Annotated in this window: 49 protein-coding genes (2 of these 49 only partly in view); 8 read left to right on the forward strand and 41 right to left on the reverse strand. The window is 40.5% G+C overall.

What is annotated here, in order from left to right:
• From ABUA31_RS01510 to ABUA31_RS01520, 3 genes are all read right to left on the reverse strand, one after another.
• Positions 1–878, reverse strand: partial view of a hypothetical protein gene (locus ABUA31_RS01510; protein ID WP_022216370.1) — the 5' portion only. The gene continues 49 nt to the left of window position 1, outside the view; only the first 878 of its 927 coding nucleotides appear in the window; its start codon is at positions 876–878; its stop codon lies off the left edge, out of view.
• A gap of 88 nt (positions 879–966) precedes the next feature.
• Positions 967–2,241 (reverse strand): NPCBM/NEW2 domain-containing protein, encoded by a 1,275-nt coding sequence (locus ABUA31_RS01515; RefSeq protein WP_022216369.1) that lies wholly within the window; start codon positions 2,239–2,241, stop codon positions 967–969.
• A 10-nt stretch (positions 2,242–2,251) separates the two neighbouring features.
• Positions 2,252–3,088, reverse strand: coding sequence for a hypothetical protein (locus tag ABUA31_RS01520; protein WP_055144314.1), 837 nt, complete (start codon positions 3,086–3,088; stop codon positions 2,252–2,254).
• A gap of 143 nt (positions 3,089–3,231) precedes the next feature.
• Between ABUA31_RS01520 and ABUA31_RS01525 the strand changes: the two genes are divergently transcribed.
• Positions 3,232–3,588 carry a helix-turn-helix domain-containing protein gene (locus ABUA31_RS01525; RefSeq protein WP_055144312.1) on the forward strand — a complete coding sequence of 119 codons (357 nt, stop codon included), beginning with the start codon at positions 3,232–3,234 and terminating at the stop codon, positions 3,586–3,588.
• A 94-nt stretch (positions 3,589–3,682) separates the two neighbouring features.
• Here ABUA31_RS01525 and ABUA31_RS01530 read toward each other — a convergent pair whose 3' ends face one another.
• The 14 genes from ABUA31_RS01530 to ABUA31_RS01595 form a co-directional block, all read right to left on the reverse strand.
• Positions 3,683–6,406 carry an FtsX-like permease family protein gene (locus ABUA31_RS01530; protein WP_349818386.1) on the reverse strand — a complete coding sequence of 908 codons (2,724 nt, stop codon included), beginning with the start codon at positions 6,404–6,406 and terminating at the stop codon, positions 3,683–3,685.
• 1 nt (position 6,407) lies between these two features.
• Positions 6,408–7,109 (reverse strand): ABC transporter ATP-binding protein, encoded by a 702-nt coding sequence (locus ABUA31_RS01535; protein ID WP_349818387.1) that lies wholly within the window; start codon positions 7,107–7,109, stop codon positions 6,408–6,410.
• Positions 7,110–7,354: 245 nt separating this feature from the next.
• Positions 7,355–7,996 carry a TetR/AcrR family transcriptional regulator gene (locus tag ABUA31_RS01540; RefSeq protein WP_349818388.1) on the reverse strand — a complete coding sequence of 214 codons (642 nt, stop codon included), beginning with the start codon at positions 7,994–7,996 and terminating at the stop codon, positions 7,355–7,357.
• 97 nt (positions 7,997–8,093) lie between these two features.
• The gene (locus ABUA31_RS01545; protein WP_158576502.1) at positions 8,094–9,266 is read right to left on the reverse strand and encodes an ABC transporter substrate-binding protein; all 1,173 of its coding nucleotides are present in this window, start codon (positions 9,264–9,266) and stop codon (positions 8,094–8,096) included.
• A gap of 114 nt (positions 9,267–9,380) precedes the next feature.
• Positions 9,381–10,874, reverse strand: a complete 1,494-nt coding sequence (locus ABUA31_RS01550) for a GGDEF domain-containing protein (protein WP_022216363.1) — start codon at positions 10,872–10,874, stop codon at positions 9,381–9,383.
• Positions 10,875–10,934: 60 nt separating this feature from the next.
• Positions 10,935–13,406 carry a 6-pyruvoyl-tetrahydropterin synthase-related protein gene (locus ABUA31_RS01555; protein WP_022216362.1) on the reverse strand — a complete coding sequence of 824 codons (2,472 nt, stop codon included), beginning with the start codon at positions 13,404–13,406 and terminating at the stop codon, positions 10,935–10,937.
• Positions 13,403–13,852, reverse strand: a complete 450-nt coding sequence (locus ABUA31_RS01560; protein WP_022216361.1) for a 6-carboxytetrahydropterin synthase — start codon at positions 13,850–13,852, stop codon at positions 13,403–13,405. Before ABUA31_RS01560 ends, ABUA31_RS01555 begins: the two co-directional genes overlap by 4 nt.
• A 64-nt stretch (positions 13,853–13,916) precedes the next feature.
• The gene (locus ABUA31_RS01565; RefSeq protein WP_055222731.1) at positions 13,917–15,023 is read right to left on the reverse strand and encodes a hypothetical protein; all 1,107 of its coding nucleotides are present in this window, start codon (positions 15,021–15,023) and stop codon (positions 13,917–13,919) included.
• Positions 15,023–16,429 carry a TIGR03111 family XrtG-associated glycosyltransferase gene (locus tag ABUA31_RS01570; protein WP_349818389.1) on the reverse strand — a complete coding sequence of 469 codons (1,407 nt, stop codon included), beginning with the start codon at positions 16,427–16,429 and terminating at the stop codon, positions 15,023–15,025. Before ABUA31_RS01570 ends, ABUA31_RS01565 begins: the two co-directional genes overlap by 1 nt.
• A complete protein-coding gene (gene xrtG / locus ABUA31_RS01575) occupies positions 16,401–17,006 on the reverse strand; it encodes an exosortase XrtG (protein ID WP_015535028.1) in 606 nt (201 codons plus the stop codon). The genes ABUA31_RS01570 and xrtG overlap by 29 nt, the downstream gene beginning before the upstream one ends.
• 47 nt (positions 17,007–17,053) lie before the next feature.
• Positions 17,054–17,827 (reverse strand): Firmicu-CTERM sorting domain-containing protein, encoded by a 774-nt coding sequence (locus ABUA31_RS01580; protein ID WP_015535029.1) that lies wholly within the window; start codon positions 17,825–17,827, stop codon positions 17,054–17,056.
• Positions 17,828–17,896: 69 nt separating this feature from the next.
• The gene (locus ABUA31_RS01585; protein WP_022216358.1) at positions 17,897–18,349 is read right to left on the reverse strand and encodes a 6-carboxytetrahydropterin synthase; all 453 of its coding nucleotides are present in this window, start codon (positions 18,347–18,349) and stop codon (positions 17,897–17,899) included.
• A gap of 326 nt (positions 18,350–18,675) precedes the next feature.
• Positions 18,676–19,959: an aspartate aminotransferase type Ic gene (locus tag ABUA31_RS01590; RefSeq protein ID WP_055144300.1), complete on the reverse strand. Its 1,284-nt coding sequence runs from the start codon at positions 19,957–19,959 to the stop codon at positions 18,676–18,678.
• A 311-nt stretch (positions 19,960–20,270) separates the two neighbouring features.
• Entirely contained in the window at positions 20,271–20,948 is a 678-nt protein-coding gene (locus tag ABUA31_RS01595; RefSeq protein WP_044998312.1) for a TIGR00266 family protein, read from the reverse strand.
• Between the two features lie 246 nt (positions 20,949–21,194).
• Between ABUA31_RS01595 and ABUA31_RS01600 the strand changes: the two genes are divergently transcribed.
• The 4 genes from ABUA31_RS01600 to carB all read left to right on the forward strand — a co-directional run bounded on the left by ABUA31_RS01600 (position 21,195) and on the right by carB (position 27,237).
• On the forward strand, positions 21,195–22,085 hold the full coding sequence (locus ABUA31_RS01600) for a transporter substrate-binding domain-containing protein (protein ID WP_004853029.1): 891 nt from the start codon (positions 21,195–21,197) through the stop codon (positions 22,083–22,085).
• A 60-nt stretch (positions 22,086–22,145) separates the two neighbouring features.
• A complete protein-coding gene (locus tag ABUA31_RS01605) occupies positions 22,146–22,856 on the forward strand; it encodes an amino acid ABC transporter permease (protein ID WP_004853031.1) in 711 nt (236 codons plus the stop codon).
• Entirely contained in the window at positions 22,840–23,664 is an 825-nt protein-coding gene (locus ABUA31_RS01610; protein WP_004853032.1) for an amino acid ABC transporter ATP-binding protein, read from the forward strand. Before ABUA31_RS01605 ends, ABUA31_RS01610 begins: the two co-directional genes overlap by 17 nt.
• 345 nt (positions 23,665–24,009) lie before the next feature.
• A complete protein-coding gene (gene carB / locus ABUA31_RS01615) occupies positions 24,010–27,237 on the forward strand; it encodes a carbamoyl-phosphate synthase large subunit (protein ID WP_119203197.1) in 3,228 nt (1,075 codons plus the stop codon).
• A 584-nt stretch (positions 27,238–27,821) separates the two neighbouring features.
• Here carB and ABUA31_RS01620 read toward each other — a convergent pair.
• The 14 genes from ABUA31_RS01620 to ABUA31_RS01690 form a co-directional block, all read right to left on the reverse strand.
• Positions 27,822–28,574 carry an alpha/beta fold hydrolase gene (locus ABUA31_RS01620; protein ID WP_004853039.1) on the reverse strand — a complete coding sequence of 251 codons (753 nt, stop codon included), beginning with the start codon at positions 28,572–28,574 and terminating at the stop codon, positions 27,822–27,824.
• Positions 28,575–28,612: 38 nt separating this feature from the next.
• Complete coding sequence (locus ABUA31_RS01625) at positions 28,613–29,083, reverse strand: hypothetical protein (protein ID WP_349818390.1); 471 nt, start codon at positions 29,081–29,083, stop codon at positions 28,613–28,615.
• A gap of 18 nt (positions 29,084–29,101) precedes the next feature.
• Complete coding sequence (locus ABUA31_RS01630) at positions 29,102–30,031, reverse strand: acyl-CoA thioester hydrolase/BAAT C-terminal domain-containing protein (protein ID WP_502879340.1); 930 nt, start codon at positions 30,029–30,031, stop codon at positions 29,102–29,104.
• Entirely contained in the window at positions 30,012–30,179 is a 168-nt protein-coding gene (locus tag ABUA31_RS01635) for a hypothetical protein (protein ID WP_349818392.1), read from the reverse strand. Before ABUA31_RS01635 ends, ABUA31_RS01630 begins: the two co-directional genes overlap by 20 nt.
• A gap of 640 nt (positions 30,180–30,819) precedes the next feature.
• Positions 30,820–31,104 (reverse strand): hypothetical protein, encoded by a 285-nt coding sequence (locus ABUA31_RS01640; RefSeq protein WP_349818393.1) that lies wholly within the window; start codon positions 31,102–31,104, stop codon positions 30,820–30,822.
• 25 nt (positions 31,105–31,129) lie between these two features.
• Positions 31,130–31,714 (reverse strand): DUF2318 domain-containing protein, encoded by a 585-nt coding sequence (locus ABUA31_RS01645; protein ID WP_055144290.1) that lies wholly within the window; start codon positions 31,712–31,714, stop codon positions 31,130–31,132.
• Between the two features lie 4 nt (positions 31,715–31,718).
• The gene (locus ABUA31_RS01650) at positions 31,719–33,086 is read right to left on the reverse strand and encodes an urease accessory protein UreH domain-containing protein (RefSeq protein ID WP_349819962.1); all 1,368 of its coding nucleotides are present in this window, start codon (positions 33,084–33,086) and stop codon (positions 31,719–31,721) included.
• A 218-nt stretch (positions 33,087–33,304) separates the two neighbouring features.
• A complete protein-coding gene (locus tag ABUA31_RS01655; protein WP_055144286.1) occupies positions 33,305–34,720 on the reverse strand; it encodes an alanine/glycine:cation symporter family protein in 1,416 nt (471 codons plus the stop codon).
• Positions 34,721–34,884: 164 nt separating this feature from the next.
• A complete protein-coding gene (locus ABUA31_RS01660; RefSeq protein ID WP_349092661.1) occupies positions 34,885–36,213 on the reverse strand; it encodes a Na+/H+ antiporter NhaC family protein in 1,329 nt (442 codons plus the stop codon).
• Positions 36,214–36,237: 24 nt separating this feature from the next.
• Complete coding sequence (locus tag ABUA31_RS01665) at positions 36,238–37,827, reverse strand: family 43 glycosylhydrolase (RefSeq protein ID WP_349092660.1); 1,590 nt, start codon at positions 37,825–37,827, stop codon at positions 36,238–36,240.
• Between the two features lie 138 nt (positions 37,828–37,965).
• The gene (locus ABUA31_RS01670) at positions 37,966–38,400 is read right to left on the reverse strand and encodes a hypothetical protein (protein WP_238050308.1); all 435 of its coding nucleotides are present in this window, start codon (positions 38,398–38,400) and stop codon (positions 37,966–37,968) included.
• Between the two features lie 400 nt (positions 38,401–38,800).
• Complete coding sequence (locus ABUA31_RS01675) at positions 38,801–40,228, reverse strand: hypothetical protein (RefSeq protein WP_349092659.1); 1,428 nt, start codon at positions 40,226–40,228, stop codon at positions 38,801–38,803.
• Positions 40,229–41,387: 1,159 nt separating this feature from the next.
• The gene (locus tag ABUA31_RS01680; protein WP_431833905.1) at positions 41,388–41,717 is read right to left on the reverse strand and encodes a DUF6414 family protein; all 330 of its coding nucleotides are present in this window, start codon (positions 41,715–41,717) and stop codon (positions 41,388–41,390) included.
• 285 nt (positions 41,718–42,002) lie between these two features.
• Positions 42,003–42,155, reverse strand: coding sequence for a hypothetical protein (locus ABUA31_RS01690; RefSeq protein WP_349092657.1), 153 nt, complete (start codon positions 42,153–42,155; stop codon positions 42,003–42,005).
• Positions 42,156–42,798: 643 nt separating this feature from the next.
• Here ABUA31_RS01690 and ABUA31_RS01695 point away from each other — a divergent pair.
• The 3 genes from ABUA31_RS01695 to ABUA31_RS01705 are packed head-to-tail and all read left to right on the forward strand — an operon-like array spanning position 42,799 to position 45,450.
• Complete coding sequence (locus tag ABUA31_RS01695; RefSeq protein WP_349818394.1) at positions 42,799–43,164, forward strand: hypothetical protein; 366 nt, start codon at positions 42,799–42,801, stop codon at positions 43,162–43,164.
• 60 nt (positions 43,165–43,224) lie between these two features.
• Positions 43,225–43,608 carry a BlaI/MecI/CopY family transcriptional regulator gene (locus ABUA31_RS01700; RefSeq protein ID WP_055279920.1) on the forward strand — a complete coding sequence of 128 codons (384 nt, stop codon included), beginning with the start codon at positions 43,225–43,227 and terminating at the stop codon, positions 43,606–43,608.
• Positions 43,609–43,611: 3 nt separating this feature from the next.
• On the forward strand, positions 43,612–45,450 hold the full coding sequence (locus ABUA31_RS01705) for a BlaR1 family beta-lactam sensor/signal transducer (protein WP_349818395.1): 1,839 nt from the start codon (positions 43,612–43,614) through the stop codon (positions 45,448–45,450).
• Here ABUA31_RS01705 and ABUA31_RS01710 read toward each other — a convergent pair.
• From ABUA31_RS01710 to ABUA31_RS01755, 10 genes are all read right to left on the reverse strand, one after another.
• Entirely contained in the window at positions 45,438–47,627 is a 2,190-nt protein-coding gene (locus ABUA31_RS01710) for a DUF6070 family protein (RefSeq protein ID WP_156329348.1), read from the reverse strand. The two genes, ABUA31_RS01705 and ABUA31_RS01710, sit on opposite strands and share 13 nt — an antisense overlap.
• A gap of 273 nt (positions 47,628–47,900) precedes the next feature.
• Positions 47,901–48,353 carry a GNAT family N-acetyltransferase gene (locus tag ABUA31_RS01715; RefSeq protein ID WP_015535041.1) on the reverse strand — a complete coding sequence of 151 codons (453 nt, stop codon included), beginning with the start codon at positions 48,351–48,353 and terminating at the stop codon, positions 47,901–47,903.
• 69 nt (positions 48,354–48,422) lie between these two features.
• Positions 48,423–48,818: a C-GCAxxG-C-C family protein gene (locus ABUA31_RS01720; RefSeq protein WP_004854122.1), complete on the reverse strand. Its 396-nt coding sequence runs from the start codon at positions 48,816–48,818 to the stop codon at positions 48,423–48,425.
• Between the two features lie 260 nt (positions 48,819–49,078).
• Positions 49,079–51,169: an ABC transporter permease gene (locus ABUA31_RS01725; protein WP_055144270.1), complete on the reverse strand. Its 2,091-nt coding sequence runs from the start codon at positions 51,167–51,169 to the stop codon at positions 49,079–49,081.
• Positions 51,156–51,923: an ABC transporter ATP-binding protein gene (locus tag ABUA31_RS01730; RefSeq protein ID WP_055144940.1), complete on the reverse strand. Its 768-nt coding sequence runs from the start codon at positions 51,921–51,923 to the stop codon at positions 51,156–51,158. The genes ABUA31_RS01725 and ABUA31_RS01730 overlap by 14 nt, the downstream gene beginning before the upstream one ends.
• A 198-nt stretch (positions 51,924–52,121) precedes the next feature.
• Complete coding sequence (locus tag ABUA31_RS01735; protein WP_055279918.1) at positions 52,122–53,138, reverse strand: sensor histidine kinase; 1,017 nt, start codon at positions 53,136–53,138, stop codon at positions 52,122–52,124.
• Positions 53,139–53,196: 58 nt separating this feature from the next.
• Positions 53,197–53,859: a response regulator transcription factor gene (locus ABUA31_RS01740; RefSeq protein WP_055144268.1), complete on the reverse strand. Its 663-nt coding sequence runs from the start codon at positions 53,857–53,859 to the stop codon at positions 53,197–53,199.
• 235 nt (positions 53,860–54,094) lie between these two features.
• Positions 54,095–55,312, reverse strand: coding sequence for a hypothetical protein (locus ABUA31_RS01745; RefSeq protein WP_349818396.1), 1,218 nt, complete (start codon positions 55,310–55,312; stop codon positions 54,095–54,097).
• 191 nt (positions 55,313–55,503) lie between these two features.
• Entirely contained in the window at positions 55,504–56,139 is a 636-nt protein-coding gene (locus tag ABUA31_RS01750; RefSeq protein WP_349818397.1) for a DUF6796 family protein, read from the reverse strand.
• Between the two features lie 19 nt (positions 56,140–56,158).
• Positions 56,159–57,671, reverse strand: partial view of an ABC transporter permease gene (locus ABUA31_RS01755; RefSeq protein WP_349818398.1) — the 3' portion only. The gene runs 764 nt beyond the window's last position; the window shows 1,513 of its 2,277 coding nt (coding positions 765–2,277); its start codon lies off the right edge, out of view; its stop codon occupies positions 56,159–56,161.

Here is a 57,671-nt window from a genome sequence, read left to right on the forward strand (position 1 = left end):
TATAACCCTGCAGGTGTACCTTCTGGAATCTTATAGTATCCATATCCCTCTGGAGCAGTCTGCGCTTCTGCATAATATTTTTGTCCTAATACATAATACTTCACAGATACCGTAGCTGATCCTTCCTTGCTTTCATAATCTGAATAATATTTATAGAATATGCCTGTCGGTTCTGTATACGATAAATAGTAATCACCATTTACTTCGACGTAATCCTGTATACTACTTGCTGTTTCTCCATTTATCTCATAGATTTTATTTAAAGGCATATTGTTTTCTTCCATTTTTTCGCTCAAATTCTTTCTGCGAAACTCTATACAGCCATTATCTGCATCTACAGTAAATTCCTGTGGCATTGTATATCCCTCCGATTCAATAGGGTATATATCATAATTCCAGCCTCCGCCAAATTCCACCAACAAATCACCTGGATACATCTTTACGCAGGAGAAATCTGAATCGGTAAATTTAATATAACTATTATCATTCTCATCAAGGACATGTGAAGAATCCATTGAATACAATCTGTCCTCATGCTGTATCCAATATTTTTTAAAATATCGTTCACCTTCATTCTCATATGCATTTACAGCCTCTTTGTACGACATAGGTGAGCCATTATCTGTAATTATATTTGACGCTTCTGTTGTGGTTACCTCAGTGGTTGTTACTTCTGTTGTGGTTTCTTCTGTTGTCACTTCTGTTGTTGCCTCTGTTGTAGTTGCTTCTGTTGTTGTCGCCTCTGTCGTTGTCTCCTCAGTTATTACCTCTGTAGATAACACTCCAGAACCTGATTTACCATTATTTCCACAGGAGCACAATAATGCAATTCCTAATACTGCACAGGATCCTATTATTGTTTTTCTTAATTTCATCATCTCTTCGCCTCTTTCTCAGCAGATTGCCGTATATTATTCAAATTATAAATAAGTTTCTAGTATGCCTCCCCTCTTTTTGATTCTTTTATTATTTTTTACTCATGTAGCTCTTCTGAACTATAGGAGTTACAACGCCTATCTCTATTTGACCCATGTCAAAACCATACGGCGTTAACATCCATATAAATTCGATTTTTAATCTGTTAACACCAGTTATATTCAAATCAAAATTCTGAGGCAGAACACCACTCTTAACAACATCCGATGAATATAGCAGCTCACCGTCGCCATATATTTTTACTTTACCAGCCGCAGAGGATTCAGCATTATCCTTACAGTCATAATGTAATACAACCTTACCTGACAACTTGTCATACTTACCGCCGAGTAAATATTCTATTTCGCTGCTTTCCGAGTCTGAAAACATATATCCTCCAGATTCACTAAGTAATATACCGGAAGAATAAGAAGTTCCAGTGTTATCCTTATCTATTCCAGCCCACTTATGTATGTCGCTATCCTTGTAAAATTCATCCAAATCAGAGAGCGACACAGGCTCAAAACTAGAAATTCTTTCAAGCTCATCTAATAACTCTACATCTTTACCAACTATATTTATTGCATCGTTAATTACTTTTTTTGCTGTATCATATTCATTATTTTTTGTATGAGTTTCTGCCTTATCTATTGCAGCGTTAATACATTCATTTTTAGTTTCTGCTTTCTTTACCTTATATGAGTCATCCTTAAAATAATTTTCCAACTCATCATATATACCTATTGCATCAGACCAGTCCTTTTCTTTCTCATATGATGCAGCTTCACTCTCCATATAATCCCTATATGTTTTTTCCACATCTTCTATTTTTCCGCTAAGTGACCCATCATCATACACTTTCATAGCGCTCTTATATACATCTATTGCCTTAAGATATTTTTTATCTTTAACGTATATTTCTGCCTCAGCTACAGTCATCTCTATAAATTTTGTCTCAGATTCCTTTATCTTATTTTGAGAATCATCGTAATTAGTATCATTTACAGATACTTTTTCATAGTAGGGAATTGCCGCACCATATTTTTCTGAATTATATAATTCCTCTGCTTTATCATAATTGAGCTTTGACTTTCTTAGATCCGCTAAATCTGCTTTTTTCTGAGTTATATATTGTTCAACTTCCTGATTATCCGTCTCAATTCCAGACAATCCATCTACTGCAGCCTCATAATCTATACTCCCGGAATTGTATGATTCAACATAATTTTCTGTTTCTTCTTTTGCCTGTTTTACAGTTGTACATCCATACAACAGAGGCAAAGTAATCACACACAGCACAGATAAAATTATTACTTTACTTTTCATTCCCATCCCCCTATTCATTAAGATTTCTCAGAATTTGATTGTTTACATCACAAACAGTATCCATCTGAGAATCATCAAGATATCCATCTGCCCTCATATATTTTGTCATACCAAGCATCAAAAAATCAGAATGAATTTTTTTGGTAGAAGTCTGTGATGCTACAACATCCCAATCTTCTGAATTCTCATTCCAGTCAACTGTTACATAAATATAATCTGTTGTAAGATCATTATGCCAAAATTGAACATAATACTCCAAAGCATCAAGTTCATCTACACAATAATAAAAATCGTAATCAGGATTGTACATATCTATTTGTTCACCAGCACTTACAAGCATGACCGTTTCAACATTTGCATAATCCGTTCCCTGTTGACGATTGATATAATTCAGAAGTTGTCTTGGTGTCAGATATGGAGACTTATTATATTCAAATTTAGATGATGTATATTCTGCATTAGCCCATACCAAATAATATGTTGTGTTAAATAATCCCTTAACTTTATAATTAAATCTAATATTATCTACATACAGTTTTCCCAGACTGCTTTCATATGAAAATTCACAATTTACTTTTATTTGATTTTCACTTGTGGTTATCTCATAGTCTGTTATATGCCCCTCCCCAAATCCATCTACATCTTTATAGTTGCCCATCAATGAGCCACTTACTTCGAAGTCTTTTATATCTCTTTCTATTTTTTCAGGAGTAATCCTCATATATAGTTCAGAAATGTCATATCTTTTTTTATAGAAGTATCCAACTACAATCAACCCTATAACTATAATAACTACAACATTTATTGTTAGCACTGTCACAACTGTTTTATTTTTTTCCCTATTCATATACTCTCCTCACTTCATCGTTAAAATTTAACTTATAAGCATTATAACGAATATACGTCATATTTTCAACCTTTATAACGTATTTATATATCTAACTTTCATTTCATGAAACTGTAAAATAATTATCATGCGAGGTAGAATATATGAATAACAACGAAATTCTAAAAAAAATAGAAACATATATGAAATTAAGGAACTGGTCTATCTACAAATTGGCAAAAGAAGCTGATATTCCTTACTCTTCTTTAAACTCAATGTTCTTGAAGAACACACAGCCCACAATTCCTACATTAGAAAAGATTTGTTCCGGATTAAATATCTCCATGTCTGATTTTTTCTCCGACAAACATGCTGAAAACATTCCTTATATGAGCCTAACAGAAGATGAGCAAGAGTTATTATCTCTATACAACAAATTATCAAAATCTGACAAAAAACTTTTTATGTACTACGCTCGAGGATTTGCTAAATCAGATTTATCTACCAACGATTCTGAATAAATTATTTGTTTCATATTATGTTATAGATAAGAAAAAGCGCAGGTGAAAACAATTCACCTACGCTTTTACATTTTTGCCATAATCTATTTTTTTCTTACTCTCTGTTCTTCAGCACCTCAGCCGGCACGATCTTGTTCAATCTGCCGACCAGAACTCTGTTGATTATAAAATACAGGACAAGTATTCCGCCGTAAAGCGCAGCCCAGAGCCACGGGGCAAATGTCAGCTTGACACCGCAGTTTACATTTGACACCAGAGAAGGATACACTGCACTCATTATGAGCTTTGCAAGTGGCAGGCATATTGCTGCTCCGATTGCGATTATGAAGAAATTGCCATCAAGATATAGCTTTCTGATCTCCTTCGTCCTGAAACCAAACACCTTTATCAATGAAATTGAGAATGCTGATCTGTCAATCATGACCTTCATCATCAAATACATTACCACTACGAATATAAGTGTCGAGATAATAACTATCATAACAACCATACTTCTCATCTGATCTGCAAATATTCCGGCAGCCGACTCTATATCGGCCTTTGTTGTGGTTGCGTAAAGTCTTGCAGGATCAACCCCCAGGTCCTTGTCTGCAAACACTACATTGTACTCATTACTTCCAGCTCCGAACAGTTCCCTTGCATCATCTATAGTCATGAAAACATAAAATGCCGGAGTATACTGTGTCACACTGTCCACTGTAAAGCCATAATCTATATCATTCTCCTCGTCGTGGAGCACGATTTCGTCACCCACACCATAACCATATTTCTCAGCAAATGATGATGATATGGCAACTCTGTTCTTGCCATCCTTAAGGTCAACATCAAAATACTTAGTATTCTTTGAAAGTCCAAGAACTGTCACATCCCAGTTGTAACCGTATATCTCTTTCTTCAGAGTCTTTGCATACGCTGCCTCACCGCCCTCTGGAGGATTCTCTGTAGGATATTTGTATGTATACATATATTCATAATGGGTATCCTCCACATTCTGCTTCTTGACCTTTGAACAGAAAGTTGCAGTGTTAAGACTTAACATCAGGCATATGAGGGCTATGAACATTCCGATCACAACGGTCAATCCTGTTCTCATCTCTCTGAGCATCTGCCTGACTCTGAATCTTCCGACAAATCCCATGTCTCCTAGATCGACATTGCTGCCCTTCGGCTGCTTGACCTCATTTTTTATGAGTGAAAGAGCCGTCTGTGAGAGCTTCTTTCTTATAACAAAATAGTTTACAACTATCGCTGCCAGTGGCGGCATCACGATACCGTACACTACAAGAATCGGCGGAATCTTTACATCCATATCAGGGATCGAATAATACGCATATGCATCTGCCATCTGCACAGGGATTCCCACATTACTTATCCCGATCAGGAAACCGATTATGCCTGCAACTGTTGTGACTATGACCGGAAGTGTAAGGTAGTGCATCATGAGATCTCTTCTCTTGACACCAAGGGCATAGAGCGCGCCTATGACGCTGCTCTCCTTCTCTATTCCATGTACAACGAATACCGATATGACATATGTGAACAGGAGCATGAGAAGCACTCCGAAGAAATATCCCGCCTGTACATTGATCTGCTGGTCGTCAGCGGCTCCACCTGTTCTCGGGTTGTCATCACTTGTCACAAATGATGTGATGTTGGCAAGATCTGTGTCATAATCCTTGAGGAATGAATCAGTCTCCTTCTTGAGCTCTGCCATTCCATCCGCCAGTTCATCCGAGCCATCCTTTGCCTCTGCAGCTCCATCGGTATAGTCCTTAATACCGTCCTTGAATGCCTTGATGCTATCGATGTCACTCAGAGCACTCTCGATGCTCATCGCCACTACTCCGCCCTGGCTGTCGGCGATCTTCTTCATCTCGTCGCTGTAATTATCCTCTGTGAGTTCTGTGTCAAGGCCGAACGCTGACAGAGACGAAGCCGCCTGCTCAAGATATGCATCAAACAGCTCCTGTGCCGCATTGTTTAGCTTTCTGTTGTTGTCAGTGAGTTCTCCGAGTCCATCCGCAAGCTCATTTGCACCTGACTTAAGTTCCTTTATGCCATCCTTGAAATCGTTTATGGCTGCGCCAGTTCTATCCCAATACTCCTGGAAATACTCATCATCTATGCTGTCTGTGTCGACCTTGATGTCTTCAAGTGCATCCTTCACGTCATCACAGGTGGTCTTGCCCTCGAGTCTGAACGCATACAGATATGTCTCAGTCTTGACACTCTCGCCTGTTGCATTGAGCTTATCATACGCCCCCTCTGTAACGAATACCGTTCCAAACACCTTACTGTCAACTACAGTATCTGACATCTCCTTGAAAAGAGCATTATAATCAGGTGATGTCCCTATTCCTGTCACCTTGAATTCATTTCCTGCTATCTGTATTATATCTCCGACAGAAATATCATTTACCTGACTGAATCTCTTCTCAACAACTATCTCATCATCAGCCTCCGCAAGATTTCCCTCATCACATTCCACAAGATCTATGTTCTCCCTGTTGGCAAATACCCTCAATGTCTTGCCATCCATGACCTCGTAGTCCTCGTAGAACATCCCCTCAACCTCTGCGCCAGCATCCTCAAGCTGGGAGATCTCATCATCGCTCAGTGGAACGAATACGGAAAACTGACCATCCTCTATCTTATTTGCCTCGTCATGTGTCTCGCCATTGTCAATGATCGTATATCCGGCTCCTATCAGCGAGACAATGACATACATACCCATGATGATAAGAAATGCAAGTGCTATGTATCTGAACAGATTATTCTTCAGATCCCTCAGAACCCTTTTTCTCAAAACCTTCTGCATATTACAAATCCTCCAATTCTGACGCTGGAACTCTCACTTCGTTCTCATACTCCTTGCTTATAAGGCCATCCTTTATGAAGATAACCTTGTGAACCATATTCTTGATGGAATTGTTATGTGTTACTATCAGCATGGTCGTTCCATACTTCGCATTTATCTCCTCGAGAAGAACAAGAATATCTCTGGATGTCTTGGAGTCAAGAGCTCCTGTCGGTTCATCACAGAGGAGGAGTTTTGGATTTTTCACCAGAGCTCTCGCTATAGCACATCTCTGCTGCTGTCCACCTGAGAGCTGTGAAGGGAACTTGTTCTGATGCTCCGTAAGTCCCAGTGTCTCGATAAGATCATCCACAGGAAGCGGATCATCAGTCAGATACTCACACACCTGTATGTTCTCTCTCACTGTGAGGTTTGGAACTAGATTGTAGAACTGAAATATGAATCCCAGATTATCTCGTCTGTAATCTGAAAGCTGGTCGCTGGTCATGCCAAATATCTCTGTGCCGTCAACCTTTATCGAACCTGAATCCATGGTGTCAAGACCACCTATACAGTTCAGAAGTGTTGACTTACCTGAACCTGACGTTCCCTGTATAACACACATCTGTCCTTTTTCAACACCTGTGTTTATACCTTTAAGCACCTGCACATAGCTTCCACCCTCTCCATAGCTCTTCTTTACTCCTGACACTTCCAAATACATAATTTTTCCTCCTTTATGATATCCTCGTTGTTCTAATTTTCATTTACTATATTTTTTATAGCAATCCATTACACTTTAGCAGCTATTCAAATGTTCATTTGCATACATAACGCTGTTATGGTTTAAACCTTTTTTTAGGTCTTCCCTGTAATTCGGAAGACCTGTAATAAGACATAATGGGAATTTGATTCCCCTGTACCACATTTTTCATTTTACTGTTTTCAATTTTCTATTCCGGTCAAATCTTATTCTGGATCCTGCCACGGCTTAACCAGGCCATACCAGCCTGAGATCAGATATTTCATACCTGTCTCAACGAACTTCAAGGCATCCTTCTCATTGTCAATATGTGTCACCATGAATATAAACATATCAATCTGTGAATAAGACATCCAATGTACCACATTCCTGTCAACCATCGGTGTTCCATAAGCCCTGCACATCGCCTCACATATAAATGCATTGTGTGCATCCATCTGATCCACTATATTGTCTGGCATGCTCTCCATGCTGGATCCCTGTGACTTCGTAAGAACAAGAAGCACTTCTTCTCTATGCATATAAATCTCATGCACTATGTTCCTGGCCGACTCAAAATCACTGTCCTCATTGTGGTCTGATGCCATGCCATTGTTCATCTCGTCCACCTCAACGGAAAAATGCTCGGTTAACACAGCATTGAGTCTGTCCATCATGTGTCCCACAACATTGCAGAACAGATCGTCCTTATCCTTAAAAAAGAAATATAAAGCTCCGGTTGTCACTCCTGCCTTCTGACATATATTTCTAAGTGACGCACCCATAAATCCCTTATCCATGAACTCTTCCTTGGCACACTTTAGAAGTTCTTTCCTCGTCTCGCTGTCATGTTGTATTTTCTTTGCCATAATCCTCACCCATTTAATTATAATATAAAATAACATAACAGTGTTACGTTTAATAACACCGTTATGTTAAAACATATCGATCATTTTGTCAACTATTTTATTTCTTATACATATCGCTATAAATTCTGTCTATAGTCTCATCACGGCTCAACTTATCGTACAGATAATAGTCAGAATCTGATTTAAATGATCCATACACATCCTCAGATTCCAATATCGGTGCCATAATCGACAATTTGTCGCTGTTTTCTTTTCTCATAGCATCTGCCTGTACCTCAAATCCAGTCAGCATATCATGCTCATCAAGAACAGCAAGTGCCGAACTGCTGATCGGAACACCCTTTTCTGTTCCCTGTCTTAAAGTCATTTCCTCACCGTTCAACAGATAATTCAACAGCTTTGCGGCCGCTTCTGGGTGTTCAGTATTATTACTTATCGCATACATTGTTGCAGGTTTAACAAACCAGCCTAAAGATTTTGCCCCCGGCTCACATATGTATTCTCCTATTTTTACATCATATCCATTTTCCTTCAAAGGATCACAATATCCTCCTGCATCACTTACCCACGCAAGAGTGCCGCCAACCTCACCGCTGGCAAAAGCATTCCTGTTAAATGAATCTACAGACATTAAGACTTTTTTATCAAGTAGTTCCTTATAAAAATCCAACATGTCACCTATCTGTTCCTTATTCAGATTCAATGTGCCATCAGATTTGACCGGATCATTTCCGGTTGTCTGTATATAATGTGAAAGCAGCATAAAAAATAATGATTTTTTTGTCATGCCCAGAGGATATACCCCATCTTTGCTCATGATTCTGGCTGCATCAAACAAGTCATCCCATGTTCTGGGAATACTAAGTCCATATGAGTTCCAAAGAGTCTCATTATAATAAAAAGTCTCCGTATTGAACGCGATAGGAACAGCATTTAATCTTCCATTTTTTGTTCCAAAGGCAAGCTCTTCTTCAGTATAGTTTTCAAAATCAATATAATCCGAAAGCGTATTAAGATCATAAAAGCCAGATCCGTCAGAAGAATATGTATCAAGCCAGCCATAATTTATGAGCATAACATCCGGAGTCTCCTGTGATTTCATATATATATGCTGTCTTTTCTCGTATCCATTCCACACACCATATTTGCATTTGACGTTTATTTCTGGATTTTCTTTTTCAAATATATCAACAGCATCCAGTGTGTACTGGTTTCTACTATCATCGCCCCACCAGGAATATTCTATAGTTATCGTATCCCCGACAGCCATATCTGTTTTTTGCTCTCCGCAACCACTAATTACAAAAAGCAAAAAAAGCATCATCAAAACCGATAATCCTCTTTTGTGATTTTTAATTATATGTTTCATCTGTTTCACCTCTGATCAATCCTGATTTTCAACGAACCAGCTATACTGACTTTTTCCGTTTCTCTTTGATTTATACAAAGCGGTATCAGCCTTCTTCATCATGCTTTCATAATCAGATGAGTTCTCTCCATCTACTATGTAAACACCTGCTGATAACGAAAGATTACATTCAGTATATTGTTTCGAAATCGTTCTGGTAAAATCTTCAGCCAACAGTCTCAGCTCAAATTCCATTTTCTTTCTAACACTTTCCAAAGTCCATCCAGTAAACTTCCTGTACACTGCAAACTCATCACCACCTACCCGTCCGATCACGGAATCTGCTCCAAGCATTTTTGTGAAGAGTTCAGCAGTTTTAGACAGAACCACATCCCCTTCTCCATGACCCAAAGTATCATTTACCTTTTTAAAATTGTCCATATCTATCATTATAAACACATGTGTGACTGTTTCTGACTTTTCCTCAAGACAGGATCCAACAACTTCTCCAAACGAAGCTTTATTCATAAGTCCTGTAAGCTGGTCATATTCAGCCTTTTGCTTTAATTCCTCAATAGCTCCGGAAACAGGTGTATATATTCTTTTCAATACAATGCTTCCTGTCACAACAACCAATAAAGCCAGCACAAGAGTTGCTACAAATGAATACAATTTCAATCTCCCTACTTCTTTGAATATCTCAGATTCACCTATGTAAGACACTACTCTCCAGCCATTTGAACATTGTGCTACGGATATAACATATCCATCCGAATTTGTCTGATATTCGAAGTCGTCATTTTCCTTTGGAAGGTTCACTTCAATTTTTTCTCCAACGCATTTTGCATTATTTGAATACGCAACTTCCTCGGAATCATTTACAAGACACACCCTCATATCCTTGAGTTCATGACTTAAATTCACCACTGAACTTAGTTCCCTGCTATAGAAAGAAGTTACGATCACAGCATTTTCATTAAGTTTCTTGACGTAGAAAAGCCTGTCTGGACTGTTTAAATAATCAAAAAACCAACCGGACATTGTCTTCTCGTCATTTATATGTCCAGTAAAATATGTATATATTCCTCCATCCGGAAAAGCCTGAAGTGTTGTGTTGGAAATCCATCCCACGCTCTTGTCATTGGAATATACGACACCAAAATCTGTAAAGTTGTCAAACACACCAAGGTCACTTATCCTATTCTGAATCGCCGCTTCCTGCTGTATTCTGGTAAATTCATCCAGACTATCATCTGTGGCATCATACTCACACAGCTGATCATCGGAGAAAAAAAGAGCCACTGTATCTTCTATACCGACAAGATAATTGTCGACGTTGTATCCAAGCTGTTGGTTGTTAGACGATATAAGATTCACTATCTTGCTTCTCATATTATCAACTGCCTGTTTTGTTATGATAAAAGATATCATACCTGCTGTGGCAACAACAGCAGCCAGGAAGATGATAGCGAATCTCCTCCTGGCTTTGCTTATCTCATATTCAGTTCTGTTCCTGCTGTTTGCTGACATATCTTTCTTCCCCCGTGTTATATACATAGCTATTATATAACAACTATTATTTGTAAATTGTCAATCTTTTTTCTTTCCGTAATCTTTACACGCTAGTATCCATATTGCACTCATTCCACAAAATCCTACTATACTCACCAACACTCCTGGCCAAAATAATGGATATTTAAACTTTATGTTTGTCACTCCTGTTCCAACACACAGCATATTATTTTCATCCATTATCTCCGAATCAGATACGAAAATATCCTGATATGCAAGAGTAGTATTTATCACGGCTCCATCAGCAATATCTGCCGGAGCATCATTTACTGTTATCACCATTCCACCGTCCGTTATCTCACTACTTATAGGAATCAGCGTTCTCTCAGGAAGATCCTCCGGGCTCACGCCAAGAATATCCTCAACTATCTTCTCTGCACCGCTGTCCCCTGTCACACTATAATAGTACAAAAGATTCAGTCCCACATATTTGATATTCTGACTGTTCTCGTCCGTGGCTGCAAATGCAAGCTGTTCCATCTCATAAGCGAATGTACCTGTCACGTTCATGGCTCCGGTTATATATCCGGTATTCCACTCTGACATATCATCAGGAAATCCTGTAGTAGATATCTGCTCACCGTCATAGCTAAAAATCGGATAGCTGGACTTTAATGATACAGACATATCCGTAACTCCAAGAAATACATGCTGCCTCGTTGCGCTGTCCGCTGGGACATGTGTCATGTCTATGACAACATTTACACCAGAATCCGCAAGAGATCTCACCATCTCCTCAGCCTTCTGTCTGGTGTCATATGAGAATCCGGTCAAAATTACAGTATGGTAGCTTTTCAGTTCGTCCGTAGAATAATCCTCTATATTTGAGGACATTCCTGCCTTAAAAGAAGGAAATGCAAGGGTTATCCCATCCGCATAGTCACCTATGACAATGCCATCATACTGCGTGACAACACCGAACTCCTCCGGACCATCAAGCTTAAACAGGCACACCTTATCCGACTCATATGTCAACGTGTAGCCACTCTTCTTTGCGCTTGCAGTGACATCATCGAGAGTCTTTCCCTTTGCACCTATATACTTTCTGTCAATTGCAACTGTATCGTCTCCAAGCTCGACCGATCTGTCAAACAGATAATCATACTGTTCATTCTCAAGTGCCTGGTTGAGCAGCATTATGTTGTCAGCGGTCGCAGCCCCCTGCCATGCCCATCCAAATGTATATGACGCCCCCCCATCTGTACACACTCCGTACGATGGATAGGAACCGAGACTTGAAAGATCCATGAGCGATGCCCTCTGACTTGTGTTATCCCTCAAAAGGCCCGCCACAGCCACACCGTCATCATTTGCCGGAACGCTGTACCTCTCAAATGTGAATGACGGTATCGCATCCACCACAAGTATGATCACCGAGGCAATCACAAATGGCTTTCTGAGCCGCTCCCACTCTATGAGCGACAGGAAGAAAAATCCATATGCTATAACTGTAAATCGCGTCATCCAGAGTGCCTGACTCATCGGCATCTTTCGAAGTATCGGCAGAACATCCGGTGTCGTGAGCACAAGGATTACAAGAGCCAGGATAAATCCTGATTTTTTCTTGTTATCTGCAAGCAAAATTCCCGCTATGGAGAGCAGGACAACGGATATTCCAAAATAAAATGCGCCGATATCTCCATTTATACGGTTTAACGGATTGAGCGATGAAGAAAGATCAGACATCCACATCGTCATTACATCTGATGCTGCCTCGGAATCCATGGATGATATTCCGCCCGAAAGTGATGGCACAAGCCACACTCCCATGATGAGTATGCCACATATCATCGTGAGCAGGATGATCACCTGACGTCTTATACCCATTTTCCTGTGATGATCGAACAACAAAAACAAGAAAGTTCCTATTCCGATCATAGCTATCATCATGATATGGGTAACGGTTATGAGCATTGTAAATATGAGAATCCCGGCAAGTGCCCATCTCTTCTCTTCCCTGAGATACACCCAGATAAAATATATGAGATATGGGAGAAGGAAGGACACGACCATTCTCGGCATATTGCCCTCATCAATGTACATTCTCGCATTTTCAGGCATGAAGAACCACAGCACAGCAAGTGCTGTTCCAAATACAGGCCTTCCGATTCTTCTGCCGATGAGCAGAAATGCCAGTCCGCCGAAGAATATATACACGCCGAACAAGAGGTAATATGCATTTATCACATTTCCCCCCGTGAAACACATGAGAAGTGCTGTTATATAATATGAAAGAGGCGGCCAGTACCTGTATAACTGGATTCCGTTATACCATGTCTCGTCATACAGAGGATATATCTGTCCACGTTTCAGTGCCTTATAGAGATACTCCGACTTGTACATATGCCCCCATACATCATTTCCCGATGGTTCAGTCACTACGTTCTTAAAGTGTATGACTCCAACCGCTGCCAGTGCGGCAAGGACAACCACACCAAGAGCGAAATAAATATTAAGTTTTCTCCTGCTGAGTTTATCCTTTTCTGTCATTTGGTCTCGTCATTTTCCTTTATATCTTTGAGTATCCTGTCAGTTATGGAGTTTATCGTCTGCATCTCCTCCGTGTAACTATCGTCGATAAGACTTACCACATACGACATCGATGGGGACTCGCTGATCTCCATCATGAGAAATATCCAACCGTTTCTGTTCAATATCTTCGTTAGTTCTTCCTTGAAATACTCACATATATTCTCAAGTGTCGGATTGATCATATCAAACGGCGGAACATCGTTTAACGTCTTGTCCTGGTATGCACTTAAAAACTCCTCAACCCTGTGTTCAAGATGGTGAAACTTGACAGTCTCATCACGTCCCTTGACAACATTTATCACAATCTCCCATGTGTGGGGATGTATTTCTCCCATGAGTCCATTTTTGTATATGCCATGTCTGGCATTCAGATAGAATTTGAATTTATACTGTCTGAACCTCATATAATTCACCTCTCAAAACATTTGAACTCAACATCATTTGAATTTGTTCTCATCTGCAGCCGCCTTACCAGTTCGCAAGGTCCAGCAATCTGTCCTTCTCATGGTAAAATGTATTTCTTGGATTTTCCGTGGATACAACTTCTCTGAGTACAGTCTCCAGCTCCGCTCCTTTAGAAAACGCCTCCCATTTGGACAGCATTTCCTCTCTCGTCTTTTCAGCTGCTGCAAGATCCGTCTTGTACATGATCACCACGAAATATCCCTTTGAAAGTTCCGCTGTAACATGATTTTTTCCCATGGAACCCTTTATAAAGTCCATGATCCTGAAAATGGCATCCCGTGAGAAATACCTGTCTCCCATCCTGACGCGAATGAACATAAAAGTGATCGGAAAAAGTTCAGTATCCGAAGATTTCGACAACAGCGTGTCAACTATCTCCAAATCATAGTAACCTTCCCTCTTTATCTCCGTCTTATCGAAATCCCTGTTTCTGAGTTCTTCCTCGTACTGGTCTGTCAGTCTTTCATACTCATCAAACTTTTCATTCCGCTCTGTAAGATCGGACTGCAGCGCAATAACTTTTCTTCCCTCATGTCCAATCCTCCCTGCAAATTCAATTAATATACATCCAAACACCAGTATCGTAGCTATAACGGCTGTCACAATGTAGAATTCCATATTTGAGGTTCCATACTCCTCAAGAACATAATCTTTGTCTGTAAATACACCACACACATACTCTGTTCCAGACACAGACGCCTCACTGACTATTCCGCCCAAATCTTCCATATAGAGTTCAAATTCCGCCTTAGATGATATATTCTCCAGATTCTTTGTTGTATCATCATCCTTCATATACAGCACTCTGCCATCTTTGAGAATGAATCCCCACGTAGTTCCGGATACCGGCACAGAATGTCTTATGAAATGTATCATCGCATCCTCCGATTTCCCAGCCAGCCCATCTGCAATAATCTGCGCTGTGCTGTCCTGTTCATTCTTAAACGAATGTACAACATTGTCCCTGTTGTCCATGATATGGTATCCATAATATATGATCTCAAGCAAAGTGGTGACCAAAACAACTACAAATGCTGCCACCAGTCTTCCCCTGTACGTTTTTTTATTTTCTTTTCTCTTCTCTGTATTTTTATCTGTAGATCTGTCCATCATCTGGTCTCCTCATGTGCACCTGCCAGCTCATCCTCAGGATAGTTGACAAATCTGCGTACCTTATTTAGTCCGTGTGTAAACCGCAGAAAATCGCTCCTTACTACGCCCACTGCCGTATCCCTTTCATCTGAAAAAGTCTGCATCTTCCAGCTGCCCTTTGACTTCATGGAATTTATTATTCCGGCAAACCTGAACCAGAATACAACAAAATTGTAAAGTGGCAGCAGAAATATCAGATAAATTTTTCGCACATAGTATCTTCTAAGCTTTTTAAAGGGCTTTAAAAACAGGCTTATACATATATAAAGAAGTGCTGTGGTAAAAACATACAGCATGTACATAATGATGACCGACTGTATGATAAGACTAAATGGGTAATTCACAAATCCCAGACATATTAGTGCGAAGTACCATATCATTCGCGGAAATGCAAATGTATGATCAAACATGACAAGTCTAACTATGAAATCCGAGAAAAATCCCCTGACCACATTCATTCTGTTCTTCATGAACATATGGACAACCTCTATCTCCCCACGCTGCCATCTCTGCCTCTGGATATACAATCTGTTCACGTCTTCTATCGGATCAACGTAAAATATCGCCTCACTGCAGAGAACCACACTTTCACCAAGCACATCTCTTATCTGAAATGTTACGTGTGTGTCCTCGCACACTGTATCCGTATTGTACATATTGGTTCTCATGATGGTGGAACGTCTGAACGCTGAAAAAGCACCGGAAAGTGTAAATATGTTGTTGAATTCTGACTGAAAGTTTCTTCCGGCAAGAAAAGCCTGGGCATACTCAAAAAACTCAAGTTTTCTGAGCAGGCGAAGTCCGAATCCCTTTGTCTCGTCTATCATCTCAGGATTTGTCATGATTGTACCCGTCATACAGTCAATATCAGCGTTTCTCTCAAACTTTACGACCATATTTCTTATGGCATCCCTCTGCAGAACACCGTCACTGTCTATATGGATCACATATTTGCCAAAGCTGTTGAAAAGCCCAAGGTTCAGTGCCTTAGACTTGCCCTGCTTTGAATTTACCCAGTTCATGGTAAGTTCCGGAAACTCCTCCTGACACTCGCAGAACACTTCAAAGCTTCTGTCTGTACTCATGTTGTTGACGACAAGTATATATATCTTATCATTTGGGTAACTTGAATCATTAATTGACTTGATACACCGTCTAAGACTGTGCTCTTGATTGTACACCGGTATTATCATGGTTATCTCAGGTGAAAAGTTTACTGCCTTCTCCTTATGTGACACTATCTTTTTCTTTATCAGTATCACAAAGTTGCCTATGGTCGGAATGATCTCCATAACTATAGGTATGATGACCCAGGCTGCCCAGAATATAATAGAACTATGAAATATCTGCATTATGTGCGTCAAACTTAAAACCTCCAACCTTCTGTCTTATTATCTGCGACTTTGTAAATACAAAGAAATATAGTGCAACCGTGCATGCATAGAACACAAGACGCCCTATTATCGTATGGGCAATGAAGTATGAACTTTCTCCAAACATATATATTATGAGGCAGATCACAAATATCCTGAGTACATTTGACACAAATATCGCAAATCCTCCCACTACGCTGAGCACGCTTTTCTCATATGTGTGATACAAAGGAAAAAACCACAGGAGCGCCAAAAATGCCAGTATCTCTATGATGCCTGAGCACTCATAGTCTATATACATTGAAAGGTTTGTATCCCCTGTGGATATAAATATTACATTTTTGTTGAAATAAGACTCGTATATTCCAGTCATATCCCCAAACATCCCTGCCACTGCGGATACTGCTTTTTGCAGTGGGGCAAGAATGACCGGCTCAACCAGTATAAGCATGTATATAAAGAGACCCACACTGCCTGCAATGAAATACCAGAATTCGAGTTTGCCACGTTTTAGAACCGTAAGCACATATATCCATATAATAAACGTTACGATCAACAGTATGTTCATCCTGTGTTCTGTCTCCTTTTCACATAGTAATTTTATTATACGAGGGTTTACCTCTTCTTTCTTCTGCACACAAACACTCCGCCTGTTGCAAGTGCCATCGCCATAGCTGCCCCTGCCCACGGACCTGTCGGAGTTCCGGTTATAGTTACGCCCTGCGCGCCGATATTAGGGTTGGACACTGTGATAGTCGCCCCCTGATCAATGTTTATACCCAGATAATCAGCCAGTTTCTTCATTGATATTGAAAACTCTATCTCATCACCCTTTCCCGTCTCAGTGTGTGCTGCATCATAAACCGTAAATGCCACATCGCCATCTATATCTGTATAGTAACCTGCGAACACACCAAAATTCCTGTATATTCCCTCACCTAGATTATACATCTGTCCCGACCAGTTGATCGAACCATCTGAATTCACAGGTAATACATTGAGCACACACTGTTTACCATCTACTGTAATGTTCCAGAACTGGAACTGCATCTGTGATGTGTACAGGTCATTCATGGAAAAATGCACATACAGCCTGTCGCCATCTATCGCAATCTGTCCCTTGTGAACCGAATAGCCATTGTTGCTGTTATATGTTATATCAGCAGATGGATACTGACTCCATTCACCGTAATATCCATCTATGGCAAGCCCTGTTGTGACAGGTCCACTTGAATTGCTCTTTGCCGCATCTGTCTGGGTTGCAACTGCATCATCCGCAAATGCCTGTATTCTGCCGCCCATAATAGAAAAAACTATAAAAATAACAGCGAAAGAAACAGCCATAACGCCTCTGTTCAAATGTTTCTTATACGATTCTCTTTTCTTCATACTCATCACGCCTCATCTCTGTAGTATATTTTCATTGCTCAATTTATATATGTATATATTTCATCTATATCAGCTAAGTCCTGTCATACTCTCAAGTTTCAATATATCATCAAATATCTTCTGATAATTTCTGTTGCTTGTATCCATGTTCATGGTCGGCAGCAGCATCCTGTCAGATACCTGATACACACATAGCGGATTCTCAGATATATCAAGCTGGTATAACTCCATACCACTTTTCATAAGCTGTTTTCGCAATTTCTCGTAGAAGTAGTCGCCTATTGTCTCAAGGGTATTACCACATCCCTCAAACTCAGGAAGTTCATTAAGATACCGTCCCCTATACTGATCTATAAATGACGAGATGATTGCTTCCAACTTAAAAAAGGGAATATCCTCTTTACTATCCTTCATACCTATATAAGTGACAACTGTAAATGAGTGTCCATGTATCTTCGTTATGTCGCCATTAAAACTATGTTTTGCATTAAAGTAGGTTCTGTATATATAGTAGTTAAACAACCATACCCCTCCCGACCATAAACTTCTATTTCAACTTAATAAGACTCATTCTTATCATCTCTAAATTATAAGTACATCATTGTGATATATCAATGATGAAAAATTGCCAAAATAATGTCTGTTTTATGAACATTTTGTAACTTTATGTATAGTCAGAACGTTTCAACCGATTGCGCTGTTCACATTTTATTATCTGTTTGAGTGTTATTGATTGAATAGTCACAGAATCAGTCAAACAGTCATGATGTGAAGAGTCAAAAAAAGATCCCATCCATATGAATGAGATCTTTTTATCTATATCTGCATTATTGCCCCGACATTGCCATTTATGACTCAAGCAGTTTCTGAACACTTACAAGCTTTACGCAGAGAACAAATATCTCTGTTGCCTGCTGCATCTCCTCCGGTGTAGGGAATGAAGGTGCGATTCTGATGTTGCTGTCCTTTGGATCGTTGTGGTATGGGAATGTTGCTCCTGCGCCTGTGAGGATAACTCCTGCCTCCTTGCACTTTGCAACTATAGCCTTTGCACAGCCTTCCATAGCGTCAAATGATATGAAATATCCGCCGAGAGGCTTGATCCATGAACCAATTCCAAGTCCATCAAGCTCCTCCTCAAGAACTTTGAGAGTTGTTTCAAACTTTGGTCTCATGAAATCAGCATGCTTCTTCATATGCTCCTTGAGTCCGTCAAGGTTCTTGAAGTATCTTGCATGTCTGAGCTGATTTACCTTATCGTTTCCTATGGTCTGTATTGTGTAATGCTTCTTGGCATCCTCAAGATTTGCATGTGATGTAGCCATAGCTGAAACTCCTGAACCAGGGAAGCTTACCTTTGATGTTGAAGCAAACTCAAATACCATATCCGGATTGCCGGCCTTTTCACACTCTCCGATGATATCAAGTATCTCTACCTGATTGTCCTCATACAGATGATGGATGACATATGCATTGTCCCAGAAGATTCTGAAGTCCTTAGCTGCTGGTCTTAGATTTGCAAATCTTCTTACTGTCTCATCGCTGTAACAGATTCCCTGTGGGTTTGAGTACTTTGGCACACACCATATACCCTTTACTGTTGGATCTGAATTTACAAGTTCTTCAACCATATCCATATCTGGACCTGTCTCTGACATAGGTATGTTGATCATCTCTATTCCGAAATGCTCTGTTATAGCAAAATGTCTATCATATCCTGGAACAGGACAGAGGAACTTCACCTTGTCAAGCTTGCACCAAGGTGTCTCTCCCATTATTCCATGTGTATATGCTCTTGATACAGTGTCAAACATAAGAGTAAGACTTGCGTTACCACCGATGAAGATATGATCCTCAGTAGTTCCCATCATCTCTGCCATAAGTCTCTTGACTTCTGGAATTCCATCAAGGCACCCATAGTTTCTGCAGTCTATGCCACACTCTGACTTCATATCAGAATCACTGTTGATAACATCCATAAGACCAACAGATACTCCAAGCTGGGTTGGTGATGGCTTACCTCTTGACATATCAAGGTTCAGGCCAAGAGCCTTCTTCTCTTCATATGCCGCAAGCAGCTGCTCTCTAAGTTCCATTAACTCTTCTCTTGATAATTCACTGTACGCTTTCATAAAAGTCTCCCTTGCTACCTAACAATGTTATAGTTATATGTCCAGGTTGCACGTCAAAATATTCTACATTAAATAGACTATCCTAACGTTCAACCCTTGTATCATATAATTTATTTCTCCGGTTGTCTAGACCTTAATCGCATAAGTTTGCAGTATTTCGCAAATTTTGGTTGAAAAATCTAAGTTTAATCACTGTATTCGACTATATTTTCGTCAAAATTTCATATTTAACTTTTTATTTTCAAGTTAGCTGACATTGAAAGATGCTGCAGTGTTCTTTTGGGGTCGGCTTAAATATATGGCTCTATTGGTTATTTAGATGGTATCATGGATGCTATCTCAGCGGCAAGCTGCGATTTTGGCATGGTCTGAAGTGTTATTCTGCCAGGGCCTGTTACCACTGTATTGAAGAATCCCTCTCCTCCAAAGAACATATTCATGGCACCACCCTTTACTGTCTCTGCGTTCAAGGAACATGTTGCATCCATCATTGCAAGATAACCTGTGTCAATGACCATCTGCTGTCCCGGTGCAAGCATGTAATCCACAACAGAACCATCGATTTCAATGAACACTATTCCCTGACCTGTAATCCTCTGCATAATAAATCCCTCACCTCCGAAGAACCCACCGGCTATCTTCTTTTGAAAAGCTATCTCCAGATTGATTCCCGGTGTCGACGCAAGGTATGCTGACTTCTGACAAATGATCTCCTTGCCAGGTCCTATCTCAACCGCCATTATATTCCCCACAAAGCTTGAACCGAATGCTATCAGTCCAGGTCCCCCCTGAGCCGTATATGTATTTCGGAACATCGATTCACCGGATATGGCCCTGGTGAACATCTTGCCTACTCCGCCACCTGATGTCTGCATCTGCATATTCGGAGACATCCATACCATTGCACCTTTTTCGCAGTTTATAGATTCCCCTGCCTCCAAAATGATTTCTACCACAGGCATCATGCCGCCTTTGATCTCGTATCTCATATAATCTGACCTCCCTGTATTCTTCATATTTAAATATGAGTTTCATTTTTTTAATGATACAAATGTATTATATAGTAAATACTATTCATATAACAATGTTTATTTATAAATCATGAATAAAAGCCTGTTTTTATTAGGCATCTCACTTTTTCCCGCTTTTGGAACGAGTTTTTTCATATATTAATTGCTTTTTTTGAAACACAATGGTATATTTATTCAGATAAAATATGAAAGGAAGATGTAAAAATGAAACTCAAAAACTTATTAGCAATTTCAATGTCAGCAGTTCTGGCTATGACAGCTCTTACTGCTTGTGGAAGCAAGGATGATTCTTCGGAGGCAGCTTCAGAGAGTGCTTCATCATCAAAGAAGACTGCAAAGGTCATAGAGATTGACCTTACAGACGAGCAGTATGCTTTCGGTGTTGATAAGGATCAGCCTGAGCTCTTAACACAGGTCAATGATTTCATCAAGTCAATGAACGAGGATGGATCATTTGAGGAGATCTGCAATCACTATTTCGGTGACGGCGAGCCAGTTGCCGTTGAGTCAGCAACACTCGATGCAAACAAGGATCAGCTTGTAGTTGCAACAAATGCTGCATTCGAGCCATTTGAGTATACAAAGGGTGAGAACTACTATGGTGTCGATATGGAGATAGCTAAGGCTCTCGCAGACAAGCTTGGCAAGGAGCTCGTTATCCAGAACATGGATTTCGATGCTGTATGTCTCTCAGTTGGTCAGCACAAGTGTGATATCGCTATGGCAGGTCTTACTATAAAGCCAGACCGTGAGGAGTATGTAAGCTTCTCAGATTCATACTACAAGGCTTCTCAGAAGCTCATCGTTACATCAGACAATACAGAGTTTGATGATTGCAAGACAGCTGATGATGTCAACAAGATTCTTCAGGCTAAGGGCTCAGACATGAAGATTGGTTTCCAGACAGGTACTACCGGACAGTTCTACTGCGAGGGTGATGCAGACTGGGGATTCACAAAACTTGCTATGACTTCAACCGGCTACAAGAACGGTTCTCTTGCAGTTCAGGATCTTTTAAATGGTAACCTCAACTATGTTATCATCGATGCCGCTCCAGCAGCCAGCATCACTGCTGCTCTTAACGCAATGCAGTAAATTTTAATTCGGATTTAGTAATTTTAGTATTAACGCCAATTATGTTTGAAAGGATATTTCATGGGAGACATTTCTACAAAAATACAAAAGTTCATAGAAATATTCATCGACAACAACGGGTATGTTAAGGTAGTCGAGGGTCTGAAGAATACTGTGATAATAGCCATTGCCGGTCTTATCATCGGTATAATAATCGGTACCCTCATTGCTACCGTCAGGGTAATTCCAAAGTACAAGCGTCTGCCTAGAGTTCTGGATGCGATCTGCAGTGTATATGTAGGTTTCTTCCGTGGAACACCTATGGTTGTACAGCTTCTTCTCTTCTACTATGTTCTTCTTCCTATAGTGGGAGGACACATGACAGGAGTTCAGGTGGCTATGCTTGTATTCGGACTCAACAGCGGTGCCTACATCTCAGAGATCATGCGTGGTGGTATACTCTCCGTTGATCCAGGTCAGATGGAAGGTGGACGTGCCATGGGACTCAGTTTTTCGACTACCATGCTCAAAATCGTTATACCTCAGGCAGTCAAGAATATTCTGCCAACCCTTGGAAATGAATTTATTTCTTTAATAAAGGAGACTTCAGTTGTAAGTTTTGTCGGAGCAACTGATCTCTACGTTGCATTCAACTACATCGGAAGTAACAGCTACGAATTCATGGTCCCTTATCTGGTCATGGCGCTTATCTACATCGTGATGGTGCTTCTCATCAGTCTGGGAATCAAATTAATGGAAAGGAGCCTGAGAAAGAGTGATAGACGTCATTAATCTTGAAAAAAGCTTCGGTGATAACAAAGTCTTAAACGGCATCAATATCACCATAGACAAAGGCGATATAATGGTTGTTATCGGCCCTTCAGGTTCTGGTAAAAGTACATTTCTTCGCTGTTTGAACTGTATGGAAGATCCTACCGGCGGCCAGATTATATTCAATGGTGTTGATATAGCAGACCCTAAGGTTGATATCAACATACACCGCCGTCATATGGGTATGGTTTTCCAGCATTTCAATCTGTATAACAATAAGACTGTTATACAGAATATCATGCTTGCTCCTGTCTATGTCAGATGTCAGGATCTGAAAAAGGCAAAGCGGCATAATCTTCTGCTTCCTGTCACCAATCTCTTCCGCAAGGAAAAGCAGACAAAGCAGGAAATAACAACAACAAAATCAGAGATCATTGCCGAGGCACATGCAAAGGCGGAGGAACTTCTGAAAAGGATCGGTCTGGAGGACAAGGCGGATGTATATCCATCTACTCTCTCAGGCGGTCAGAAACAGCGTGTTGCCATCGTCCGTGCGCTTGCCATGAATCCTGATGTCATTCTGTTTGATGAGCCAACCTCAGCTCTTGACCCCGAGATGGTCGGCGAGGTTCTTGATCTTATGAAGGCTCTTGCGGACGAAGGCATGACAATGATCATTGTTACCCATGAGATGGGATTCGCCAGAGAGGTTGCCAATAAGGTTGTATTTATTGACGACGGACAGATTCTAGAATCCGGTACACCGGAGGAATTCTTCGGCAACCCTAAGAATCCTAGACTTAAGGATTTTCTTTCAAAGGTGTTATAAGACATTTTATCCGGCATGTGTGTTTTTTCATATGTGCCGGATTTTCTTATGTAAAAAATCATATCATTAATAATTTTTACTGTATATTCATACGTACTTTCCAATTCAATTCTTGATCCATTTCATATTTCAGTTCATTTTTTCAATTTATTTCCTTATTAGCTATGTACTTTTGGGCTCTTATACTTTATAATAACAATAATTTGGGCATTTTTATAAAAGAAAATAAATGATGTCCGGCAATGTTTAAAATCACATTAAAATACTTCTTTATTTTGTGTGGTTTCATGTAGTTTTCAGTGCTCTCGCTCTGAACAAGAATCATTTTACAATAAGGAGAAATATATGCCAAAAAGAGAAGACATTAACAAAGTTCTGATAATAGGATCTGGTCCAATCATCATAGGTCAGGCATGTGAGTTCGACTACTCAGGTACTCAGGCGTGCAAGGCCCTTAAGAAGCTTGGTTACGAGATCGTATTGGTCAATTCCAACCCTGCTACCATCATGACAGATCCTGAGACAGCTGATGTCACATACATTGAGCCGCTCAATGTCAAGAGACTTGAGCAGATAATTGCAAAAGAGAGACCTGATGCTCTTCTTCCAAATCTCGGAGGACAGTCAGGACTTAACCTTTGTGCTGAACTTGCAAAAGAAGGCATCTTAGACAAATACAATGTCAAGGTCATCGGTGTTCAGGTAGATGCCATTGAGCGCGGTGAGGACAGAATCGAATTCAAGAAATCCATGAACGCAATCGGAATAGAAATGGCAAGAAGCGAGGTTGCCTACTCTGTAGATGAGGCTCTCGCCATCGCAGATCAGCTCGGATACCCTGTTGTTCTTCGTCCTGCATACACCATGGGCGGTGCCGGCGGCGGACTCGTATACAACAAGGAGGAGCTCAAGACTGTCTGTGCAAGAGGTCTCCAGGCCAGCCTTGTAGGTCAGGTTCTCGTTGAGGAGTCAATCCTCGGATGGGAGGAGCTTGAGCTTGAAGTTGTACGTGACTGTGAAGGCAATATGATCACTGTATGTTTCATCGAGAACATCGATCCTCTCGGCGTTCACACAGGTGATTCATTCTGCTCCGCTCCTATGCTCACAATCTCTGAGGACGTTCAGAAGAGACTTCAGGAGCAGGCATACAAGATCGTTGACTCTGTTGAGGTCATCGGTGGAACAAATGTACAGTTCGCACATGACCCTGTATCTGACAGAATCATCGTAATCGAGATCAACCCTAGAACATCCCGTTCTTCTGCCCTGGCATCAAAGGCTACAGGATTCCCTATTGCCCTTGTGTCAGCCATGCTGGCAACAGGACTTACCCTCAAGGATATCGAGTGCGGTAAGTACGGCACACTAGACAAATACGTTCCTGACGGTGACTACGTGGTTATCAAGTTTGCACGCTGGGCATTTGAGAAGTTCAAGGGTGTCGAGGACAAGCTTGGAACACAGATGCGTGCCGTAGGTGAGGTCATGAGTATCGGTAAGACCTACAAGGAGGCTTTCCAGAAGGCTATCCGAAGCCTTGAGACAGGAAGATACGGTCTCGGCTACGCCAAGGACTACAATACAAAGAGCAAGGATGAACTATTGCGCATGCTTGCACATCCATCAAGCGACAGACATTTCATCATGTACGAGGCGCTCAGAAAGGGTGCTACAGTAGATGAGATTTTCGATATAACAAAGGTTAAGCACTACTTTGTTGAGCAGATGAAGGAACTCGTTGAGGAAGAGGAAGCACTCGCAGCACACAAGGGCTCTCTCCCATCTGACGAGGCACTCACCACTGCAAAGAAAGACGGTTTCTCAGACAGATACCTCAGCCAGATCCTTGAGATTCCTGAGGAGGACATCAGAAATAAGAGAATCGAGCTCGGAGTTACTGAGGCATGGGAAGGCGTACACGTAAGTGGAACAAAAGACAGCGCTTACTACTACTCCACATACAATGCACCTGACAGCAATCCGATAAATGAGAACAAGCCAAAGGTTATGATCCTCGGCGGAGGTCCTAACAGAATCGGTCAGGGTATCGAGTTTGACTACTGCTGCGTACATGCATCACTGGCACTTAAGAAGCTCGGATTTGAGACTATCATAGTAAACTGTAATCCAGAGACTGTTTCAACTGACTATGATACATCAGATAAGCTCTACTTTGAGCCACTTACACTTGAGGATGTTCTCAGCATTTACAACAAGGAAAAGCCAGTGGGCGTCATCGCACAGTTCGGCGGTCAGACACCTCTTAACCTTGCTTCTGACCTTGAGAAGAACGGCGTAAAGATCCTCGGTACATCTCCTGCTGTCATCGATCTTGCAGAGGACAGAGATCTCTTCCGTGAGATGATGGATAAGCTTGAGATTCCTATGCCAGAATCTGGTATGGCTACTACTGTTGACGAGGCACTTGAGATCGCTCACAAGATTGGCTATCCAGTCATGGTCCGTCCATCATACGTTCTCGGTGGACGTGGTATGGAGGTCGTATACGATGACGAGAGCCTTGACGGATATATGAGAGCTGCCGTTGGTGTCACACCTGACAGACCTATACTTATAGACAGATTCCTGAATCACGCCCTTGAGTGTGAGGCAGATGCCATAAGCGACGGAACTCACGCATTTGTTCCTGCCGTTATGGAGCACATCGAGCTTGCCGGAGTTCACTCAGGTGATTCAGCATGCATCATTCCTTCAGTACACATCACTGCTGAGAATGTTGCTACTATCAAGGAATATACAAAGAAGATCGCTGAGGAGATGCATGTCGTAGGTCTTATGAACATGCAGTACGCTATTGAGAAAGGCAAGGTATATGTTCTCGAGGCAAATCCTAGAGCATCCCGTACAGTACCTCTCGTATCAAAGGTATGTAACGTGCGCATGGTTCCTATCGCTACTGATATCATCACATCAGAGCTCACAGGAAGACCATCTCCTGTTCCAGCTCTCAAGGAGCAGCACATACCATATTACGGAGTTAAGGAGGCTGTATTCCCATTCAACATGTTCCCAGAGGTTGACCCGATCTTAGGACCTGAGATGAGATCTACAGGTGAGGTTCTCGGACTTTCAACCTACTACGGAGAGGCATTCTTCAAGGCTCAGGAGGCTACACAGACTCTCCTTCCTACAAGCGGAACTGTCCTGATCTCTGTAAACAGAAAGGACAAGGATGAGGTTATCGAGATCGCTCAGCTCTTCGAGAAAGCTGGTTTCAAGATCCTTGCTACAAGCGGAACATATGCCATAATTACGGCTGCCGGAGTAAAAGCTGAGAAAGTCAAAAAGCTCCAGGAGGGCAGACCAAACATCAATGACCTTATAACAAATGGCTCTATAGACCTGATAATCAATTCTCCGAGCGGTAAGGAAAGTGCCCACGACGACAGTTACCTCAGAAAGGCTGCCATCAAGGCAAAGATTCCTTATGTGACTACAATTGCAGGCGCAAGAGCAACCGCAAAGGGTATCCTGTACGTTCAGGCGCATGGTGACAGCGATGTGAAGTCACTGCAGGAGCTTCACAGTGAGATAAAGGACGCTGAGTAATATCGGGCGCGGGCGGCTTTGCCGCTCAGGTGGCCCGGATTGCCAGTTAAAGGACTAGAGGCTTGCTCTAGTTTACAATTTGTTGGCCAGCAAGACCTCTCAGCATTCAAAAGTGCATAAAATTTTATCTAAAATGACAAAAACCAGGAAAAGGATACAATTTCTAATGTCTTTGTATCCTTTTCCCGGTTTTATTTTAATTTGCGAAAATATTATGCGCTTTTTATTGATTACACTTCTCTCCAAGCTACCCTTCTCGCCAAACTACCTACACTGAGAGTCGAACATTTGTTTGATGTGATATATGCGGTGCTACCCTATTCGGTAGGCGGTTAGCCTTCATCACAGGAGTTTATAGCCATAATCAGCTTTATGCATCACTTGCTTTGCTCTTGATTATGCCGTTGGCTCTAAGAGCAATGATAAGACACAAAAATAACCGCCCAGTCCTAACAAACTTTAGCGGTTACTTTTGTATCCAATAATATCAGGGCTAACCGTCTATCGGTTGCACCTTTTGATATTATATTAGCATTCTCCACCCCCTTCATGTCAAACGTATATTAACTCATATTTTCCATATCTCACTGAAACTTGCTCATCATTTCCTCAAACAACTCAGGCCTGAGTAAGACAAGTCCGCCGTGTCCGAGTTCCGGTAATACTTCAAACTCCGTCTGAGGTAGCCTGCGCCTGATATACGCTATATCATTTTTCCGCTCTTTTTCTTCATTCTTTGCGTACCAATAATGGATGTGCGTATCAATCTTCGGAACAGGATCCGGCACCTTATAGTTATTGCACGATTCAAATGTTCGCCACAGTGTTTTGCTGCTGCAATGTCTCAGAACATCCGCAACATACTGCAGATCTTCCTTGGAATAGTCGTCTGTAGCAAATGCCTTTTCCAGCAAAGCCACACCGCCTGCTCTGCCTATCATCATCATTAGATAATCCTTGAGCGCAATAAAGCGTGTCACGATCCATGGCAACTGATACGGTGTGATTCCGCCGTCTATTACACAATGCTGTATTCTAACCTTCTGTCCCAGCGCAACCATAAGCGCAACGGAACCGCCCATAGAACAGCCATATACAGCATATATCTCCGTGAATCCCTTCGCCTTGATCCAGTTATTTAAGTCTGATGCAATCTGCTCCACGCTTGTAAAGTCATTGTCATTGTCAAAATCATAACCCGGAAGTGCCGGAACCAGCAGATGATAATTCTTTTCTAACAGAGGAATTACATTCTCAAAGTAATCCCACTTCACAACAGATGGATGTATCAATATTATCGTTTCTTTATTCTCTTTTCCGAACTCATGGATAGTCATTGTATTTTTCCTTCCTCATACCATATTCTTTCTTTAGATCATGATGAAAATATTCCACATTCCGTATAAGTGTTATAGAATTCGTCTACACCTTTCTCGTAGTGGAATTTCCAGTCAAGCTCATACTTTGATGTCTGGCTTGCTATGCTCTCCTGCACCTTTTTGTCCTGAACATTGTCAGTGAAGAGCGTACACTTCTTGTTCTCATGCGTCTTCACCATGAAAGGCGAATCGAACACCGCAGTGACCATCTCATCCACAACTTCAGGTGTGATCCTATCCGGCTCTGCCTTGTGCAGTGAAAATACAAATGCTGCGATATACAGGTTCATCTCCAGTGAGCTTCCACCTATATCGGGAGTTCTGAGAAGCATCTCCTTGTACTCTCTCTTCACGGATCTTTTATATCTCTTCATGTCCATATCAGGATATATCTGCGCAAGCCTTGCAAGTGCCTGCTTAAAACACAGCAGTTCCACAGCTTTTGCATACATTCCATATTTCAACATTTTAATCGCCTGCCCTTTTTATTCCTGTATCCATTCCTTAAGTGCGGCTGAGAGTCTTCTGTCTATATCCTTTCTCGTCGCCTCGCACTCATTTGGATAATCCTTTGCAGCCTTGAATATAAACTTCATGACGAATTTCAGTCCAACCGGAAGCGCCATACGAAGCATCGATTCCGGCAGCACAAAATGGGTTCCGTGCTCATACACAAGCGGCACATACTCACATGTATGCGGGCGCTCCTTCAGACGCTGATCCATTCTGCGGATGTATTTGCCCGCCTCCCAGAATGAGTCGTCATCTGCGCCAATTAAAAACAGCTTTCCCTTTATGTTCTCGACCTTGATCATTTCCTCTTCCGTATGTTCCCTTGCCTTCTCCGAATCGATGAACAGGCAGGTACTGCGCTCAATGTCACCGGAGTCCTTCGTCTCCTCCTCGATTTTCTGCCAGTACACAGGATGCTCATACACAAATGGCATATAAGCAAGAGGCTCGCCTCTCCACGAAAGAGTCGATGCACCCGGTATCGGCCATTCCTTACATCCGTCTTTTTTGCCCTGTTCAAATCCCTGCCATACAAAGTCACTTGCCGTAAGTCCAAATGTCAATGTGATATCAGGAAAATACGATGCCGCAACAAGGGAATCCATGCCAGCTGTACTCATTCCCATGATTCCTATTTTCCGGTTTCCATGACTTTTCAGCCATGCGATAGCCGACTCTATTCTCTCCAGCGGATTATTTACATGGCTGTAATTCTTTCTTCCGGGAGATACACAGAGTGCGTTCACACCATTTTTGTGCAGCCACTTTGCTCCGCACTTCGCCATAAAATCATTCGGATCATCTCCAAACAGTCCTATGAATGCACAGTCAGCCCCATTTGGATTCTCGTAGTATGTTCCGTAGAACCCATCCTTCTCGATCTCAAAAAACTGTTTTTTCACAACTTTTTCCTCCATTTTCCTGTATACTCCAGACCGCCCTCGCTGCCTGATATAACACAATGACAACTTTATCTCTTCTGTCACCAACCGGATATAAGACACAATCCGCCTTGTGCAGTGTTTCTTTTATAGTTTCAGAACCTTTCATTTGTTACATCCCCCTGATCCAATTCTCTTAACAACCACAATGTTAGCCGCTACTAACTTTATTGTCAACTGTTATTGCTTTATAAATCAAAAAAACTCCCGCAAATAAAAAAGCACCCTCAAACACACCTTCTAAGACCTAATGATGTGTTCACGGATGCCTTTTGCACCGTATTACTCTTCTATCGTCTCCTCCCGGTAATCCGGGTCTTCATACCAAATATTGAAGTAAAGCTTATCTCCTTCACGAAAGTTGAAAGTTTCCCTATCATCTATTGCAAAGCTCACTTTCTCGGGCCAGATGATCTCAAATGTCCCATCATTTGACTGCCGTGTCAGCGATAACGGAGAGGTATAAAGAATGAGATTATAGCTATCATCAGCTTGTGCATTACATGCTTTGCTCTTGGCTATACAATAGGTCCTAAGAGCAATGATAAGACACAAAAATAACCGCCCAGTCCTGAGAAAACTTTTGGCAGTTATTTCTAATCACTAATATCAATATCAGGCTAACCGTCTATCGGTAGCACCTTTTGATATTATATTAGTATCAAGCCTCACTCATGTCAAACATATATCGATGGGAAGACACCTTATAGCAAACAATAATATTCAATACTTAATTGATATATCCAATTTCATTCATTTGTTTTGAAATTTTTTACCGCCATTGCAATCATTGCCACACTATATATCAATACAATTATCAACATAAATCGTGAAATCATAAAACCAACAGTGAATTGTATCGGAATACAAATCAGCGGTATTAGTATAATCGAAAATATGATTGAAAATATTGGATGTTTCCTCTTGATACTGAAATATAGAGCAAGTATTGCCATAGCAATGCCGCTCAAGAACATAATTCCCAATACTATAAGTAAAAATGTTATTGTATTTCCCATTACAAACTCCCCCATTCAAATCTCCTTTTGGTGTTTCAGATTACTTGACAGGTCCACCCCAAGACGTAAATCTATCTGCATATGTGTCAAGATCAGCCGTGCTCACAGTCAGTTTACCATCTATATTTTTATAGCCAATATAGGTGGGATTACACCCTCCCGATGTCTCGCCCACGCTGTCCATAGTGAATGTATTTCCACAGTTCTGGCATACCAGCTTTCCATCCTGCTCCTTAAAATATGCCCTTGGCGACGGATTACATACCTGACAAGTGTTAAGTGACAGGCGTGTTGTCCCGTCAGATGCTTTAACAGCGATAAGCTGGATGTTTGTTCCATTTGAATCATAGTTAACATATATCGGATCAGAAGTCAATGTGTCTGCGTCAATTGCAATCTCGCCATTTTCAACTGCGGGAGTTACATATACATCCGCCTTGTTCTCCTCTGTAGTATAATCGATTTTTCCACTCTCAGATGAGGTTGAATTTCCTGATGCACTTGTATTTCCTGACGTATTTGAACTTCCACAGGCTGCCAGCATTGATACCACAAGTGCTGTCATTATAACTGTAAGTATTTTTCTGCTTGTATCTGTTTTCCTTGTCATTGTTTTATTTCTCATTATCTCATTCTCCTTCTCTGCCAATGATATTTATCTTGCCATTTATCATTCCCATCCAACATGTGAACTGAACACTCCCCGGTTCTCCCGGTGTAAATTCAACCACATTCTCGCCTGGTGTAAATTCATGAGTTATGCCATAAGCACTCAATATCATTTTATAATTGCACCCGTTGATGACCTCCTCCGGCACATTTATTGTCCATTTGACCGGAATTCCGCTATAAACTGTAATCTCTGGGTAACTTCCAAAGTCCAGTTCACTGCTTACATATTGCACATCGCCTGATTCTGATATCTCTGCCATGTTTAACTCTTCCGTGTTTTCTGATAAAGTGGCTGTTCTGTTCATATTAATTCCAGACAGGCTTACCCCCTGTGAAAGCATCGCAAGTCCCAGAACCACAACAAGAATACATCCTGCACGCATGACAATCTTTGTATATTTCTTGCCAAGCACAGATACGATACTTCCAAATCCAAGCATCAAGGGAACTGTACCCAGGCTGAACATCAGCATTGCAAATGCTCCTGATACAGGATTACCTGAACCAAGCGCGATGATCTGCATAGACTGCATGGGACCACATGGCATCAATCCGTTCAGTAAACCTACAAAAAATGGACGCTTTTCAGTTAACTTTCTCCTGCTTATTTTATTTGCAAGTTTATTCGGAAATCTTATCTGAAGCTTTCTCAGTACAGGAATAACTCCCAGCATGTTTATTCCCATTATCACCATAAACAGACCTGCTATTATCTTCAATATTCCCTGCATGATCAGTGGAATTCCTGTCTTAGTCCCACCTGTTAATATCATACCTATTCCGCCAATCAGGAAACCAATTACAGCATATGAAATCACTCGCCCTGTGTTATACAGCAATGATGGCATAACCTCACTGTTTCCATTCCCGCTGTCATCTTTCCCCGCAGGTATACATTGCGACAGATTGATACCGCCGCACATCGCTATGCAGTGAACCGATGTAAGTAGTCCCACTACAAACAACATACCGTAGCTCATCGTTGAATCAGCAAGCATCGATGGAACAAGCAGGTTCAGAACACCAAATCTCTGTAACAGATAATACAGCCAGATAATAATTGCAAATGTGCCTATTGAACTGCCAATTTTCTTATAATGTATTTTTCTTTTTTGTATTACTGTATAATCAAGGTTCTGAATGATATCTATAATACTTTCTAGTGTCAATATATCACCGTCAAACTCGATTTCCGCCTGCCCTTTGCTGTATGAGACTTGAACTTTAGATATTCCTGCCATATTTCGTAAAGCCTGCTCTACCCTGTTCTGGCAGTTGACACATGTCATTCCCTCAATCAATAGGATTTTTTTCTCCATTGTCATACTTATAATTCCTTTTTATATACCCCTACAGGGTATTTTTAACATTGACAATATAAACACCTGCATTATATTTGTCAATATTTTTCACAAATTATTCAAACATTAGAAAACACAGTTTCCAATTTTCTGCCCCATATAAAAAAGCAGCCAGACAAAATTTTGCCTGACTGCTGGTAGATGCTCACCCAATTATTATAAATATTTACTTCAATCGAACCCTACAGTTCCTTGTGGCGTGCAAAGTAATCCTTTGTCTCTGCCACAACCACACTGCTGAGTGCAAGCAGTGCTATGATATTCGGAATCGCCATAAGTCCGTTAAATATATCAGCGATAGTCCATACAGCCTTAACTGTCATGTATGGTCCGATAAATACGCAAAGTATGTATAACCAACGATAGATCTGAACTGAAACCTTGCTGCCATTTGTGAGGTACTCAAGACACCTCTCGCCATAGTAATCCCAACCAAGGATAGTTGTAAATGCGAAGAATACAAGGCAGATCATCAGGATGAATGCTGCAACCTGACCTGGCATAAAGAAAAGTCCCTTCTGGAATGCATCAGTTGTGACTGCGATTCCCTCAAGGCTGCCATCCTGCCAGCTTCCCATCATAACGATTGAAAGACCTGTCATTGTACATACGATGATAGTATCAATAAATGTACCTGTCATTGTTACAAGTCCCTGACGAACAGGCTCCTTTGTCTGAGCTGCTGCTGCTGCGATAGGTGCAGAACCAAGACCAGCCTCATTCGAGAAGATACCACGTGCAACACCCTTCTGCATGGCTATTGCAAGACTTGCTGTAACACCACCTGCAAATGACATAGGCTTAAATGCGCACTTGACTATTGTTTCAAATGCAGCTGGAACTTTATTTATATTAACTATGATAAGAACCAGACACACCACGATGTAGAGAACTGCCATGAATGGTACTATAATCTGAGAAACCTTTGATATTCTCTGGATTCCACCGATTACGACAAGTCCTACAAGGATTGCAAGAATAAATGCTGAGATGACGATGGCTATTGAGTAGTCATTTCCAAAGATTGATACTGTATTTGCCTTGTCAGGATCAAAGAAAGCCTGAACTGCAGAAGCAATACCATTTACCTGTGTAAATGTACCGATACCCATGAGACCTACGCATGCTCCGAAGAATGCAAATATCTTTGCAAGCCATTTCCACTTGTGACCCATACCATTCTCAATGTAGTAGAAAGGTCCTCCGAGAACGTGTCCATCCTCGTCAATCTTTCTGTACTTTACAGCAAGCAGTCCCTCTGAATACTTTGTTGCCATTCCGAAAAGCGCTGCTACCCACATCCAGAAAAGTGCTCCAGGACCACCGGCAAGGATACCTATAGCTGTTGCTACTCCTACGATGTTACCTGTACCGATAGTTGCTGAAAGTGCTGTACATAACGCGCCAAAGCTCGTCACCTCTCCTGTACCGTCTTCCTCATTCTTGATCATGAATCTCAGTGCCTTTGGCAGATGAACTATCTGAAGGAACTTAAGTCTGATCGTCAGATAGATTCCGCAGACGATGATGAGTATTATGAGTGGCAAGCCCCAGACAATATCATCAACTTTGCCTAAAAAGTTTGTGAATGCGTCCATGTTACTCCTCCTATTTTTTATTTATAATTCACAAGTGTAAATTATAGCATAAAAATTCTTAAATAAAAACGAAAAAACACGCATTTTCAACATTTTTCTTGTTTTTTTGCGTGTTTTTTGAATATTTGTTTATTATATTACGAAATAACGCATATTTATATTCTTTACCGTCTCTTTGCCAGATGTGGTTTGTCATCACTTCTTATAAGCATCCAAACAAGTGAACTTACAAGAAGAAGTATTGGATAAAACAGATTTGGAATTATCTGGAATGCTGATATCTCATGTCCCAGCTCCGACACCGCTGATATTGCAACCAGCATCTGGGCACCGTAAGGAATGATTCCCTGGAATATGCATGAAAATGTATCAAGCAGCGACGCTGATCTCTTCGGGGATATACCATAATCCTCTGCCATCTCCTTTGCTATCGGATTCGCCATGACTATCGCGACCGTATTGTTGGCTGTGGCTATGTCCATGGCTCCAACCAGAAGTCCGATTCCAAGCTGACCTCCCTTGTCCCCTTTGAACACCTTCTTTATAGCCGAAAGCAGCGCCTCAAATCCGCCATACTCTCTGATGAGTGAACACATGGCAGCCACAAGTACAGCTACCATACTCGTCTCGAACATTCCCGCTGCACCGCTTCCCATATTCGTCAGGAGATCCACTGCTGCCGTCTGCCCTGTGGCAAGCATGATGATGGAGCCTGACACGATTCCAACTATCAGGACTACAAACACATTAAATCCCACTATTCCTCCTATGAGTACCAGAACATAAGGTATGATCTGTATCATATTGTAATCATGGTGTACTACTCCGCCTATCTCAGTATTGAATGACTTAACCAAGATTACTATGAGCGTCACAATCGCCGCAGGAAATGCTATCCAGAAGTTTGCCCTGAACTTATCTTTCATGGCACACCCCTGACCATTACATGCTGCTATGGTCGTATCCGATATGAACGACAGGTTATCTCCGAACATCGCACCGCCCATGATGGACGCCACACAGAGCGGCAGATTAAATCCTGACGCATCGGCAACTGCAACTCCTATAGGCGTCAGAAGTGTTATTGTTCCAACAGACGTTCCCATAGCTGTTGAGACAAAGCACGCTACAACGAACAAAACTGCCACGGAAAATCTCGCCGGAATGATACTCAGCATAAAGTATGCCACACTCTCGGCACTGCTCCGCCCCACGACTCCCACAAATATTCCCGCCGTCAGGAATATGAGCAGCATGGTTATAATATTTTTGTCTGTAAGTCCATTTGCCATGATCTGAAGCTTCTCATCAAAGCTTACCTTTCTGTTCTGCAGACATGCCACAAATATCGCCACCATAAAGGCAACCACTATTGGAATATTGTAAAATCCCATCGGGATCTTCAGCACGTACTCAAACAGTATTCCAAGTCCCAGATACAGGACAAGAAAGACGTATATCGGTATCAGTGCCGCACCATTTGACTTCTTCATAATTCTCCCTCTTCTTTCAATATTTTACCTAAATCGTATATCTTTTAATTGAACCTTTATTCTGCCATGGTATACAAGATACACCGCGTGGACTCCCTCTGGGAAATCCACTTTGTTCTCGCACCATCTCCACTCTGTCTCTGAGATATCTTCAGATACAGGTATATCTATTCTTCCGATACTCTCACCGTCTTCTGTCACACATATGTCAAAGTATCCTTCTACATTCTCTGCCAGATCGTTTGCATCCTTGAGCTGCTCCTGATTCTCGCATCTCTCGTCTACCCTGACAGGTCCCTCATACACCACCTTGTTGGCATCCGTCTCATATCTGACATTCACGCCAAATGTACTGCTGCCCCCAAGCGCAAAATACTTATACCCTATGAGTGTTCCATCCTCTATCTCCGCAATAAATCTATCCTCACCCTTGTTCGTCACATTTGGGAATTCTATCGTGTATATACTGTTGGAGCCGTGCGGCATATGTCCATTTGTCAGGTTGCATGCTATCACCGCTGGATACGTGCCATTTGCCACAAGCGGTCCATTGTTCAGTCCGCAGCTCGTAACCTCCACCTGGTCTATGTGTCCATCCGCAGCTATATAGATCTTCTCGGCACAGGCCTGTCTGCTGTAGTCCGACTTATGTGTGAGCCTGTGATAGAACACGTACCACTGACCATCTATGCACTCTATACTTCCGTGCGTGGTTCCGGTCATATTCAGCTTGTTCTCGAAACTTCTTCCCTTATATCCCACATCGCCATTTGACACTATAGTGCCACCAAATGTAAATCCGTGATCCGGATAATCGCTCACCGCATAGCACAGCTCATGGTTCTGCCATGACGAATAAACAAAGTAGTATTTGTCTCCCACCTTTCTCATGGATGAACCCTCAAAAAATGGATGCTCCTCAAATGATGTGCCCTTCACAGCGTAAGGAATGATGTGCCTCGGTTCTTCCTTGACCGTCAGCATATCGTCCTCAAGCACCACCATGATCGGTCCCATGATGCTGTCCTTGTAGCCAAGTATCTCCTCCTTTGTTCTTCCAAACATAGATACCTCATCATCCAGCCTGCCATTTGTCAGAAAATCAGGCTCCTCCTCGTATCCGTACTGGGTTCCGTAGAATATCCTGATGGTTCCGTCATCATTCATGGCTGCCGGATCAAAGCAAATGTACTTCTTCATCACAGTGCCGTCCTTGTAATGCACATGGCCAAGATATTCGTATTTGCCCACCGGCGTATCGCACACAGCCACACTGATCGGACCTGTGTATCCGCCGTAACCGTAGTCACCGCCCATACAGTAATACAGATAATACCTGCCGTCATTTCCCCTCACGACATCTGGCGCGTACATATACTTCAGCTCCGGGTATGCCGGATCCTGGCTCGCCCTGTATGTAATGCCCTCGCATCGCCAGCTTGTCAGATCTTTTACCGGCGCGGAGTACACCACATAATCCTGCATACAGAACGTGTAACCACCTTCCTTATCGTGAGATCCATAATGATAAACCCTGTCGCCCCATACATGCGGCTCGCCGTCCGGTATGTACTCATTCAGCGGCAAAAAGGGATTGTAAACCTGCCTGTTCATATATCTTCTCCTTCTTGTATCAATTTTTTCTGTTCCCCTAAAACAATAAATCCCCAACATGATCCGCGTCATCTACAGACATGTTGGGTTCTCATATTTACAAGTATATTTAATAAAACTTTTTTAGTCAACAAGCACTTATAAAAAAGGATGCATCTGCTCGCAGAGTTTCTTCTCAAGCTCTATGAGTCTCTTCGTCTTATCCTTCGCCCTGTCATCCGCCGCCTTATATTCGTTTAGATATTTATTCAGCGACTTCACACCCATATTGCAGCCATCCGTCATAAGCTCCGCTATGGTATTGTCAGACTCATCCACTATGAGTTTCACATTTGTCTTGATCCAGGACATGCCCTTTGCTATTGGATTTGGATCCTTGCCATCGTCATGGTACTCATCCAGTAGTTTCTGTATCTCCTGTTTTATTGCGTCGTGCTCCTCCTTACATTCTATAAGTATCTTCTTCATCTTCGCCGCATGCACATACCCAAGCACCTCATCAATAGACAAAACGCCCATCTTGATCCCGGCATCACATTCCCTGAGCAGCTTTATTGTGTCTGGTGATATCATCTCATATACCTCCTTAGCCTGTATATGAGTATGTTACCCGGTGTTTGAAAGTTATATTCTATACTAGAAAATTCTTCGAGGGAATTCAGTTCTGTATAACAAACATATAGTTACAGCTTATATTTGTATGTAATATTTAAATTATTTATTGATTTTTATATAGCATCGTAAATCTTCCTTTTTTTATATTTTTACATCCATATGTCCCACATAGTTAATAAATATTTGTCCAGAATTTCTTCACCTAACTTCTATGTCTTAATGCTTCTTTGTTTAGTTCTATATAAACCATATGGCATGCATCTATCCACAGACCATAAAAATATACCAAGATTCTCATCAAAAAATTCGGTCTATATAACAATTATTATATTACTTTTTTAAGAATTATAATTATTATTTATTGCCCAATCATCTTTGCATCTTCTATCGAATTACCCTCATAATCATTACACATCTTGTCAAGATACATTATTTCAGAAATCTGTCTTTCATCATCCATATCTATATATTCGATATTGAATTTTCCAAGTTCTCTATTTAATATTTCCTCCGATTCAGTAAAAATATTTGTAAATAAACAAATACTTCTCTTTTGAAAAACTAATATTGTATCATTTATTCTTCGTATATAAGAATATTTACCACCATAAAACATTTGGCCAATAACATCGAATGATGCTAACAAAGGAGTATCCTCATAAATATATACCGGTAATTGTCTAACCATCTTCCTCACTGCATTACTTTCTTTAGATAAAAACTTTGTTTTATAAAAAACAAAATGGCATTCAAATGATTTTAGAATCTCAAATATTTTTTTATTATCTTCCTCAAAAAACATATAACTATATGTTATTCGTTTGTTTTTTTTCTCTTCATAAACACCAATAACCTGAAACTCCTCAAAACCTCTTATTCTATTATAAATATATACATATTTTCTTTCTTGTTGCTCTAATATCTTAATAAATTCCTCTAATGTTTTTATTTGTTTTATGAAGTGTTTCTTATCTTCGTTGATTCTAGCTGGTTTTGCGGCAAGTAAATCTGCTCCTTCAAAAAATATAATTTGTTTTGCTCCTACTGACTCAACTCGTGTTACCAATCTCTCCTTTAAGTGATGGAATGCATACATTTCCTTTATTGCATCCATAGCTACATCATGAATATATTGCGCATCATACATTTTATTTAAATTCAAACTTCCTTCATAAACGGAATGAATATCATTATTATTATCATTTTCTCTAAAAAACACATTAACAAGTATTTCAAATCTTTTATTAGGTGAATACCGTGCATTATTGATTGGATTGGTAAAAAAACTAATCACATCTTTTTCTGTTCTGAACTCTCCAACAGGAATCTGATTCAAATCAACATTTAACGCAACTCTTGCAATTTCTCGTAATATTCGAATTAATTGTATGGCATCATTCTGTTCACGAATTTTTCCATTTAAACAACATAATTTTCTAAAATGGTTATAGTAAACATTATTTCTCATTTTTAATGAATCGATAGCATCAATATAATCAGATATGCCTCTAGATGCACATCTAATCATCAGTTCTATGTTCACTGCTACTCTCTCCTGCATGCGACCCATATATGTAAACAATGCGTTTTTTATTATATTACTTCTACCATCAACTATTCCATTTTTATCTAACATCATAACAAACTGGCCATAAGATGTTGTGGAGTATAGTAAACTGTGCGTAAATTCATGATTAATTACATCTAGAATACGATTCTTATTTAAGAATACATCAATAGCCGTTCCGTTTGTAAATCGAAATTGTCCTTCATCGCCACCAAGCATTTTTTATCTCACTTTTCTAACTAAAATTATAACCTCTATACAAACTATGCTTTAGCATCTGTTTATTTACATCTCTCTCTTATTTTAATCAACGATTTAGTATCTTTTATTAATTTCCATATCTCATGCGTATTTTCAAGTTTTGTTGACTGTTCTACAAGTGTCTCTCTAACATTTTCTGAAATTATTTTTCATCTAACTCTTTAAGTTCTTTATTGGCTATCATTTTTTCGCTTCTGGCGATAATTCTTCAAATCTAATAACACCATCAAACCAATTAAAAATCGGATAACCTAATTTCTCTTTTATCTCATCTTTAGATTTGTAATTAGATGTGCAAATAATAATTACATATCTTACATCGAACCTATAATTCTGATCTTCATAAATTTCCTCATCAAATAGCTGATAAAAGTACTGTGAAATACAAAATACGCCTTGTCAAATTCATCAAGTAAAATCACATTAGAATCTCTCGCAATTAAATCCTTCGCAAAACTCTTTTCGTTATACTTTCCTCCAAATAAATAATTTACAAATTCATTGTTTTGGTACATTGAAAACTGTTTTCTCAATATCTTTCCACCAATATGTTCTGTAAGAAACTGAGCCGTTTCTTTTTACCAATTCCGGAATTTCTATAAAACAAAAGAACAATCGGTTTACATTGTACATTGTTCATGATTGAAAAATTGCTTTCAATATCTGCTCTTTTACTGCTTTCTGTCCTATAACTCTTTTATCCAATTCTATATTAATGCTCCTAATTATCTTCTCGGTAACCATTTCATATTTCTGATGAATTTCCTCTATTATATTTGAATCTCCGAATGCTCGCTTTATTTGCTCTTGTAAATGAATCGATGGATTTTGAATATACATTATTATAGATAAAGTTGAGATAAAGTTAAAAAATTTATTATCATATGCTCATTTACACTACTATATTAATCTGCAAATATAATAAAATTATTTACTTTTATTTTTTGCTTTTTTGTTTTTAGAAGAGCTTTTTCATTTTCTGGAAAACAAAGTAATACCAGCTACATCTGTTTATTTTCATTATCCATCTGCATAGCGATATCAGATAGATTTCTATATGTGTTTGGAATTCTTTCTACAAAAGCTCTATCCGCCCCCAAAAACATTACTATTTTTTTCATACTTCAACCCCTGCTGATACAATATCATATATATCTAGTTCTTCATTATGCGAATTAGTATCTCCGTCTAAAATACTTTCAGCAGTAACCTCCGTTTTTTCTTCTGAAAAATCAAACTCTTTATCTATTGTAAGTTCTGTTTCTTTACAAGAACCAACCTCAATTCCATAATATACTAATTCCATTTTACTCAAATCTGCTAAGTTATAATTATTTTTAAAGACATTTATATTAAACCGCAATACGGAACTTGGAATATCTTCTGTTTTAAGTAGCATTCCATAATAGCATCTTTCTCCCAACAATGCATCATTTAATTTTTCCATATCTATTGGCATTTAATCCTTAGGAACTAATGTAAGATAAGAACTATACATTTCATATAATGAAATTGAATTTTCTGGTGCATATACCCTAGATTTTACAAACTTTTTTACTCTGCTGTCTTTATAAGCTTCCTTTATATAAATCAGTAAGTAAAGTATTCTTTATTGTAGAATCAAACAGCTTCAACACCTCGCCAGATGCCTTTGCATCCACATTTTCCATTAAGCCAGCTTTGATAAAATTTATAATATTGAAACCACCTTGAGTTTGTGCCTCTATTTCTGTTAGTATTCTGCCGCACGTTTTCTATTATCCTCTTTGCTCCAGTCCAACCTTCCACCATTGGCAAGATCTAAATAATCCTGCGCAGCTGATTCATCAAAATATATAATTTTCAAAAATGTCGGTTCTGTTTGCTTTTTATCATTCCTTCTCATATGACCTATCCCCATTTATTTTTTCTGTTTAATAAGTCTTTGACATATATCCAAATGCATAACAAATATTTTTACTATATTTATTTTAATTATAGCACACCATATGAGAATAAGAAAGAAAATACCATATAGACTATCAATCTATATATACATTATACATAAGTTCTGCATTCTTCCTTCAGTTTTTATCGAGAATATGTCCATACACCTCTTTACCATATCACACGGTTAGGAACAATCACCTCCTCGGAAATATCCATTGTATCCCAGTTCAGTCCCATCGCTGTTCCAATTCTGAATGTTGCCTTAACTGCAAGATGAAATGCTATTTTGAGCATTTTATTATTACAAGATTTCAAAGCCTACATAAACCTCTCTGCTGTCCGGATCTCACACTCCTGCTTATTTGCCTTTGGATTTGTTGTATTCTTAATGATTTCTATGAGTTAAAGATCCATTATGAAGAACACTTAAATGAGGTGTTCAAAACTATAATGACTGACAACTCTCTATGTTTGCTGATTTATCAAACTTAGAAACTGTGTCAGAGGCGCTTAATACAAAGATTTCTCATATACATAGACTCAAATGTTACAATCCATCTAAATCAATAAATGAAAGAGATGGCAAAGGAGGCTATTTTATGAATACATTTACACATCAGTCATCAACAAAATCACTTCTTGACGAACTCGATGAGGGTATCGATGATATGGAGTCTGGTAACGAAGTTTCCATTGATGATTCATATAGAATAGTTACCGACATGGTGAATCAATATAAACTTAAAATCATAATAACGAATGAAGCACTCCATGACATAATCGACATTGAAATATATATATTATGCCAATTTGGAGACAACCGACAACAAAAGTTTCATAATCAAATATTCAACGAAATATCTGATCTTTCATTATCTGCTTTTGCTTATTCTAACTATTCTTGCAGATCAAAAAAATTATTCCTATCCAGAATAACATTGAACAAAACTCCACAACACAATTGACACCCCACCCGATAATCTTTATACTGTTATTACAAGTGTAGTATTAAAGGAGTATAATCTATGAAACACATTCCCCAGATTTCCGAAGCTGAATATGAAGTTATGAAGGTTATATGGAACTATGCCCCTATAAGCACAAATGACATTACTGACAAACTGTTGCAGACCACTTCATGGAATCCTAGGACTATCCAAACTCTCATCAAAAGACTTTCTGATAAGTCTGCCATCTCCTATGAGAAAAAGGGCCGCATGTTCGTCTACTCCCCTGTCATCAGTCAGGAGGAATATCGAAAACATGAAAGCTCATCTTTTCTAAAGAAGTTTTTCAATGGACACATATCCGACATGGTTTCTGCGTTTGTGGATAGTGATGAGCTTAGTGCTGATGATATAAAGGAACTTCAAGACATATTAAATGTAAAAGGCACCGGGAGGAAATAAGGCTTGACTGAATTTTTCACACATTTTTTTATCAGCAATATATCCATAAGTTTCGCTCTACTGCTAATGATATTTGTTCGATTTATGTTCAGAAAACAGCTAACATGTAACGGCAGATACAACACCATATATATTGTGCTGTTTCTTCTCGTAATTCCATTTATCCCTGTAAATAATTCATTTATATTCCAGGCCATAGGTTTCATACGATCATTATTTAACAGAAGTACTTCTGCCGCAAATACAGTTACTCCTGTGCCTATCAATACCAGCCCTTCATCAAATGGGAACTGGATGAACGACTTTGCTATATCTGTAAACAGTACATCTACAATATATCCAAAGCTCCTTTTTATTATCTGGCTTGCCGGAGTTTACATATTTTCCATCCGTTTAATAGTGTCAGGCATATCACTATACAAGCTGAAAAAATCTGCTGTTCCAGTCACCGACGATACTGTCATATTGAATATATATTCGGAATGCCTTGAGCTCTGCAATGTGCGCAGATACAAACCGAAATTATATTCCTCCTCTGCTTTATCTGGAGCGGTCATTGTAGGTGTATTCCGCCCTGTTATATATATTCCACGGCAAATCAACGACTGCATATCCGATTACACAATAACCGACCTGAGACATATTTTGTTACATGAACTACAACATTTTAAACGCAGAGACAATGCCGTAAATATGTTTATCTGCATATTCTGCATACTGTATTGGTTCAATCCTGTTGTTATATACACATTACATACAGCAAGACATGACAGAGAAAAAGCATGTGACAATGATGTATTGCAGTACCTTGGTCAAAGCTATGCTGTGAAGTATGGACAGACCATCCTCCGTGCGGCTGCAAGCAGATCCAGTAATTCATCATCGGTATCATTCAAGAGCAAAAGCAGGAAAAAATTACTTAAAACAAGGCTTCAGCTTATTGTTAATTTCAACCCTGTCACCAACAGAGAAAAACGGAAATGTATATATGCATTTTCAATTATCATATTGCTGATGACTGTATGTGCGCCATTATCTGTATATGCTCTGGATGATACACAATACAAGGATTTTGCCCCGGTGAATCTGGAATCCTTGGATCTATCCAGCTACTTTTCTGACTACAACGGCTGTTTTGCTCTGTACGACAAGGGAAATGATAAATGGTATATCTATAACCAGGACAAAGCTCTATGCCGCACTTCACCGGATTCTACATATAAAATATATGACGCAGTGATGGCTCTTGAACATGGCATCATAACTTCCGACAACTCATTTATGCGCTGGGATGGGAGCTCTTACCCTTTTGATGCCTGGAACACAGACCAGACACTTCGATCTGCCATGACCGGATCTGTAAACTGGTATTTTGACAATCTGGATGCAGCTATGGACCACACAGATGCGAAAAATTTTCTCGGTCTTATTGAATATGGAAATCAGAATATCAATTCAGCTCAGAACTGTTACTGGCTGGAATCCTCTCTGACTATATCCCCGGTAGAGCAGGTAGAACTGCTATGTCACCTGAAAAATAATGATTGGAAGCTGTCTAAGACAAATGTGGATACAGTCATAGAGTCCATGTTTATTGCAAACTCAGATGGAAAAAGTCTGTATGGCAAGACAGGTACCGGCAGAGTTGATGATATAAATATAAACGGCTGGTTCGTCGGATTCATTACATCTAATGATAATGATTACTTTTTCGCCACGAATATATCACTTTCTGAAAATGACAATCAGTTTTTATCAGCGGACGGACTTTCCGCATCGAAGATCTCTCTGTCAATACTGCGTGATCTTGGAATATATGCCTATGAATATCAGTCAGAATAAACCGGTATGTCACATTCCATCTTCTCTATATGATTTGACATATATTTGAAAGTACCATCTTCTTCCGGTTTTACTGTAAGTGTATTTCTAAATGCAATGTCCGATCCCTTGTCAGCCCACACCGCATCAACAATAAGCGAAACAGTTCCATCATCGTTGTAGATATAGTCCACAACCTCTCCGAATGGTGGATACTGTTTTCCTAGAATGACCTGATATCTGTACGAATTTTTTTCTGAATTGTAATCACAATTATCCCTCAGCTCCGTCACAGTGACAGGGAACATTGACAACATAACAGACTCATATTTGTCTGCATCTATCCATCCACCATCAGGTTTCAGATTTTCACCAGTGTACAGTCTGTATATATCATCAAACATACACGGCACAAGTATATCTGATGCATTTGACTCATCCCAATCGATAACAAGCATATTGTAATTCACATAACTAAGCCCATACACATATTTTCTTGTCAATTTCCTGCATTCATCCGTCAACGGACTGACTCTGAAATACTCCTTCAGCCCACCATGGGCTATTATATTTGAGTATGTATATATAAAGTAGCCTTTTTCTGTGAGTTTCATATCTTTTAAATCCCGTATGCCAGTCGCTATAAACTTCCAGTCACGATTCTCGTACTTTGCTGTGTTGAAAATCATCTGTATCCGGCTATCATCATACACAAATGTCATCTCCGTCACGCTTGCATCCCTGTTTACCCTATATACGCAAATGTAATCTCGCTCTCCACCATCTGTATAATTTCTATAAAAAGACTGAAATAGCTGATAATTATACATATTGGTATCATCAGAAAAACAAATCAGTCCACTGCTTCCTAAGATATCTACTGCACCATATATTAAATCACTATTATCCGAAATATCTTCATCCTCATACAACTTTCTTATGGCATCTGACTGCAATATTCCTATTATATTTACTTTTACATTCTCCATTTCGTCATCGGATAACAGACTATCATCAATAACATTTCCATTCTGATTTATTGTGATGGTCTTATCTCCGTAGTGCTCCTGCCACTCTTTATCAGAAAGCCTGTCTCTGTACCAATATATCCCCTCTTTGCCCATCGTCAGAACATCATTTGACACATACTCAAATCCATCATTTTCTTTCTCCTTTATTGTAACTTTATGTGTAAATAATCTGCCACTCTCATCCTTCTCCGAAACAGCATTTACTATGAGGGTTATTGTTCCGTCAGCATTATACTCAGCATCCACTACCTCTGGAAATGGAACCAATGGTGTCACACTGTGATCAAACATCCCCCTCGTTCTGTACTGATACATTTGTCTGGACACATCATATACATTGACATGCTGAAGTACATCTGTAGACACAGGCAAATACTCCTGAAACACCTTCTCGTATAACTTCCCTTCTATCATATATGTAACCCCCTCGTCCGAATAGGGACTAGACATACCATATTTCATTTTGTAAAGTGCTTCATAGATATCGTAATAATTTATTTTGTTCATATCTGATTCATCCCAGTTTGTGGTAAATAAATTATTCGAATCATATCCAATCGTCTTGATATACTTTCTGTTAAGTACCCTTAACTTCTCATCCAGAGGCTCAACTCGTAATGCCGTATACGCAGAATCTCCGTCATATCCTCCCATCCTGTACCTCTCAAAAAATAGATATCCGTCTGTGTATTTCCATGTATAGGCCTTATAGTTTTCTTCATTTTTCTCAACAAAACAGTTATTCTCCCACACATAGAATCGCCTGGTTATCATCACATTGTTACTGCCTGATTTAAAATCAAACCTTACAAAGGACTTATCATACATGACCTGCAGTATTGTACATCCCGCATCTCTGTTTTCAGCCACCTCTGATAAAAACATCTCCGCATTCTCTGCATTTGCCATATTGATCTGATTCTCCACATCCACAGCTATGTACCCCTTACTTCCCATCGATTCTATTACGGTCCTAGTCTGATTCAGTTTTTCTTCCTCGGTCTTGCATTTCATATCCTGACAGGATGAATATATATCATCCAAATCTGCAATAAACTGATTTTCATCAGATATACTAAAATCAATAACTGTCCGCTCTGCGTCTGCCACTGCATTTTTATTGGAACAACTGCATAACAATATGGCTATGCCAACCAAAAGTAGCATACAATATAACTTCTTGTATATATTACACACGTAGTATTTCAAGATAAAAAAATATAAGTTCATCATATCAAAACTCCTTTATAATAAATATTACATTTGTAGTATTTATTATAAAGGAGTTTATTGCTGTGTCAATACTAATTACTTATAACTTCGCCCTAAAATAAGTAACTCCCGGCAGCACCGAAACATTCGTTCCGATCCAGACGTTATCTCCCACTGTGATAGGCAGGGCAATCTCTAAATGTAACTTTTGCTCCATCATCATATATACTACAGCTTATACTGCATGAAATTACCATTATGAACAAATCCGAAATCCGTATACAATTTAACACCCATGTCAGATGCCGTGATCTGTATCGTTCCACATCCATAATCCCTTGCATCATTTACAACACGGGATAACAGTTCCTTTGCAATGCCCTTTCTTCTATAATTAGGGTTGGTAAACATACTGGAGAGCAACCCTATTCTTCCACTTGGACATCCAAAATAAGGCGGTTTCTCCACAAATGACATACCGCTTGTCCCTATAATATCATCCCCGTCAAAAGCCAGCCATGATACAAACGTTCCGTCTGCCATATGCCGGGTATAATAATCCTTAAGCGCTGGCACCAGGTCTATCTCTTCTTTTGCGCCCTCTTCCCTGAGCTGATTTATTCTCATATTTATAAATGTATCAAGTTCATTTTCTGTAAGTCTTCTGTAGTCTATTTTCATTTACTTGCATCCTCCATTCCAGAATCCCTTTTTCCTCCAGGATAGTTAAACACGTTGTTCTTGTTATATTTATTCACTCTTCACCAGTTCATCTATCAGCTCTATAGCCTCCCTGATCATGCCGTCACAGTGCACTTTCTTGATTCCACCCTTTTGGGCATTTGCCTTTAACAGATCAGCACAATCGGTCATGCCATTGTGGTTATCTGCTATCCTGCGCCTGAACTGATTTATCACGTATGGATTCTCAACGCCCAGAGCGCCAAGTACCATAAGTCCTCCTGTGATCGCACCGCAGGTTGAACCACACTTCATGCCACCACCGAAATTAGCACTGAGCTTTGCCGCCATATCTCCTGTTATTCCGAGCTCGTCCGCGTAAGCCCGCAGAATGGTCTGCGCACAGTTATTGACCATCGGTGTCTCGTTTCTTATCTCCATAGCTTTTTCTACATGTTTGTTCATTATGACTTCCTCCAATCCATATACAAATAATCATTTGTTAACCATCAAAATTCCTTTTTATGTATCCCTTTGAGGAATTTCCCCATTACAACTCTATATAAAAAATGGCGGGGAGTCTCCCCGCCTAATTAGGTTGGACCTGGGTCTTACGACCAGCCCAGACAATGTGACATGTCACATTTATATCGTATGTTGATGATAACATAATTATGTTATTCATTCAATAAAAAGTGCAATTATTTTCAATAATAGTTATATCCTCACTCACTGATAATCTTCCTGCTGCACAGATACGTTATAAGGAAATATCCGCCATATATGATTACCACAATGGCAGCCGTGATTCCGATAGCACCTGCTATATCATACGCTCCCATAGTGTCAAGAATCTTCGTGCTGACCATCATTCCAAATACCGAATGGACTATGGCAAGAGCAAGTGGGAATATGAAGAATAGTCCCATCTGCGAGAAAAGAGCCTTGTTGATCATGTGCTGATCCACCCCAAGCTTCCTGAGCATCTTGTATCTCTCTATGTTATCTGTGCTCTCTGAGAGCTCTTTGAGTGCAAGGATGGCTGCTCCAGATATAAGGAATATGAGTCCGATATACATACCTATAAATGATGCGATGGCTCCGACTCCCACGCTGGCTGCTTTCACGTTGTCCTTGGTATTTACTGTGATAAGTCCGCCAAGTTCATCCTTCTTTGATACATTCCTTATGATCGTATCACTATCTTGTATGGCATCTCTGTCCTGATCGGCATACTTTCCGATGAAATACTCTTTCGCGAACTGTGCACCTTCAATGGCTGAATCCGGCACGATAAACACACCTGTGTTGAGCGGCTGTGTCGCAAGCTCTATATCACCATCTATACAATATGTGATAACCGGCTTAAGCGTCTGGCCATATACCTCTATCTCTTTTCCCTCCTGAAGTCTCTCATCACGGATCTTAACGAATATTCTATAATTTGCAAGGATGGCATACTCGTCATCGGCAAGCTGGAGCTCAGCATTGTCATAAATCTTTGCAACCTTGTTATAGTCGGACTGTGATATGATCTCCTCCGTTCCCTCATAACTAGACAAAGCGTTTACATCTATTCCAAGAGAATCAATCAGAGCCTCATCTCCCAGATAGTTTCTGATTGTAAGTGCAGGACATGTATATGTGTGTACGTCAACGTAATCTGAGAAGTAGGATCCAAGATCCACATTATTTTCACTATATACATCTTCTATGCTCTTTCCATCAGTCACCTCAAGTTTCTTCAAAAGATCATTTGTCTCGCTGTCATTACCCATCTCGTCTTCGTCATAATAGATTGAATCACTGCTCTGGGTTTTCGATATACTCACATCCGCTCTTGCGTACTTTGCAATGCCCTCATTTAAGGAATTCTTCACTGCAAGCGCTGATGAAAGCACACATATTGTCACAAAAAGCATCAGACAGATGACTGATATTGAAAGTACATTTGTGTTGACACGGCTGCTCATCTGTCTGACGACAAATGAATTGAGTCCCTTATAGTACACATTCTTCATAGACGACACGATTCTGAAGAGCATTCCGGACACTGACCAGAAGAAAAGCACCGTTGCAACGCATCCGACCACGATCCACTTGTAGAGATCATTCATGTACATGTCATTTATATCGGTAATTACCGCATGATAAGCATATCCAAGTGATACAGCTGATATCAGGAACACGATAACTGATACCCATGGATTCTTGATCTTGACGTTCTCAGACTTTCTTCCATTCTGGAAAAGGTCGATGAGCTTACATTTGCTGATGATAAATGTGTTGAAGATTATAACCACCACATATATGATTGCAAAATACAAACAGGTCTTGACAAATGCGCTGCCCGAGAACACAAAGCTGTATGATGACATATCTGCATCGAACATGTTTGCAACGAGTACACTTGTTATCTGTGAGATTCCTATTCCAGCAAGAAGTCCTACCACAAGTGATACAAGTCCGATGATAAGTGTCTCGATGAAAAGCATTGTGGACACCTTGCGTTTTCCCATTCCAAGGATGAGGTACAGACCAAATTCTTTGTTACGCCTCTTCATCAGAAAACGGCTTGCATATATGATGAGAAATCCGAGCACAAATGCGATGAACACACTGACACCCGCAATCATCTTGCTCATGAGCTGCACGACCTGTCTTGTGTCAGCCGATATCCGGAGCATTGCGGTCTGCGTCTCTATGGCATTGAACACATAGAAAATTGCAACACCGAGTACCAGAGTGAAGAAATATATGGCATAGTCCTTTATACTCTTCTTCATATTTGATACGGAAAGCTTAAAGAGCGTCATTCAGATCACCTCCAAGCAGTGTCACGACATCTATGATCTTATTGAAAAATTCTTTTCTTGTATCTCCTCCTCTTCTGAGCTCGTGGAACACCTTGCCATCCTTGATGAAAAGTATCCTGCCTGCATAGCTGGCTGTAAATGAATCGTGTGTTACCATGAGTATCGTTGTCATGAGATCCTCATTTAGGTGCTTAAGTCTCTCCAGAAGCAGCTTTGCCGACTTGGAATCGAGTGCTCCCGTAGGCTCATCTGCAAGCACAAGCTTTGGATCAGTGATGATTGCTCTCGCAGATGCTACTCTCTGTTTCTGACCGCCCGACATCTGGTACGGATACTTCTTCAGAACACTCTCGATCTCAAGCTCCTTTGCAACAGCCCTGACCTTCGCATCTATCTGTTTTGCAGGCACATTCTGTATTGAAAGTGCCAACGCAACATTCTCATACGCCGTGAGTGTGTCAAGAAGGTTGAAATCCTGAAATATAAATCCCAGCTCCTCTCTCCTGAACTCGTTGAGCTTATTGCCTTTGAGTGTTGTGATATCCTTGCCGCCCACATAGATATGGCCGCTGCTAACCTTATCTATAGTTGAAACGCAGTTAAGCAGTGTCGTCTTACCGCTTCCCGATGCACCCATGATAGCGACGAACTCTCCTGCCTCCACATCGAATGATATTCCATCTATGGCCTTTGTCATATTGGATTTGTTTCCATAATACTTCTCAATGTTGTCAATCTTTAATATTGTTTCCATTGAATTTCCCATTGGATTTTCCATTGAAATGCCTCCTCAAATGTTTGATTATTACTGCTCTCACCATTGAACATATTTGCAGTTTACACATTTTGAAAGCAATTGTCCTTTTTCCATTATTACCTAACATTACAATTCTGTAACATTGGGACGCTCACCAGATCTGGTATCCCACTATCGCAAAACGCAATTTTTATATCATCCAATCTTGTATATATCATTATGTCCAAATACTATACTCACATCTGTGTATTCATCCACCTTTGACGTTATATCCAGCTTATGTCCCAGCTGCCTGCACAGATTGTCTATTATATAAAGGCCCATACCTGTGGATTTCGCATGTTTCCGCCCATTTTCCCCGGTAAATGATTTCCTGCACACAAGTGGAATATCAGACTGTGGTATACCTATTCCATTGTCCTTTATGTGCAGAGCCTTGCCGTCACCCAACGGTTCAGTCCAGATCTCTATAGTCTTTTCCTGTCCTCGGTCTATATACTTGATACTGTTGCTCACGATCTGATTTACCATAAACTCAAGCCATTTTGAATCCGTCACAACACATTCATCCACATCATGAACATTCAGCGATATGTCACCATCAAGCAGCACATCCTTGTTCTTCACAGCCACCCTTCCGATGACACTCTTAAGATTTGTCTCGGCAAATCTGTAATCTGCCGATGCATGCTCCGCCCTCACATAGTAGAGAACCTGATCCGCATACGCGTCAAGCCTTGCGACCTGTTCCTCGTATTTTCTCGGGATCACATCCCTGTTGTTGTGGCACATGAGCACCAGACTGGCTATCGGAAGCTTGATCTCGTGAACCCAGATCTCTATAAAGTCCTTGAAATCTTCCACGCTGTCCCTGTACTTTCTCACATTCTCAGTCATGGACTTGTTGATGTCGTACATAGCTGAATACACCAGCTTGCCCTCGTAGAAGTCAGGCTCGTCCAAAGTGTCAAGTATGAGATACTTCTGATCCAGTTCATCCAGATGTCCGACCAGACTGTTGTAGAACTTATATTTTCTCAGATAATCGAAAGCGATAACCGAGACGACAAATATCACAGCCACGATCACGAACATAATTCTCATCTGTAACTGTGAGTGAAATGCCATCATGAGCAGATATGTGAATATCACAAATCCCGCATATCCCGCAATTATTCCAAGTTTATCCTTTATATACAAGCCAAATTTCATTTTGCCAAATTACTCCAATCTTTTGTCGCTGTAAATGATATATAATCCCACTTACCTGTCATACAAGTCGGTATCCCTGCTTCTTCCTGGTCTCTATGGCATCATCATATCCAAGATCCGCCAGTTTCCCCCTGAGCCTGCTTATATTTACTGTGAGCGCATTGTCATTTACAAACTCGTCATTGTCCCACAGGTCTGTCATGATCTCATCCCTCGACACTATCTTTTCCCTGTTGGCAAGCAGCAGCTGGAATATGATCATCTCATTCTTGGTGAGAACCATCTCCTGATCACCTTTGCTGATAGTCCCCTTGCTGAAGTTGACCTCCGCATCTCTGTATGATGCCGTATTCTGGCTGCCCTCCATGCGCTTGAGCACCGCCGCTATCCTAAGCAGAAGTATCGTTGGATTGTATGGCTTTGTTATATAATCATCCGCGCCATAACTCATGGACAGCACCTCATCCATCTCGGAAGTCCTGCTTGTAACCATGATGATAGGCACATCAGATTCCTTTCGTATCTCCTTCACAAGGTTTCTGCCGTTAATCCCCGGAATATTGATATCCATGAGCACCAGATTCGGTGCCGCTTTCAATATATTGTCCTTTGTATTGTCAAAGCTCTCAAGACTCTCAGCCTCATAGCCCTCATTCTCAAGTATCTGCACAAGCTCCTGACAGATACTCTCGTCATCTTCAACAACAAATATCTTTTTCATCTTTATTTCTCCATTTTCTATTTTCCATTTAGGCAATTACGAAACCCTTAATCTATTCAACATGCAAGAAGATGTTTAGCATTACCAAATCAGGGGAATACGAAGTCGCCGGTACTTAGATGGCACGTTAGTGACATCTTTAGTACCATTGCAGACTGAGTTAAGCGAGAGCGACCCCTGATTGGTATGCTAAAACATCTCTTGCACATTCAGCGTATTTAAGTTTCGCAATTGCCTATTTTCCCATTTTAAGTGGCATGTCCACAAGCATCCTCGCCCTGTTGTAGACATTCAGCTTTGAACCACTGGAATCCACATCACAGCTCACTATCATGCCCTGCGGCAGCTTCTTCTGAAGCGAAGGGTACAAACCTCTTCCGCAGGTGTGATTAGGCATACAGCCAAATGGCTGAACCGCCAAAACCTTTGGACACTCATGGAGTATGTGTCCCGTTATCTCCGCGCCGATGAGCCAACCATCCCCGGTTTTGTATCCCCAGCTCACATATCCATCAGCCTCACGCTTCATCGTGAAGAAATCCTCCATGGTATAGAAACCATATTTTCTAAGCGCCTCTATCATTGCTCTCTGCAGGCTGCCGAAGAACTTCAGCCCCGCCTTGTAAAGCAGAGATTCAAATGTCATATTGTCCGTGAGGTGTGAATCCATATAGTACATGGCATACCAAGAAAGCCCATTTGTATGGCTCTCACATCCATTTGACTCAAGGAACTTGATCATATCCCAGTTGCCCAAGTGGCAATATTTTATGTATAGTTCCCCAACTATCCCAACACGCTGTTTTCTCTTATCATTCAGCCTTATCCTTGAAAAATCCCTGGCTATCCTGTCGAAATTCCTCTTCATCTTTCCAAGTGTCAGATTCTTTCCCTCTTTCAGATCTCTGGACAGGATGTTTATCCACTTCTGCCAAACCTTTCGTGACTGTCCCTTTTTCACCTCATTTGGCCTTGTCTGATTGAGGAGCAGCATGAGTATATCTCCGTAGAATAGTCCGAACAGTGCTCTCCACACCATGAATGCCTGCACACGCATCTGGCAATTTTTCTCCAGCCCCTTAACATTCAGGGATAGTATCTTTGCCCTGTCAAATCCAGCCTTTCTCACCGACTCCTTTAACACATGTAAGTAGTTGGCTCCCCTGCATGCATCCCCCGCCGTCGGCATGAGAAGTCTTGTCCGGTTGATGTCATACTTGCCTGACTGCAGTGCATCAATCATCTGCCCGGCATTTAACACTATCGGATAGCACATATCATTGTTCACGTACTTAAGTCCCACATCCGTGATATGATCCTCATTTGACAGTATGACCGGATGATAATCCCTTGAATAAAAGGCGTATTTTATCAGAGGAAAATGCGCATCCAGCATGGCAGGGATCAGCAGTACATATTTTTCATTCCATGCGTTCTCGTCTATCTTATACATAATTTACTCCCCCATATACTTTGCAGTGATATAACGTGTTTGTAGCACTTTAATTATATATTATAACTTCTTTTGCATGCACCTAGCCACTGCTTACTGATTAATTTTGCTAAACTTATTTTCACGCAAAAAGGGACTTACCTCAACCGGGAAATCCCTCTTATTGTTTGTTACAATATTAACTATCTTTTTTATACCCCTGCAATAATGAGCAGCACTGAAAGCAGCACAAATCCAAATCCGAGAGCTCCGATGATCCTGACACCGCACTTCTTGAGCGGCATGAGGACTATCAGTGAACCGATAGGGTTTAAGACAACGCACCACTTTGGAACAGGAAGCGCCCCGGTAAGTATCGCTACTATCACAGTGACCGCAAGACCAAGCCAGAGTACCACGCCTGCCAGATACATTGGTGGATTGAAAACCAGATCGATGGCTTTGATAACTTCATTGCTTTCATCGTCAGACATTTTCTTGCAGAGTCTCTGGTAAAGGAGCGGTTTCAGACAGAACACAACATGGCTCATAAGACCGGTATAGCATCCAAGTAATGTCATGACCTTGAGGATGCCTGCAAGCGCCACATTCCCATTTGAGATCATATCGGCAAGGAGCCACATTACAATATATCCTCCCGGCTGCCCGAGAAATGAAAGCCAGAACGAAACCTTGAATCTCTTTGAGGTCACATCTCCCCACCACTGACAAACTCCACCTAATTTCAGATTTTCACTTTGATTCGGCATGACAAGAGGCACATCCGCAAATGATGCAATAAGGCCACTTATTATTCCAAATATTCCCCACGCTACATAACTATTCATCTCTTTATCCTCCTATTAATTACTCCCTGTTGTCCTTCAGGCTTTCAACCATATCCGCTTTCTTCACCTTTCGGCTTAACAGCCACAGAGATATCACGTAGCTTATAAGAACACACACGGAATACTTTACAAAACAAAGCGGCGTGTATACTGTCTCTATATAGGTGTTGTATGCTGATACACTCGCCTCAAAGTTCACTCTGCACAGCACCACTCCAAACACTGAACCTATCACGATTCCTATCGGAACAAGGATGTGGTAGATGCTTATCATCATGCGGCTTATCTGTCTGTCATCGTATCCAAGCACCTTTAACATTGATATCGATGATGCATTTTCGCTTATTAACATATTTACCATGAGATATACACATATAACTATGATGAGCACGGCAAATCCGATGCAAACCGAGAGCACCGATTTCATCTGTACTGTGATCTGACCTATCTGATCTGAAAGATCTGACTTGGTTATCCTATACAGATAATCAGACTCCTTATAGTCAAGTTCTTTGTCAGACATAACAGCATTGTAACTGCCCTCAGGCACATCAAGCAGATCGCATGCATCATTCCATCTGCTGTAGAGTATACTCTGTGAATCGTTCTGCACAACGTCATCTATCGTGACCGTGTATTCACTGAGTGATGCCTGATCGTAGAAAGTGAGCTCATCACCCTTGCCTACGCCATATATCATGGCTCCCATTGCAGATATATACGTTTTGCCTGATGTAAGCTCCAGCTTATCTCCTGACGTACTCTTTAAATCCATGAACTCATTATTATCCATACCCATGTATGTCAGATTGGTCGTGTATCCATCCACACTGAATGTGCCTGTCATGATCTCCGCTGCGCCATCCACTTTTTCTGTCTGGATACTGCTTAAAAAATACTCATACTCATAGTCCCCGACTTCATTTACAGACACATCACAATAGTTATCAAGCGAATCTATACAGACGTAGCAGAATACCATCAATATTCCACCGACAGCGATTCCAAATATAACCACAAGACTTCTGCTCCAGTTGCCAAGAATAGACCGGATCTTGAACTTTGTCGTGAACTTCATATTTGACTTTGCCATGCGAAGTCTCCTACGTTTTCTTGTTCCTCCATTTCCTTGAAGAAGATCGATTGTCTTGAATCTGAGAACTCTCAGTGCCGTAAGCAATCCCACAATACCATATGCCACAATCGGTACAATACAGATGATCACAAACTGCACTGTTTCCGAACTGTAATCCACCGGAAGTATTTCTGTCTTCATCTCAAATATTGCCGTAGCAAGTGCATCCCTGCACGGGGCAGCCGCAATGGCACCTATCACAGCTCCTATCACTCCCGGAATAACACCAAACAATCCGTAGTGCAGCGAGAGCCTTGTCCTGCCATATCCAAGAGCTGACAGAACTCCTATCTGTCTCGCCTCGGACTTGATCTTTCTTCCGAGAACTATCGCTATGATTACCATCACAAATACGACCAGCATAGGTATGACCATATTCATATATAATTTTAACTGT

It is taken from the genome of Coprococcus sp. RTP31081st1_H1_RTP31081_211007 (assembly GCF_040227275.1).
GTDB lineage: Bacteria > Bacillota > Clostridia > Lachnospirales > Lachnospiraceae > Coprococcus > Coprococcus aceti.

Bases quoted from the DNA above. Each gene is read 5' to 3' on its own strand.
- ABUA31_RS01515 (WP_022216369.1), bottom strand. From the start codon at position 2,241: ATGAAAAGTAAAGTAATAATTTTATCTGTGCTGTGTGTGATTACTTTG.
- ABUA31_RS01520 (WP_055144314.1), bottom strand. From the start codon at position 3,088: ATGAATAGGGAAAAAAATAAAACAGTTGTGACAGTGCTAACAATAAAT.
- ABUA31_RS01525 (WP_055144312.1), top strand. From the start codon at position 3,232: ATGAATAACAACGAAATTCTAAAAAAAATAGAAACATATATGAAATTA.
- ABUA31_RS01530 (WP_349818386.1), bottom strand. From the start codon at position 6,406: ATGCAGAAGGTTTTGAGAAAAAGGGTTCTGAGGGATCTGAAGAATAAT.
- ABUA31_RS01535 (WP_349818387.1), bottom strand. From the start codon at position 7,109: ATGTATTTGGAAGTGTCAGGAGTAAAGAAGAGCTATGGAGAGGGTGGA.
- ABUA31_RS01540 (WP_349818388.1), bottom strand. From the start codon at position 7,996: ATGGCAAAGAAAATACAACATGACAGCGAGACGAGGAAAGAACTTCTA.
- ABUA31_RS01545 (WP_158576502.1), bottom strand. From the start codon at position 9,266: ATGGCTGTCGGGGATACGATAACTATAGAATATTCCTGGTGGGGCGAT.
- ABUA31_RS01550 (WP_022216363.1), bottom strand. From the start codon at position 10,874: ATGTCAGCAAACAGCAGGAACAGAACTGAATATGAGATAAGCAAAGCC.
- ABUA31_RS01555 (WP_022216362.1), bottom strand. From the start codon at position 13,406: ATGACAGAAAAGGATAAACTCAGCAGGAGAAAACTTAATATTTATTTC.
- ABUA31_RS01560 (WP_022216361.1), bottom strand. From the start codon at position 13,852: ATGAGGTTCAGACAGTATAAATTCAAATTCTATCTGAATGCCAGACAT.
- ABUA31_RS01565 (WP_055222731.1), bottom strand. From the start codon at position 15,023: ATGGACAGATCTACAGATAAAAATACAGAGAAGAGAAAAGAAAATAAA.
- xrtG (WP_015535028.1), bottom strand. From the start codon at position 17,006: ATGAACATACTGTTGATCGTAACGTTTATTATATGGATATATGTGCTT.
- ABUA31_RS01580 (WP_015535029.1), bottom strand. From the start codon at position 17,827: ATGAAGAAAAGAGAATCGTATAAGAAACATTTGAACAGAGGCGTTATG.
- ABUA31_RS01590 (WP_055144300.1), bottom strand. From the start codon at position 19,959: ATGAAAGCGTACAGTGAATTATCAAGAGAAGAGTTAATGGAACTTAGA.
- ABUA31_RS01595 (WP_044998312.1), bottom strand. From the start codon at position 20,948: ATGAGATACGAGATCAAAGGCGGCATGATGCCTGTGGTAGAAATCATT.
- ABUA31_RS01600 (WP_004853029.1), top strand. From the start codon at position 21,195: ATGAAACTCAAAAACTTATTAGCAATTTCAATGTCAGCAGTTCTGGCT.
- ABUA31_RS01605 (WP_004853031.1), top strand. From the start codon at position 22,146: ATGGGAGACATTTCTACAAAAATACAAAAGTTCATAGAAATATTCATC.
- carB (WP_119203197.1), top strand. From the start codon at position 24,010: ATGCCAAAAAGAGAAGACATTAACAAAGTTCTGATAATAGGATCTGGT.
- ABUA31_RS01620 (WP_004853039.1), bottom strand. From the start codon at position 28,574: ATGACTATCCATGAGTTCGGAAAAGAGAATAAAGAAACGATAATATTG.
- ABUA31_RS01625 (WP_349818390.1), bottom strand. From the start codon at position 29,083: ATGTTGAAATATGGAATGTATGCAAAAGCTGTGGAACTGCTGTGTTTT.
- ABUA31_RS01635 (WP_349818392.1), bottom strand. From the start codon at position 30,179: ATGAAAGGTTCTGAAACTATAAAAGAAACACTGCACAAGGCGGATTGT.
- ABUA31_RS01640 (WP_349818393.1), bottom strand. From the start codon at position 31,104: ATGGGGGAGTTTGTAATGGGAAATACAATAACATTTTTACTTATAGTA.
- ABUA31_RS01645 (WP_055144290.1), bottom strand. From the start codon at position 31,714: ATGAGAAATAAAACAATGACAAGGAAAACAGATACAAGCAGAAAAATA.
- ABUA31_RS01650 (WP_349819962.1), bottom strand. From the start codon at position 33,086: ATGACAATGGAGAAAAAAATCCTATTGATTGAGGGAATGACATGTGTC.
- ABUA31_RS01655 (WP_055144286.1), bottom strand. From the start codon at position 34,720: ATGGACGCATTCACAAACTTTTTAGGCAAAGTTGATGATATTGTCTGG.
- ABUA31_RS01660 (WP_349092661.1), bottom strand. From the start codon at position 36,213: ATGAAGAAGTCAAATGGTGCGGCACTGATACCGATATACGTCTTTCTT.
- ABUA31_RS01665 (WP_349092660.1), bottom strand. From the start codon at position 37,827: ATGAACAGGCAGGTTTACAATCCCTTTTTGCCGCTGAATGAGTACATA.
- ABUA31_RS01670 (WP_238050308.1), bottom strand. From the start codon at position 38,400: ATGATATCACCAGACACAATAAAGCTGCTCAGGGAATGTGATGCCGGG.
- ABUA31_RS01675 (WP_349092659.1), bottom strand. From the start codon at position 40,228: ATGCTTGGTGGCGATGAAGGACAATTTCGATTTACAAACGGAACGGCT.
- ABUA31_RS01680 (WP_431833905.1), bottom strand. From the start codon at position 41,717: ATGGAAAAATTAAATGATGCATTGTTGGGAGAAAGATGCTATTATGGA.
- ABUA31_RS01690 (WP_349092657.1), bottom strand. From the start codon at position 42,155: ATGAGAAGGAATGATAAAAAGCAAACAGAACCGACATTTTTGAAAATT.
- ABUA31_RS01695 (WP_349818394.1), top strand. From the start codon at position 42,799: ATGAATACATTTACACATCAGTCATCAACAAAATCACTTCTTGACGAA.
- ABUA31_RS01700 (WP_055279920.1), top strand. From the start codon at position 43,225: ATGAAACACATTCCCCAGATTTCCGAAGCTGAATATGAAGTTATGAAG.
- ABUA31_RS01710 (WP_156329348.1), bottom strand. From the start codon at position 47,627: ATGCTACTTTTGGTTGGCATAGCCATATTGTTATGCAGTTGTTCCAAT.
- ABUA31_RS01715 (WP_015535041.1), bottom strand. From the start codon at position 48,353: ATGAAAATAGACTACAGAAGACTTACAGAAAATGAACTTGATACATTT.
- ABUA31_RS01720 (WP_004854122.1), bottom strand. From the start codon at position 48,818: ATGAACAAACATGTAGAAAAAGCTATGGAGATAAGAAACGAGACACCG.
- ABUA31_RS01725 (WP_055144270.1), bottom strand. From the start codon at position 51,169: ATGACGCTCTTTAAGCTTTCCGTATCAAATATGAAGAAGAGTATAAAG.
- ABUA31_RS01730 (WP_055144940.1), bottom strand. From the start codon at position 51,923: ATGGAAACAATATTAAAGATTGACAACATTGAGAAGTATTATGGAAAC.
- ABUA31_RS01735 (WP_055279918.1), bottom strand. From the start codon at position 53,138: ATGAAATTTGGCTTGTATATAAAGGATAAACTTGGAATAATTGCGGGA.
- ABUA31_RS01740 (WP_055144268.1), bottom strand. From the start codon at position 53,859: ATGAAAAAGATATTTGTTGTTGAAGATGACGAGAGTATCTGTCAGGAG.
- ABUA31_RS01745 (WP_349818396.1), bottom strand. From the start codon at position 55,312: ATGTATAAGATAGACGAGAACGCATGGAATGAAAAATATGTACTGCTG.
- ABUA31_RS01750 (WP_349818397.1), bottom strand. From the start codon at position 56,139: ATGAATAGTTATGTAGCGTGGGGAATATTTGGAATAATAAGTGGCCTT.